52 protein-coding genes (2 of these 52 cut by a window edge) are annotated in these 57,671 nt (G+C 53.8%); 41 read left to right on the top strand and 11 right to left on the bottom strand.

Annotation, left to right across the window (positions count from 1 at the left end; genetic code table 11):
• Positions 1-1,743, bottom strand: partial view of a protein-disulfide reductase DsbD gene (gene dsbD, locus C3Z11_RS06565; RefSeq protein WP_106477156.1) — the 5' portion only. It extends 165 nt beyond the left edge of the window; only the first 1,743 of its 1,908 coding nucleotides appear in the window; its start codon is at positions 1,741-1,743; its stop codon lies beyond the left edge, outside the window.
• 128 nt (positions 1,744-1,871) lie between these two features.
• Positions 1,872-2,408 carry an inorganic diphosphatase gene (gene ppa, locus C3Z11_RS06560; RefSeq protein WP_106477155.1) on the bottom strand — a complete coding sequence of 179 codons (537 nt, stop codon included), beginning with the start codon at positions 2,406-2,408 and terminating at the stop codon, positions 1,872-1,874.
• A 194-nt stretch (positions 2,409-2,602) separates the two neighbouring features.
• Here ppa and C3Z11_RS06555 point away from each other — a divergent pair, with 194 nt between their 5' ends.
• A complete protein-coding gene (locus tag C3Z11_RS06555) occupies positions 2,603-4,345 on the top strand; it encodes a bifunctional protein-serine/threonine kinase/phosphatase (RefSeq protein ID WP_106477154.1) in 1,743 nt (580 codons plus the stop codon).
• A gap of 86 nt (positions 4,346-4,431) precedes the next feature.
• Here C3Z11_RS06555 and C3Z11_RS06550 read toward each other — a convergent pair whose 3' ends face one another.
• Positions 4,432-5,691 (bottom strand): 6-phosphofructokinase, encoded by a 1,260-nt coding sequence (locus tag C3Z11_RS06550; protein ID WP_106477153.1) that lies wholly within the window; start codon positions 5,689-5,691, stop codon positions 4,432-4,434.
• Positions 5,692-6,037: 346 nt separating this feature from the next.
• Here C3Z11_RS06550 and mpl point away from each other — a divergent pair, with 346 nt between their 5' ends.
• Positions 6,038-7,414 carry a UDP-N-acetylmuramate:L-alanyl-gamma-D-glutamyl-meso-diaminopimelate ligase gene (gene mpl / locus C3Z11_RS06545; protein ID WP_106477152.1) on the top strand — a complete coding sequence of 459 codons (1,377 nt, stop codon included), beginning with the start codon at positions 6,038-6,040 and terminating at the stop codon, positions 7,412-7,414.
• 184 nt (positions 7,415-7,598) lie between these two features.
• Here mpl and C3Z11_RS06540 read toward each other — a convergent pair whose 3' ends face one another.
• Positions 7,599-9,011, bottom strand: a complete 1,413-nt coding sequence (locus C3Z11_RS06540; RefSeq protein ID WP_106477151.1) for a bifunctional DedA family/phosphatase PAP2 family protein — start codon at positions 9,009-9,011, stop codon at positions 7,599-7,601.
• A 249-nt stretch (positions 9,012-9,260) separates the two neighbouring features.
• On the opposite strand from C3Z11_RS06540, the gene C3Z11_RS06535 reads away from it, so the two are divergent.
• The 14 genes from C3Z11_RS06535 to msrQ all read left to right on the top strand — a co-directional run bounded on the left by C3Z11_RS06535 (position 9,261) and on the right by msrQ (position 22,431).
• A complete protein-coding gene (locus C3Z11_RS06535; protein WP_106477150.1) occupies positions 9,261-10,571 on the top strand; it encodes a glutamate-5-semialdehyde dehydrogenase in 1,311 nt (436 codons plus the stop codon).
• Positions 10,571-11,242: a nicotinate-nucleotide adenylyltransferase gene (gene nadD / locus C3Z11_RS06530; RefSeq protein WP_106477149.1), complete on the top strand. Its 672-nt coding sequence runs from the start codon at positions 10,571-10,573 to the stop codon at positions 11,240-11,242. The genes C3Z11_RS06535 and nadD overlap by 1 nt, the downstream gene beginning before the upstream one ends.
• Before the next feature lie 66 nt (positions 11,243-11,308).
• Positions 11,309-11,671, top strand: coding sequence for a ribosome silencing factor (rsfS, locus tag C3Z11_RS06525; RefSeq protein ID WP_106477148.1), 363 nt, complete (start codon positions 11,309-11,311; stop codon positions 11,669-11,671).
• Complete coding sequence (gene rlmH / locus C3Z11_RS06520) at positions 11,668-12,135, top strand: 23S rRNA (pseudouridine(1915)-N(3))-methyltransferase RlmH (RefSeq protein ID WP_106477147.1); 468 nt, start codon at positions 11,668-11,670, stop codon at positions 12,133-12,135. Before rsfS ends, rlmH begins: the two co-directional genes overlap by 4 nt.
• A gap of 27 nt (positions 12,136-12,162) precedes the next feature.
• Positions 12,163-14,079 (top strand): penicillin-binding protein 2, encoded by a 1,917-nt coding sequence (gene mrdA / locus C3Z11_RS06515; protein ID WP_106477146.1) that lies wholly within the window; start codon positions 12,163-12,165, stop codon positions 14,077-14,079.
• 10 nt (positions 14,080-14,089) lie between these two features.
• The gene (gene rodA, locus C3Z11_RS06510; RefSeq protein WP_106477145.1) at positions 14,090-15,226 is read left to right on the top strand and encodes a rod shape-determining protein RodA; all 1,137 of its coding nucleotides are present in this window, start codon (positions 14,090-14,092) and stop codon (positions 15,224-15,226) included.
• 11 nt (positions 15,227-15,237) lie between these two features.
• Entirely contained in the window at positions 15,238-16,266 is a 1,029-nt protein-coding gene (gene mltB / locus C3Z11_RS06505; protein WP_106477144.1) for a lytic murein transglycosylase B, read from the top strand.
• A gap of 1 nt (position 16,267) precedes the next feature.
• Complete coding sequence (locus C3Z11_RS06500; RefSeq protein ID WP_317450655.1) at positions 16,268-17,272, top strand: septal ring lytic transglycosylase RlpA family protein; 1,005 nt, start codon at positions 16,268-16,270, stop codon at positions 17,270-17,272.
• A 42-nt stretch (positions 17,273-17,314) separates the two neighbouring features.
• The gene (locus tag C3Z11_RS06495; protein ID WP_106477143.1) at positions 17,315-18,502 is read left to right on the top strand and encodes a D-alanyl-D-alanine carboxypeptidase family protein; all 1,188 of its coding nucleotides are present in this window, start codon (positions 17,315-17,317) and stop codon (positions 18,500-18,502) included.
• Between the two features lie 117 nt (positions 18,503-18,619).
• Positions 18,620-18,913, top strand: a complete 294-nt coding sequence (locus tag C3Z11_RS06490; protein WP_106477735.1) for an HP0495 family protein — start codon at positions 18,620-18,622, stop codon at positions 18,911-18,913.
• A complete protein-coding gene (gene lipB, locus C3Z11_RS06485; protein WP_106477142.1) occupies positions 18,913-19,599 on the top strand; it encodes a lipoyl(octanoyl) transferase LipB in 687 nt (228 codons plus the stop codon). The genes C3Z11_RS06490 and lipB overlap by 1 nt, the downstream gene beginning before the upstream one ends.
• Before the next feature lie 5 nt (positions 19,600-19,604).
• Positions 19,605-20,579: a lipoyl synthase gene (lipA, locus tag C3Z11_RS06480; protein WP_106477141.1), complete on the top strand. Its 975-nt coding sequence runs from the start codon at positions 19,605-19,607 to the stop codon at positions 20,577-20,579.
• Positions 20,580-20,815: 236 nt separating this feature from the next.
• Positions 20,816-21,820 carry a protein-methionine-sulfoxide reductase catalytic subunit MsrP gene (gene msrP, locus C3Z11_RS06475; protein ID WP_106477140.1) on the top strand — a complete coding sequence of 335 codons (1,005 nt, stop codon included), beginning with the start codon at positions 20,816-20,818 and terminating at the stop codon, positions 21,818-21,820.
• Positions 21,820-22,431: a protein-methionine-sulfoxide reductase heme-binding subunit MsrQ gene (gene msrQ / locus C3Z11_RS06470; protein WP_106477139.1), complete on the top strand. Its 612-nt coding sequence runs from the start codon at positions 21,820-21,822 to the stop codon at positions 22,429-22,431. Before msrP ends, msrQ begins: the two co-directional genes overlap by 1 nt.
• Positions 22,432-22,516: 85 nt before the next feature.
• Here msrQ and C3Z11_RS06465 read toward each other — a convergent pair whose 3' ends face one another.
• Both C3Z11_RS06465 and C3Z11_RS06460 read right to left on the bottom strand, forming a co-directional pair.
• Complete coding sequence (locus C3Z11_RS06465; protein ID WP_106477138.1) at positions 22,517-23,533, bottom strand: zinc-binding alcohol dehydrogenase family protein; 1,017 nt, start codon at positions 23,531-23,533, stop codon at positions 22,517-22,519.
• Positions 23,534-23,664: 131 nt separating this feature from the next.
• Positions 23,665-24,639, bottom strand: coding sequence for a LysR family transcriptional regulator (locus tag C3Z11_RS06460; protein WP_106477137.1), 975 nt, complete (start codon positions 24,637-24,639; stop codon positions 23,665-23,667).
• A 182-nt stretch (positions 24,640-24,821) separates the two neighbouring features.
• Between C3Z11_RS06460 and C3Z11_RS06455 the strand changes: the two genes are divergently transcribed.
• The 5 genes from C3Z11_RS06455 (at position 24,822) to C3Z11_RS06435 (ending at position 30,157) form a co-directional block, all read left to right on the top strand.
• The gene (locus tag C3Z11_RS06455; protein ID WP_106477136.1) at positions 24,822-26,237 is read left to right on the top strand and encodes an acetyl-CoA carboxylase biotin carboxylase subunit; all 1,416 of its coding nucleotides are present in this window, start codon (positions 24,822-24,824) and stop codon (positions 26,235-26,237) included.
• A 50-nt stretch (positions 26,238-26,287) separates the two neighbouring features.
• Positions 26,288-28,090, top strand: coding sequence for a sodium-extruding oxaloacetate decarboxylase subunit alpha (gene oadA / locus C3Z11_RS06450; protein ID WP_106477135.1), 1,803 nt, complete (start codon positions 26,288-26,290; stop codon positions 28,088-28,090).
• Positions 28,091-28,208: 118 nt separating this feature from the next.
• Complete coding sequence (locus C3Z11_RS06445) at positions 28,209-28,871, top strand: tellurite resistance TerB family protein (RefSeq protein ID WP_106477134.1); 663 nt, start codon at positions 28,209-28,211, stop codon at positions 28,869-28,871.
• A gap of 112 nt (positions 28,872-28,983) precedes the next feature.
• Positions 28,984-29,601 (top strand): NUDIX hydrolase, encoded by a 618-nt coding sequence (locus tag C3Z11_RS06440; protein ID WP_106477133.1) that lies wholly within the window; start codon positions 28,984-28,986, stop codon positions 29,599-29,601.
• Positions 29,570-30,157: a nucleotidyltransferase family protein gene (locus tag C3Z11_RS06435; protein ID WP_262927275.1), complete on the top strand. Its 588-nt coding sequence runs from the start codon at positions 29,570-29,572 to the stop codon at positions 30,155-30,157. Before C3Z11_RS06440 ends, C3Z11_RS06435 begins: the two co-directional genes overlap by 32 nt.
• A gap of 30 nt (positions 30,158-30,187) precedes the next feature.
• Here the strand turns inward: C3Z11_RS06435 and C3Z11_RS06430 are convergent, their stop codons facing one another.
• The gene (locus tag C3Z11_RS06430) at positions 30,188-31,381 is read right to left on the bottom strand and encodes an ammonium transporter (protein ID WP_106477132.1); all 1,194 of its coding nucleotides are present in this window, start codon (positions 31,379-31,381) and stop codon (positions 30,188-30,190) included.
• Between the two features lie 440 nt (positions 31,382-31,821).
• The gene (gene pyk, locus C3Z11_RS06425) at positions 31,822-33,291 is read right to left on the bottom strand and encodes a pyruvate kinase (RefSeq protein WP_106477131.1); all 1,470 of its coding nucleotides are present in this window, start codon (positions 33,289-33,291) and stop codon (positions 31,822-31,824) included.
• 463 nt (positions 33,292-33,754) lie between these two features.
• Between pyk and topA the strand changes: the two genes are divergently transcribed.
• From topA to C3Z11_RS06410, 3 genes are all read left to right on the top strand, one after another.
• The gene (topA, locus tag C3Z11_RS06420; RefSeq protein ID WP_106477130.1) at positions 33,755-36,397 is read left to right on the top strand and encodes a type I DNA topoisomerase; all 2,643 of its coding nucleotides are present in this window, start codon (positions 33,755-33,757) and stop codon (positions 36,395-36,397) included.
• Positions 36,398-36,431: 34 nt separating this feature from the next.
• Complete coding sequence (locus C3Z11_RS06415; RefSeq protein ID WP_106477129.1) at positions 36,432-36,902, top strand: DUF6586 family protein; 471 nt, start codon at positions 36,432-36,434, stop codon at positions 36,900-36,902.
• Between the two features lie 125 nt (positions 36,903-37,027).
• Positions 37,028-37,273, top strand: coding sequence for a hypothetical protein (locus C3Z11_RS06410; RefSeq protein WP_106477128.1), 246 nt, complete (start codon positions 37,028-37,030; stop codon positions 37,271-37,273).
• Between the two features lie 76 nt (positions 37,274-37,349).
• On the opposite strand, the gene lexA is transcribed toward C3Z11_RS06410, so the two are convergent.
• Positions 37,350-37,979, bottom strand: coding sequence for a transcriptional repressor LexA (gene lexA, locus C3Z11_RS06405; protein ID WP_106477127.1), 630 nt, complete (start codon positions 37,977-37,979; stop codon positions 37,350-37,352).
• Positions 37,980-38,217: 238 nt separating this feature from the next.
• Here lexA and nagZ point away from each other — a divergent pair, with 238 nt between their 5' ends.
• From nagZ to C3Z11_RS06385, 4 genes are all read left to right on the top strand, one after another.
• A complete protein-coding gene (gene nagZ, locus C3Z11_RS06400) occupies positions 38,218-39,237 on the top strand; it encodes a beta-N-acetylhexosaminidase (protein ID WP_106477126.1) in 1,020 nt (339 codons plus the stop codon).
• 76 nt (positions 39,238-39,313) lie between these two features.
• Positions 39,314-40,579, top strand: a complete 1,266-nt coding sequence (locus C3Z11_RS06395) for a mechanosensitive ion channel family protein (RefSeq protein ID WP_106477125.1) — start codon at positions 39,314-39,316, stop codon at positions 40,577-40,579.
• Positions 40,572-41,156: a hypoxanthine-guanine phosphoribosyltransferase gene (locus C3Z11_RS06390; RefSeq protein WP_106477124.1), complete on the top strand. Its 585-nt coding sequence runs from the start codon at positions 40,572-40,574 to the stop codon at positions 41,154-41,156. Before C3Z11_RS06395 ends, C3Z11_RS06390 begins: the two co-directional genes overlap by 8 nt.
• 32 nt (positions 41,157-41,188) lie before the next feature.
• The gene (locus C3Z11_RS06385) at positions 41,189-41,938 is read left to right on the top strand and encodes an S-methyl-5'-thioinosine phosphorylase (protein ID WP_106477123.1); all 750 of its coding nucleotides are present in this window, start codon (positions 41,189-41,191) and stop codon (positions 41,936-41,938) included.
• A gap of 101 nt (positions 41,939-42,039) precedes the next feature.
• Here C3Z11_RS06385 and mfd read toward each other — a convergent pair whose 3' ends face one another.
• Entirely contained in the window at positions 42,040-45,510 is a 3,471-nt protein-coding gene (gene mfd, locus C3Z11_RS06380; RefSeq protein ID WP_106477122.1) for a transcription-repair coupling factor, read from the bottom strand.
• Positions 45,511-45,700: 190 nt separating this feature from the next.
• Between mfd and C3Z11_RS06375 the strand changes: the two genes are divergently transcribed.
• The 13 genes from C3Z11_RS06375 (at position 45,701) to C3Z11_RS06320 (ending at position 56,919) form a co-directional block, all read left to right on the top strand.
• Positions 45,701-45,844: a cold shock domain-containing protein gene (locus tag C3Z11_RS06375; RefSeq protein WP_106477121.1), complete on the top strand. Its 144-nt coding sequence runs from the start codon at positions 45,701-45,703 to the stop codon at positions 45,842-45,844.
• Between the two features lie 385 nt (positions 45,845-46,229).
• Positions 46,230-47,681 carry a glyceraldehyde-3-phosphate dehydrogenase gene (locus tag C3Z11_RS06370; protein WP_106477120.1) on the top strand — a complete coding sequence of 484 codons (1,452 nt, stop codon included), beginning with the start codon at positions 46,230-46,232 and terminating at the stop codon, positions 47,679-47,681.
• Positions 47,682-47,958: 277 nt separating this feature from the next.
• Entirely contained in the window at positions 47,959-49,308 is a 1,350-nt protein-coding gene (locus C3Z11_RS06365; protein WP_106477119.1) for a Na(+)-translocating NADH-quinone reductase subunit A, read from the top strand.
• Between the two features lie 2 nt (positions 49,309-49,310).
• A complete protein-coding gene (locus C3Z11_RS06360; protein WP_106477118.1) occupies positions 49,311-50,540 on the top strand; it encodes an NADH:ubiquinone reductase (Na(+)-transporting) subunit B in 1,230 nt (409 codons plus the stop codon).
• The gene (locus C3Z11_RS06355) at positions 50,540-51,319 is read left to right on the top strand and encodes a Na(+)-translocating NADH-quinone reductase subunit C (RefSeq protein ID WP_106477117.1); all 780 of its coding nucleotides are present in this window, start codon (positions 50,540-50,542) and stop codon (positions 51,317-51,319) included. The genes C3Z11_RS06360 and C3Z11_RS06355 overlap by 1 nt, the downstream gene beginning before the upstream one ends.
• A 2-nt stretch (positions 51,320-51,321) precedes the next feature.
• On the top strand, positions 51,322-51,990 hold the full coding sequence (locus tag C3Z11_RS06350) for an NADH:ubiquinone reductase (Na(+)-transporting) subunit D (RefSeq protein ID WP_106477116.1): 669 nt from the start codon (positions 51,322-51,324) through the stop codon (positions 51,988-51,990).
• A complete protein-coding gene (gene nqrE / locus C3Z11_RS06345; protein WP_106477115.1) occupies positions 51,991-52,611 on the top strand; it encodes an NADH:ubiquinone reductase (Na(+)-transporting) subunit E in 621 nt (206 codons plus the stop codon). It begins immediately after the preceding gene.
• Between the two features lie 51 nt (positions 52,612-52,662).
• Positions 52,663-53,895: an NADH:ubiquinone reductase (Na(+)-transporting) subunit F gene (nqrF, locus tag C3Z11_RS06340; protein ID WP_106477114.1), complete on the top strand. Its 1,233-nt coding sequence runs from the start codon at positions 52,663-52,665 to the stop codon at positions 53,893-53,895.
• Complete coding sequence (locus tag C3Z11_RS16760; RefSeq protein WP_158700934.1) at positions 53,892-54,200, top strand: hypothetical protein; 309 nt, start codon at positions 53,892-53,894, stop codon at positions 54,198-54,200. Before nqrF ends, C3Z11_RS16760 begins: the two co-directional genes overlap by 4 nt.
• Positions 54,163-54,894: an FAD:protein FMN transferase gene (locus tag C3Z11_RS06335; RefSeq protein WP_106477113.1), complete on the top strand. Its 732-nt coding sequence runs from the start codon at positions 54,163-54,165 to the stop codon at positions 54,892-54,894. The genes C3Z11_RS16760 and C3Z11_RS06335 overlap by 38 nt, the downstream gene beginning before the upstream one ends.
• Before the next feature lie 16 nt (positions 54,895-54,910).
• Positions 54,911-55,159, top strand: coding sequence for a (Na+)-NQR maturation NqrM (gene nqrM, locus C3Z11_RS06330; RefSeq protein ID WP_106477112.1), 249 nt, complete (start codon positions 54,911-54,913; stop codon positions 55,157-55,159).
• A gap of 23 nt (positions 55,160-55,182) precedes the next feature.
• Positions 55,183-56,577 (top strand): Si-specific NAD(P)(+) transhydrogenase, encoded by a 1,395-nt coding sequence (gene sthA, locus C3Z11_RS06325; RefSeq protein WP_106477111.1) that lies wholly within the window; start codon positions 55,183-55,185, stop codon positions 56,575-56,577.
• 57 nt (positions 56,578-56,634) lie between these two features.
• The gene (locus tag C3Z11_RS06320) at positions 56,635-56,919 is read left to right on the top strand and encodes a YrhK family protein (protein ID WP_106477110.1); all 285 of its coding nucleotides are present in this window, start codon (positions 56,635-56,637) and stop codon (positions 56,917-56,919) included.
• Here C3Z11_RS06320 and C3Z11_RS06315 read toward each other — a convergent pair.
• Positions 56,907-57,671 carry the 3' portion of a DNA replication terminus site-binding protein gene (locus tag C3Z11_RS06315; protein WP_106477109.1) on the bottom strand. Its footprint extends 114 nt past the window's final position, so 765 of the gene's 879 nt are visible here — the last part of the coding sequence; its start codon lies off the right edge, out of view; its stop codon occupies positions 56,907-56,909. The genes C3Z11_RS06320 and C3Z11_RS06315 overlap by 13 nt on opposite strands.

The following is a 57,671-nucleotide window of genomic DNA, read 5'->3' as shown; positions in this document are numbered from 1 at the left end:
ACTGTCGCGTGTTACATCGGCACGGATCAGGTGAAAGTTGGCAAGACGTGCTGCTATTTCTGGACGCGGCAGAACATTACGCTCCATGTCGCGGCAACTGATACACCAGTCGGCATAGAAGTCGACAAATACTGGCCGATCGCGTTTTTCTGCAGCGGCCAGCGCACGGTCGAGGGCCTCGGATGAGGTGATCGTCTCGAAGCTCACATGTTGCTGCGCAACTGGGGCTGAGGTGAAAGATGTATCGCTGACGGCCAGAGGGGCCAGCGGATCGTGACCGCCCCGTGCCGCGCCGATAACGCATGCTATTCCCCACACTAGCGCAATCATTCCGACCGTTTGGCGCGTACGTGGCCAGCCGTTTGGAGTGGCGAAGTTCAGAGCGCCGAGCGCCAAGCCTATACCGATAGACAATGCGCCCCACAACAATACTTCCAGCGATGCGGGTAACAGGCGTGCCAACAGCCAGAGCGCCACGGCAAGCATCATTACGCCAAACACGGCCTTGATCGTATTCATCCAGGCTCCCGAACGGGGCAAAAGGCTCATCCCGAAAGTGCTTACGATGACGAGTGGTACGCCCATGCCGAGCCCCATGGCGAGCAGGGCGCCGCCGCCCAACAAGGCATTGCCGGTCGCTGAAACAAACGTCATCGCACCCGCCAGCGGAGCCGAAATACAAGGCGATACCACTAACGTGGATAGCGCGCCGGCGCAGGCAATACCCAGTGGCCCACTGGCTTGCAGGCGCGCCAGAATACGGTCGATGCGTGCCGATAATTTATTAGGTAGGCGTAACGCGAAAGCGTCGAAAAGCCATAGTGCGAATATCACAAACAGTAATGCAAAAGGCACCAGGACCCAAGGTGACTGCAGCCGCGCCTGGATATTCAAGCTGGCGCCAAACATGCCGATCACTGTGCCTAGAAAGGCGTAGGTGATCGCCATGCCAAGCGCATAACAGCTTGATAAACCAAAGGCACGCTTTCGTCCGGCCTGCTGCCCTACGACTATTGAAGAGATAATCGGCAGCATCGGCAATACGCATGGTGTAAACGTCAATCCCAGGCCAGCCATGAAAAAGAGCCCCAGGATCAACGGCAATGACGCCTCATTGAGTAGGGCATCGAAGCGACTATCTTCACTTAACACGCGAGTGAAGGGGGAAGGCACCGAGGGGTTGGTGGCCTGATCCAGCGTATCGGAGGAGGCATTTTCAGGCGAAAGGGAGGCAGGCTGGGCAAAACGTGCGGGAGTTGCCTGCTCATCAGCCTGTAATACGACATGTTCGGGCGGATAGCAGAGCCCGGCGTCGGCGCATCCTTGAAAGGACACCGTTACAGATATGGGGCCCGGGGGGGCACGCTCAACTGGCGCGAACATGACGACCTGATCATGAAAGACCTGGACTCGTCCCAGGTAATCATCATCTTTTTCCTGCCCTTCTGGCAGCTGCAATGGACCTAGACGAACGGCATCGTTAGTGCTTTTGAGGTCAAAGCGTGAGCGGTAAAGATAGTAGTTGTCAGCGCTTTCGAAACCGACAAATAACGTTTGACCTTCACGCCACGCAGTAGGGCGGAAGGCCTGATCTACTGGCAGAAAATCAGCTTTTTTTCCAAACCATTGGCTGACTGCGTTATCGCCAGCGGAGGATGAGTTCGTTTGCGAGGGGAATGGTCCGGCGTGTACTGCTGACGTAAATGTCAAAAAGAAAAACAGGAGAACAAGGCGACGCAGCATGACATTAATGACCTTCATTCGTAGCTGACGCGGATAAGAGAAAGAGGAAGGAAAGCGCTGGGATGTTAACAATGCTGGCGTCTGGACAAAAGGAAAGAGGCGGACCACGTTAGTGGCCCGCTGCGGTGTTACTGCTGCTCGTTCTGGTAGGCTGAGACTGCCTTTTCGATGGCCTGACGGGCAGCGTCGGCATTGTCCCAGGACTCTATCTTGACCCATTTACCTTTTTCGAGATCTTTGTAGTTCTCAAAGAAATGGGCAATCTGCTGACGTAGAAGCTCAGGCAGATCAGTCACCTCATGGATATCATCATACAAGGTGCTCAACTTCGGGTGCGGTACGCAAACGAGCTTGGCATCTTCGCCCGCTTCGTCTGTCATGTTCAAAATACCGACCGGACGAGCACGGATGACACTGCCGGGCTGAACCGGGTAGGGCGTGACGACCAAGGCATCAAGAGGGTCGCCGTCATCGGCTAGCGTATTAGGAATGAATCCATAGTTGGCCGGATAGAACATTGGCGTCGCCATGAAACGATCGACCAGCAGCGCATCCATATCCTTATCGATCTCATATTTAATCGGCGCATGATTGGCCGGGATCTCGATGGCAACGTAGATATCGTTGGGGAGGTCCTTTCCAGCGGGGATCTTTTCAAAACTCATCTTCCGAGTCCTTGCATTTGCGGTTGCTAGCTTGGCGAGTGAAAATCGCGAAAATTATACGAATTGGTTCAGGCGATTACCAACCTGACTGAATAAACTCCGTCGAACGGGCATAATTAAGCCATGATAGGCTTAATTCAACAGGGCCATGTAGCGGATAATCATGACCTTATCAGTGCTTTAGGAAGGAGTCATTGGTGGATAGCGCTCTATCATTAAGTTTCGGGCACGCCTTTGTGGCGTCCGATCACCGCAAGCACCGCTCGTCGATGTCTGTACAAATCCCAGAAGGCGAGCAGCTGGCGATGAAAGGAGCGTGTGCGGTTATCGCCGATTCCACCTCGCGTAATGCTATCGCTAAACAGGCCGGCGATCTGTCTGTACGTGGCTTTCTGGCGGATTATTTTTCAACGCCGGCGCATTGGGACGTCAAGACGGCGGCGACGCGGGTGCTACGTGCCCTGAATGGCTGGTGCTTCAGTCAGAGCCGTTATGTCGCTGGTGGAAGCTATGTCAGTTCGCTCTCTGCCATGGTGTTTCGTGATCGCATGGCGCACCTTTTTCACATGGGCGACACGCTGGTGTTTCGGCTGCGCGGTGCTGAGTTTGAGCAACTTTCCCGTGATCACGTAACTGATCTGGGTGGTTATCGCTATCCCTCCCGGGCACTGGGTATGGATGGCAGCATCGATATCGATTATCTCTCGTTACCGCTCAAGCAAGGGGATATCTTCCTTTTTACCACCCAGGCTGTGCGCGGCACTCTGCTGCCTTCCGATTACGTTCAGCTCATTCGCCAGGATGTCAGCGATCTTGATGGTGCTTGTGAACGCCTGGCCAAGGCTGCCATGCAGCGGGCTGGTGATCGCGGCTATGGTGCCGAGGCATTCTGCTTTCAGCTGGTTCGCATTGATCGTTTGCCTAAAGAGACGAGCGAATCTCCAGAGCAACTCTATGGCAAGTTGCCTATTCCACCTGAACTCGACGTCGGAGATCGTCTTGATGGCTTTGAGGTGGAAAGGATCATCTCACGTACTGCCAAGGCGCGGGTCTATCTTGTCAAAGATAGTGAGCGCGGTAGCGCGATGGTGATGAAAACGCCCAGTCCCGAACTTTCCCTGCGCAACGCCTATCTGGAACATTTTATGTTTCAGCAGTGGATTGCCGAGCGCATCAAGTCACCTTTTGTGATTCGCGTCATTTCGCCGCCCAGGCCGCAGCGTTACCTTTACTATCTGATGAGTTTTGTCGAAGGGGAAACGCTGGCGGAATGGGTGGAGCGGCATCCTCAGGCGAGCCTCGAGCAACGTCTCGATATCGCACGTCAGTTGGGTAAGGCTGTGCATGCGGTACATCGTCGTGATGTGCTGCATCAAGGGATCAGGCCCGAGAACATTATTATTGACCGCCATGAGCAGGTGGTTCTTGCAGACTTTGGCGCCTGTGCTCGGCGTGATCTCGATAGCAGTGAAGAGGCGATATCGCTAGCACGTGAAGTGGGCCTGTGTGATCACAGTGCTCCCGAATATGCCCTTGGGATCAGCGTAAGCCGACGTAGCGATCAATTTGCGCTGGCCTCGACAATCTATTGGCTAGTGACCAATGGTGCCATGCCTTACGGGCAGTCATTACGTCAGTTGCGCCAGCAGAGCGAGCTTGATCAGTTGCATTATCGTAGTGCCCGGGACATTGAGCCGGCCATCTCTTCTCAGCTTGATAACGCGCTTAAGCGGGCACTATCCCCGAAACGTGCGCTGCGTTATCGACGCCTCTCCGAGCTGCTCTATGCGCTTAAGCCAGCGGCTCACGATGATTCCTCTGTTCAGTCCGAAGATATATCTCAAAAGCGTAGTCCATGGCGTGAGCCGGCCAACATCTGGCAAGCAATAGCCGGGGTGCTATTGATGTTGCTGGTATTGTCCTGGTGGTTGAACTAGGTGGTCATACGACGCCGACGAAAAAACGGCGCCAGCACTGTTGCTGGCGCCGTTTTGTATTGGCTTCGCGTATCTTGCCTCAGCGTTTAAAGGCTGAACGTGGCAAGTTTCTTTTCAACAGCGGCGAGCTCGAGCGTGGCGAATTTGGGTAACCCATTTTCGAAGGGAGGGAAGTCTTCACCTTGAATTAATGGCTCAAGATATGCGCGGCAGGCAGCAGAGATGCCGAATCCATCCTCGCTGATATAGTCTCGCGGCATGAATTTTTCCTGGTTGGCCACTTCAGCCAGCGGTGCATCTTCCAGGCGCCATTCATAAGGTGTGTCACTGACGCGTTTGATCGCTGGCATGACGGCATTCTTGCCTTCAAGCGCACACTCAACGGCGCGCACCCCGACGGCATAGGCTTGCTCGACATCCGTCTTTGAGGCGATATGACGTGCTGCACGTTGCAGGTAATCAGCCACCGCCCAGTGGTATTTGTAACCCAAATCCTGCTTGACCATACCGGCCAGAGTAGGGGCGACGCCACCCAGTTGACGATGTCCGAAGGCATCGGTATTGCCAGCATCAGCCAGGAAAGTGCCGTCACTGTAGCGAGCGCCTTCAGAAACAACGATCACGCAATAACCGCTGCGCTTGACCGATTCATCGATATGCCGCATGACGCGAGTACGGTCGAAGGGAATCTCGGGGAAAATGATCAGGTGCGGCGGCTCGTGAATGCCTTTCCCCGCCAATGCGCCTGATGCCGCAATCCAACCTGCGTGTCGGCCCATGGCTTCAAGAATGAACACCTTGGTAGAGGTGGCACACATCGAGGCGATATCAAGCGCCGCTTCGCGTACGGAGGTGGCGATATACTTGGCTACCGAGCCAAACCCGGGAGAGTTGTCGGTAATCGGTAAGTCGTTATCGACGGTCTTGGGAACGTGAATGGCCTGCAGTGGATAACCCATCCGCTCGGAGAGCTGAGATACCTTAAGACATGTATCTGCGCTATCGCCGCCGCCGTTATAAAAGAAGTAGCGGATGTTATGGGCTTTGAACACTTCGATCAGACGCTCATACTGCGTGCGATGTGTATCGATATCCTTGAGCTTGTAGCGACATGATCCGAAAGCGCCACCCGGGGTGTAGCGCAATGCGGAGATCGCTGCTTCGCTCTCTTGACCTACATCGATCAGATCTTCTGTCAGTGCGCCGATAATGCCGTTTCTTCCGGCATAGATTTTGCCGATGCTATCGCTGTGCTTGCGGCAGGTTTCGATTACACCGCAGGCACTGGCATTGATGACAGCCGACACACCGCCGGATTGCGCATAAAAGGCATTGAATTTGGCCATTGAGGGCTTCCTGCTTGTAGTGGCTCTTATGTCGTTCTCTCTCGACTCGAGGCGAGTACGTCTACTTCATGTACTCACCTTTTCAGGCATGCAGCTTTCCGTACAGGCCCGGTGACGGTTGCCTTTAATCGGCTTCCGTTCTGGTGGGCATCATAGCTAAACTGCCCGTCGCCTGCGACCTTAAGTCGCGGCAAGCTCGGAGCCTGACGCTATCGTAACTCTCATGCTAGGCTGATTCGGCTTTAGGCTAAGCCTTGTGGCGTGATGCTTTATCTGTTGCCCACGCTTGGCAGCAGGCAGCTTCGTTTGATATTGAAATCCTCTTACTTTTTGTTGAGTCGGTAGCATGCATCTTCATATTCTCGGTATCTGCGGTACGTTCATGGGTAGCCTGGCGCTACTGGCGCGTGAGTTGGGGCATCATGTTACCGGGTCGGACGCCAACGTTTATCCACCGATGAGTACGCAGCTCGAGGCGGCAGGCATTGCCCTATTGAGCGGTTACAAGGCCGACAATCTCGATCCTGAACCGGATCTTGTGGTAATCGGCAACGCCCTCTCGCGTGGTAATCCCGAGGTTGAAGCGCTGCTGTCGCGCAAGCTTCCGTATGTGTCTGGCCCACAGTGGCTGCGTGAACATGTATTGGGAAAGCGTACCGTGCTTGCTGTCGCGGGGACGCATGGCAAGACCACTACGGCCAGCATGTTAGCCTGGATTCTTGAGTGCGCTGGCATGTCGCCAGGGTTTCTGATCGGTGGCGTACCGCGTAACTTCGGCATTTCCGCGCGCTTGGGAGAGGCAGACGCTCCGTTTGTGGTCGAGGCCGATGAGTACGATACGGCCTTCTTCGATAAACGCTCCAAGTTCGTCCACTATCGTCCTGATATCGCAATTCTCAATAATCTCGAATTCGACCACGCTGATATCTTTGACGACTTGGCCGCCATCGAGCGTCAGTTTCATCATCTGGTACGTACTGTTCCGGGCAATGGCCGACTAATCGTTGCTGACGATGAGCCTGCATTGCGCCGTGTGTTGGATAGAGGCTGCTGGGCACCTGTTGAGACGTTTGGCGAGCAGGGCGATTGGCAACTGATGCTGGAGCGTGATGATGCCAGTCGCTTTCAGGTCAAGCAGGGCCAGCACAAAGAGGTCGTGGAATGGTCGATGACGGGACGACACAATGCCAGCAACGGCCTTGCGGCGATTGCTGCAGCTGTTGCCTGCGGTGTGCCGATTAAGACCGCTGCGGCTGCGCTGTCACGTTTTGCTTCGCCCAAGCGGCGTCAGGAAGTGCGGGGTGAAATCGCGAATATTCAGGTCATCGATGATTTTGCTCATCACCCGACAGCAATTGCCTTAACACTTGCCGGACTACGCGCAGCGATGGATAAGGGGCGCCTGATTGCTGTGATCGAACCACGCTCGAATACGATGCGTTTGGGAACCATGAAGGCGCGCTTACCGGAAAGCGTAAGTGCTGCCGATGACGTCTACTGGTATCAACCGCCTCAGTTGGGCTGGGAAATCGATGATGTAGCAGAACAGTGTGTTATGCCAGCGCATGTGTTCAAGGACCTGGAGGCGTTAGTAACAGCGCTGGTTGATAAGGCACAACCAGGCGACCGTGTCGTGATCATGAGTAATGGCGGATTTGGTGGGCTACATGAAAAACTGCTGGCCGGGCTAAGTGAACGCCATGCGAGCGGGCTCAGCGTTTGATCGTGGCAGTTTTGATAATGGCAATAAGCGGTCGAAAGAGAGAATGCGCGATCGTCATTGGCTGCTGCTAAAAAGGAAGGTTGTTCGATACTTCAAAGGCAAGCAAGGTCGGGAATAAGAGCAACTGATGATTTCAAGGCCATCCCCGTCACGTATTTAACGCGGTGGGGATGGCCTTGGAGAATTAGACGCGTGGCAGTAACGTCATGCGCGCGAGGAAGAGAAGCACGGAGCCCAGCAATAACCACGGCCAGGGTTTGAATGCGAGCGGCGTTTGGCTGAAACGATGGTAGCTGATCCGTATCAAGGCACACACCACCAACCCCAATAGCACGCCCCCGATCAGATCGCTTGCCCAGTGAACGCCATAGGCCAGCCGTGAAATGCTTATCGTGATGATGATCAGGATGGCGCCCCAGTAAGGCCAGCGCCTCGCGCCAGAGGATTGATTCTGAGCAATGAAGGCCGCCGCGAGCCCGTACATGACCATTGCACCGGAAGCGTGGGCGCTGGGGTAGGAGAATGACCCAATCAAATGATCGGGCGTCATCGGGCGGGGACGGCCGATAGAATACTTGAGTACGGTGTTCAGTAGGCCAATGATCCCCAGGGCCATGGCCCAGTGAATGAAAGCGGCGTAATAGCGCTGCCATAACATCCATAAAAGCCAAGGTAGAACCAGCGCGACAATCCCTAGCTTGTCGCCGAGAAAGTCCATGAACAGGCCATACTCAGCGATAAGATGATGAGTAGCCAGCGATGCAAAAATCGCTTTGCTTTGTAGGTCAAGTACCAAAGGTTGATCGGCATGGCTGATCACGTAGGCTGTCCAGCCGACAAACAGCCATAGTGAGCCGATACCCAGCATGAGTGATGCCAGCGGGAACTCACCGCCAGTGAAGCGTTGGCTGAAGGCCAGCCACAGCCGGCGGCGCCATTCTCTCTTCCGTGCCCAGTGCAGTGCGCTGCGATAGAAACGCCCATTACGATCAAGGCGGCGACGCAGCCATGAAAACGTGAGCGCCGCTATGACCAGCAGCGTAAACAGTTCCAGAAACCACTTTTCACTGCCTGGTGGCAGGTCGATCTGTTTTTGCCAAGCCTGGCCAAGGTAGTAGCCGGGCAAAAGATAAACCGGGGCCCATATAAGGGCAGAAATTATATTGATAGTTAAAAAGCGCGCTTTAGGCATATGCAACATGCCTGCTACTAGCGGAATGATAGGGCGCACCGGACCAACGAAGCGCCCGAATGCAATCGAAAGGATGCCGTAACGCTCAAAGAATGCCTGGCCACGGGAAAGCCACTCAGGATGACGGTTGAACGGCCATAACGATGGGATGCGTTCATGCTGGCTATGTCCCAGCCAAAAGCTGAGTGAATCACCGATTACTGCGCCAATCATGCTGCTGATGAGCAAGGCGACGATGGATATATCAGCATGACCGGCAACTGACGCGGCGACCGTCAACAGCAGCACGCCGGGGACAAGCAGCCCGATAACGGCAAGCGATTCCGCCAGTGCAATAAAGCCAATCGTGACTATCAATAGCGCGGGTGAGTAGGCGAGGCCCTCAATCCAGCTGACCGGATGCATCAATAAGTCTCCATTGTGGTCGCTTGACAGTCGGCGGCCAACGTTTGAATCGAAAGAACCTTGAATAGGTCATGCGTGCGAAAATGCCAAGAGAGGCATGATTAAAACGAAATACAGGAACGGCAAACGGTTTTTACTTGCTTACCCTGCTGGCTTATAGTGGCACGTCATATCACGCTGCCGGGCATTATAGCGAGCGGGACGCCGTCTGACAGTGAACGGGTCATCCATCAGGGAGATTGTGGCGCCATGGCGCAAGTTTCAGCAGATGTTCATGATAATAGTGCTGTACCACATGATGGCCAGGACATTGTGCCGTATGTCCGTACTCTCGGGCGCAAGGCACGCGCTGTCAGTAAGCAGCTTGGCAGCATGGATGCAGAGACAAAAAACGCTGCGTTACTTGCTATTGCCCATCAACTTGATGCTTCACGTGAGGCATTGAAGGCAGCCAATACGCAGGATATGGATAATGGCCGAAATAATGCGCTTGATGCCGCGTTGCTTGATCGCCTTCATCTGACCGATGCCCGTATCGATGCGATGATTGAGGGACTTAAAACAGTCGTCGCCCTGCCTGATCCTGTAGGTGAAATTGATGGGCTGAAAAAGCGGCCGAACGGCCTGCAGATTGGCAAGATGCGTGTGCCGCTCGGCGTGATCGGCATCATTTATGAGTCACGTCCCAATGTAACTATCGATGCCGCGGCGTTATGCCTGAAAGCTGGCAACGCTGCAATTCTGCGTGGGGGATCGGAGGCCCGATATTCCAATGCAGCTATCGCTGCCTGCATAAGTGCCGGACTTGAGTCAGCAAACGTGCCTGTCGCCGCGGTGCAGGTGGTGAGCACAACTGATCGAGCGGCAGTCGGCGCTCTTATCCGCATGCCTGAATTCGTCGACGTGATTATTCCACGCGGCGGCAAGTCCTTGATCGAGCGTATCAGTGCCGAAGCCACGGTGCCTGTTATCAAGCACCTTGATGGTAATTGCCACGTTTATATTGATGGTGCGGCAGATCTCGTTATGGCGGAACGTATAGCGTTCAATGCCAAATGCTATCGCTACGGCATCTGCGGCGCGATGGAAACGCTGCTCGTCGATACGGCTATCGCCAGCCATTTCCTACCGGTCATGGCGCAACGCTTCAGTGCACATGGCGTGACGCTTAAAGGCTGTGAACGCACTCGGGGAATTGTCGACGGCATCGAGACGGCAAGCGAGGCTGATTGGGAAACCGAGTACCTCGGTCCGACGCTGGCAGTGCGTGTGGTTGATGGGCTTGATGAGGCTATAAGCCATATCAACCGTTACGGCTCTGGGCATACTGATGCGATCGTATCTGAGCATTTAGGAAGGACGCGACGCTTTCTTGCCGAAGTCGACTCCAGTTCCGTGATGGTCAATACGCCGACGTGCTTCGCTGATGGCGCCGAATACGGGCTGGGCGCAGAAATAGGCATTTCAACCGGTAAACTGCATGCCCGCGGCCCGGTTGGGCTAGAAGGGCTGACCACTCAAAAGTACATCGTATTGGGCGATGGTCAGGTGCGGGGCTGATGGGCAAATGGTTTACTGAGCATCCTTGTGTCGCGATGTTGGGCGGAACCTTCAATCCGGTCCACTCTGCCCACTTGCGCAGTGCAGTTGAATTGCAGGAGGCCTTGGAACTCGATTGCGTGCATATGGTCTTAAGCCATATGCCGCCGCATCGCGAAGCGCCAGGGGTATCGTCACAGGATCGCTTCGCCATGCTCAAAGCCGGCATTGGTGAGACGCCACATGTGATAGCCGATGATCGTGAAATCGCACGTGAAGGCTTTTCCTATTCTTTAGATACCTTGGCGTCGTTGCGTCAGCAGTATGGTCAACAAGCCCGCCTTGTCATGGCGATTGGAATTGACTCATTTTTGAGCCTGCCGCAGTGGCATCGTCCAGAAGCTTTGTTCGATTATGCCCATCTTGTGGTTATTGATCGTCCTGGGTATCAGTTCGAGATGGCCGAAGATCTGGTACGCCTAGTGGCAGGACGTGAAGTGGATAGCCGCGAGGCATTGATGGCGACGCCTCATGGCAAGATGCTGCATATTAGCTTGTCTACTCAAATGGCCATTTCTGCAACCTCGATAAGAGAACGCCTCTCTGATGGAAAAAGCGTCCGGTACCTGATTCCCGATGCCGTGGAACACTATATTCAGCGTCATTTGCTCTATCAGCAAAATGATGTTTAAAACGTCTGGCTAAAAAAACGCTGACGAGTAAAATGCCCGTTCGCGTTAACACACATCCGAGGAGCTATGCAGACAGAAGCACTCTCATCTCTGGTAATCGATGCCCTTGAAGAACTTAAGGGACGTGACATTACCGAACTCAACGTGGCGGAACTGACTAGCGTGACCGATGTCATGGTAGTCGCAAGTGGCACGTCGAGTCGTCATATCAGTGCGCTGGCTGACAATGTCGTCGAGCGCGTCAAAGCCGAAGGCATTCGTCCTTTGGGTATCGAAGGCAAGCAGGGCAGTGAATGGGTGCTCGTCGATCTGGGTGATGTCGTCGTCCATGTCATGATGCCTGAAACACGCCAACTGTATGATCTTGAACGTCTATGGTCAGATTTGCCCGGTGATCGTCAGGAGGGGGCGCGTGGAGGCGAGCGGTGAAGCTTAAGATACTGGCTGTCGGCACCCGTATGCCCGACTGGGTTGAGCAAGGTGTAGAAGAGTATCGCAAGCGGATGCCACGCGATTTCGCGCTTGAAGTGATCGAGATTCCTCCAGGGCCTCGCCAGAAAAGCGCTGATCCTGCACGTGCAATCGCAGCGGAGGGCGACCGAATACTGTCGCGCCTTCGCGATGATGAACATGTCATCGCACTTGAGGTCACTGGCAAAGCCTGGTCGACGCCGCATTTGGCGAAGGAATTGGATGAGTGGCGTCACGCGGGGCGTGATGTGACGCTACTGGTGGGGGGCCCGGACGGGCTCGATCAGCGTTGCTTGAATCGCGCTGAGCACCATTGGTCCCTTTCCAAATTAACGTTGCCCCATCCGTTGGTGAGGATACTACTGGCAGAGCAGCTCTATCGTGCGTGGACGTTGCTTGTCGGACACCCCTATCACCGTTGATTATTCCAGCAACACTAGAATCCAAACATGCGCCAACGTCGCGCGACGCTTAAAAATCCCGAGCAGGAAGTCGGCCTGTTCCGACGTCGAAGCCTAGTGGCGGCGCTGGTCGTAATGTTATTGACCTGTGCGCTGGTGGGGCGACTTGTCTACCTGCAGGTCATCGAACATCAGGCCTTTATCACGCGTTCTGATAAGAACCGTATGCGGGTCGAGCCTTTACCGCCCACCCGTGGATTGATTTATGACCGTAACGGGACGCTGCTGGCCGAAAACAGGCCCACATACAATTTGACGCTGGTGCGCGAGCGCGCCGGCGATGTCGACGATACGATAAAGCTGCTGGTATCCATTCTCGACCTGCCACAGGATCAGACTGAGATTTTTCAGACACGTTCGCGTCAACGTCAAAGACCCTATCAGCCTGCGCTTCTCATGAGCGATTTGACCGAGCATCAAATCGCCGAACTGGCCGTTAATCGTTACCGCCTTCCTGGTGTCGAAGTCGAGGCACAGATGCTGCGCTACTATCCGCAAGGTCCTTTGATGTCCCATGTGCTGGGTTATGTCGGACGTATTAGCGAGAAGGATCTTCAGCGGCTTGATTCGAGTAACTACGCGAGTACGCATTTTGTCGGCAAGACAGGCATCGAGCGGTTCTATGAAGACAAATTGCACGGCACGGTGGGGTATCGGCAGGTTGAAACCAATGCTCGTGGTCGTGCTCTGCGGGAGTTAAGTCGTACACCGCCGATTCCCGGCGAGGATATCAGGCTGACAATCGACGCCAAGTTGCAAGAGCTGGGCGCTGAATTACTCGACGGGCGCCGTGGTTCTATCGTTGCGGTTGAACCAAAGACCGGGGCTATCTTGGCCATGGTGTCGTCACCGGGGTTTGACGCCAATCAGTTTGTTACGGGCATTGATTACAAATCCTACAAGGCGTTGCAGGACGACCCTGACCTGCCACTTTATAACCGCGCCATACACGGCCAATACCCGCCCGCATCTACCGTCAAACCCTACATGGCACTGGCAGGATTGCAAAATGGTGTCATCACGCCTTCGGATACGGTCTACGACCCCGGCTATTACCAATTACCCAACGATTCGCGCAAGTACCGTAACTGGCTGCGTTGGGGGCATGGCCGGGTTGATATGAAGCGTGCCATCACGGTCTCCAACGATACTTATTTCTTTACCGTCGCCCATGAGTTGGGCATTGACCGGCTCTCCTCGTTCATGCATCGCTTTGGCTTCGGCGAAGACCATAGTCTCGACGTCTGGGCGCCGCGAAGTGGCTTGATGCCCTCGCAGGATTGGAAACGTGGACGCTATAACAAGCCTTGGTATCCCGGCGAAACGCTATCAGTAGGCATTGGTCAGGGCTATTGGCTGGCAACGCCTTTACAGATGGCGACGGCGTTGGCGGTGTTAGCCAACAAAGGACATTGGGTGCGCCCCCACCTTGCTCAGAAAATCGGTGATCAGGCTATAACGCCCCCGTTTCCCAATACGCCGGAAGATATCGAACTTACCAACGATAGATGGTGGGATCTGGTATTCGGTGCCATGGAGAACGTCATGTCGGGAAGTGAAGGGTCGGGACGCGCTTCAGGTCGGAATCTTCAATATCGCATGGCTGGTAAATCCGGTACCGCTCAGGTATTTACGCTGGGCCAGGAGCAAAAATATAACGCCGCGGAATTGGCCGAGCGTCTTCATGATCATGCCCTGTTTACGGCCTTCGGCCCTATTGAAGATCCCCAGATTGCCGTTGCGGTCATTGTCGAGAATGGAGGGGGTGGAAGCCGCGTGGCCGCGCCTATTGCCCGTGAAATGCTGGATGCCTGGATACTGCCTCACATGAAGTCTGAAGAAGAAGCCAAGGCGGCTGTCGAGGCGAGCCAGAGCGAGGCGACAGTTCAGAACGTGGGGGACTGATGGAAACGCTATGATTAATACTTGGACAAGGATTTATCGGCGCAATAAACGTCGGCGTGGCCGCCTCAGCTGGGAAAGCCTGCGTCTAGACCCATGGATGATTCTATTGTTGCTTATCATCATGGGGGGCGGTCTGGTGGTGCTCTATAGTGCCAGCGGTGAAGCTAAGCGGCTGGTCGAGGCGCAGGCGATTCGCTTTATTGCTGCATTTTTTATCATGTTTGCCATTGCTCAGATTCCTCCCCAGATGATGCTGCGCTGGGCGCCGGTGTTCTATGGTGCGGTAACGTTGATGCTTATTGCTGTCGATGTAATGGGCTATCACGCTATGGGCGCTCAGCGCTGGTTGGAAATCCCCGGTCTGTTCCGTTTTCAGCCATCGGAACTGATGAAACTGGCAATGCCCATGATGCTATCGGCGTATCTCGCGCGACGCAGTCTGCCGATGAATTGGAAAGATCTAGGGGTATGCATCTTATTGATGATAATACCGGTCGGTTTGATAGCCGATCAGCCCGATCTAGGGACATCATTTCTCGTCGCTGCGACGGCCTCGTTCGTTATTCTTTTGGCCGGGCTTTCATGGAGAATCATCGCGTTTTGCGCCGTAGTCGTCGCGGCAGCGCTACCTTTGCTGTGGCTTAATATGCACGGTTATCAGAAGCAGCGTGTTCTGACCTTTATAAACCCCGAAAGCGACCCGCTTGGTGCCGGCTGGAATATTATCCAATCCAAGACAGCGATTGGTTCTGGGGGCATCTATGGCAAGGGCTGGATGGAAGGGACCCAATCACAGCTTGAATTTCTACCTGAGCGGCATACTGACTTCATTGTTGCCGTTCTGGGAGAGGAGTTTGGGCTGATAGGTATGCTTGTGCTGCTGTTTTTTTATCTGTTGATTGTCGGTCGGGGGCTTTACGTCGCCAACAAGGCACAGGATACTTTCGGGCGGCTGCTTGGGGGCAGCCTCATTCTGACATTTTTCGTTTATGTATTCGTCAATATAGGCATGGTGAGCGGATTACTACCTGTGGTGGGCGTTCCATTACCGCTGGTCAGTTACGGTGGCACCTCCAGCGTGACCCTGCTGGCCGGCTTCGGTATCCTGATGTCCATTCACACCCACCGCAAGTTACTGCCGCGCTAGGGAGAAATACCATGACGTCTGGTTTCGCTCATGGAAGGTCACGTTTTGGTTGGTTGTTGTCATTGGTAGTGAGCGTGACGGCGTCATCGACGGCATTTGGCGCGGGAGAATATGATCCTGCGACCAAGCCCGAGGTCAAATCGCTCGTTGACATGCTGGCGAGCAAGGGCATCGACCGGCAGAAGCTGACTGAAGCAATGCGCAATGCAACGCATCAGCAGAGCATCATCGATGCGATGAATCGTCCGGCAGAACGCCGTCTGCGCTGGGACGAGTATCGCGATCTGTTCATGCAGCCAGAGCGTGTCCAGGCGGGTGTGAAATTCGTCAAGACGTACGAAGATGCGATGCAGCGCGCCGAAAGCGAGTATGGCGTGCCGCGTGAGATCATTGCCGCAATCATTGGCGTTGAAACCTATTACGGTCGTAATACGGGCAAATATCGCGTTGTCGATGCGCTATCTACGCTCGCTTTTGATTACCCCAAGCGTTCTGATTTCTTCCGAGGTGAGCTGGAGGCGTATCTGGCGTTGACACTTCGTCAAGGCCTCGATCCGCTTGAGCTCAAGGGGTCCTATGCCGGGGCGATGGGGTATCCTCAGTTCATGCCGACCAGTTATCAGGCTTATGCGGTTGATTTTAACGGGGACGGTGTCAAGGACCTGTGGAAAGAGCCTGAGGATGCAATAGGCAGCGTAGCGAATTATTTCCGCCGTCATCACTGGCAGACTGGGGGCCCCATTTTAGTAGAAGCAACAGGGCCGGACGTACCGCCGGAATCGATTACCTTCAACAAGGCCAGTCCTCCCAGCGTTAGTGTCGCTTCTCTTGAACAGGCGGGTATTCGTCCGCAGGGCGCTCTACCCAGTAATGCCAATGTTATTCCTCTGGCGTTGAACTTCGCTGATGGTCATTACCGTTATGTCCTCGGCCTGGATAATTTTTATGTGATTACACGGTATAACCACAGCCATCTCTATGCGATGGCTGTGACGACGCTCGCTGAGCGTATCAAGGAAGCGTTGGCACAGGAGAGCTGACGTGAAATTGAAAAGCTTGTTTGTCGTGGCATGTGTCGTCTTGCTTGCAGGGTGTGCGGGTTCCGGTGGGGGGACTCAAGGGAGTGCCTCCAGTGGAAGCAAGGGGCGTTATGCTGTCGATAAGGATGGCTATCCTGACGCGTCGATAGATGTCTCGAATGTGCCCGATGCAGTCCCCAAGGTCGAGCCGCTGGCGAAAAGCGGCAATCGGCCCACCTATCAAGTATGGGGCAAGACCTATCACGTGCTCTCCAGCAGCGAGGGCTATGCCAATATCGGGCTGGCCTCTTTCTATGGCACCAAGTTTCAAGGCTATGCAACGGCAAGCGGGGAGCCGTATGACATGTACAAGATGTCAGCGGCACATAAATCGCTTCCTTTGCCTACCTATGCACGCGTGACCAACCTTGATAACAACCGCTCGGTGATCGTCAAGGTCAACGATCGGGGGCCTTTTCACGATGATCGCCTGATTGATCTTTCGTATGCGGCGGCGTCCCGTCTCGATATGCTTGCTAAGGGCACGGCGCGGGTGCGTGTCGAGGCGATTGATCCAGTCGCCTGGCAGGCGGGGCGGTCCGCGACTCAGGTAGTCAGGAAGGCACAGCCGCTACCTTCGACCGAGGCGGTCTCAGCGGCGTCGACAAAAACGCTTGCGCAAACCACTGTAGTTAACAACAAGCCATCGACTCAGCCTGCAACAGGCATTAGTGTGTCAGCCAGTGCTGGATCAGCTGGGAAGAACGCTTCGGGTGTTCCTGGCGTTAACAAGGGCGAACCCACTGTTTACCTGCAGGTGGCTGCGCTTGGCTCGGCGGCGGGTGCCAATGCACTCAAGGCGAAGCTGGAATCCCAGCTTTCCAGGCCGGTCAGAGTCAGCCAGCACGCAGCGATGCACCGCGTCCAGATCGGTCCGCTTAGCGACCCGATCATGGTCGAATCCGTTAAGTCCGAGCTGCGCGATGCAGGCTATGAGCGTGCATTTATCGTTTCAGCATCGGACTAGTTTCAGTAGCAGACTAAAGTACGTCACACGAGAACGGGTAACATGACATTTCTTGCATCATCCTTGCGCCGCTTGCGCAAACTGACAGCGCTGGCTGTCCTCGGGGTTTCTTTCGCAACGACTCCGGCACTTGCTGCTGATCTTGGTAGCATGATTCCTTCTCCCCCGAGTCTGGCGGCCAAGGCCTGGGTGTTGATGGACGCCAAGAGTGGACGCATTCTGGTTGAAAATAATGCCGATGAGCGTGTCCCTCCGGCCAGTCTGACCAAGATGATGACGGCCTATATTGCTGAATATGAAATGGACAAGGGCAATCTTGCGCCCGATGATCAGGTAAGAATTAGCGAAAATGCCTGGCGGACGGGTGGCTCGCGCATGTTCTTGCGGGTAGGCACCTATGCCAGTGTCAATGACCTGATGCAGGGCATCGTCATCCAGTCAGGAAACGATGCCAGTGTGGCCATGTCGGAGCATATTGCCGGTAGCGAGGATGCTTTTGCCCAGTTGATGAACCAGCATGCCAAGATGATGGGGCTTAAGAACACGCATTTCATGAATCCCACTGGGCTGCCAAATCCGGATCATTATTCCTCTGCTCACGATCTGGCCATTATTGCGCGTCATATCATTGAAGATTATCCCGGCCACTATAAGCTTTATTCCGAAAAATATTTCACCTATAACGACATCCGTCAGCCTAACCGCAATTTGCTGCTGTGGCGTGACAAGACCGTCGATGGTTTGAAAACCGGTCATACCGAAGAAGCCGGTTATTGCTTGGTAGCCTCAGCCAAGCAGGAAGACACTCGCCTAATCGCTGTGGTGCTCGGCACAAATTCTGAAGAAGCCCGTGCTCAGGAAACACAGAAACTGCTGTCTTACGGTTTCCGCTATTACAAGTCGCAGAAACTTTATGACAAGGGTGCAGTACTCAATGAAGCACGTGTATGGGGCGGCGCGCAAAATCAGGTCAAGCTTGGGGTCGATCATGAGGTCTATCTGACTGTACCCAGTCAGAATGATGATCAACTGGCTGCACGTATGAATGTGCAGCAGAACCTGGAAGCGCCTATCGAGGCTGGCAAGCAGTACGGTACGCTACAGGTTGTGCAAGGCGATGAAGTCATTCACGAAGAGCCACTGGTCGCACTGGAGGCAGTCGAGCAGGGCGGTTTCTTCAAGCGCATTTGGGACAGCGTGCAGAAATTTGTGTACGGCCTATTCGAGTGAGATCGTTTAGACTGCTTTTCTGATTGGCTTGCAAGGCGATTCGATTGACGAATCGCCTTGTTTTTATTTGCAGTGGAGTTAAGTAAACTGATCGAAAATGATACGCATCAGGACATCATGAGCCCACAGCCTCCTTCCAAAGCGACATCCGAGAATCCGCCCAAGATTGAGTTTCCGTGCGATTACTCGCTCAAGATCGTCGGCAACAATTCCAATGACTTTCATGTCATGGCCTTGGACATTCTCGAAGAACATGCTCCCTCGTTTGACCGGTCAAGTGTCACACACCAAGACAGCCGCAACGGTAAGTATCGCTCATTGCGAGTCACGATCGTGGCGACCGGACAGCCACAGCTTGAAGCACTTTTTGCTGCCCTGAAAGCAACCGGGCAAGTACATATGGTGCTTTGATGGCTGACACTGACACCGTCGATGTTTACTATCTTGGCCAACAGCCCTACGAGCAGGTATGGCAGGCCATGCGGACCTACACCGATACACGCGATCAGGCGTCGCGAGATCAATTATGGGTCGTCGAGCATGCGCCTGTTTTTACACAGGGGCAGGCGGGCAAGAGTGAGCATGTTCTGGGCGCGGGTGATATTCCCGTGATCCAGACCGACCGCGGCGGTCAGGTGACTTATCATGGCCCCGGACAGATTGTGCTTTATCCGCTTTTGGATGTACGGCGTCGCGAACTGGGCGTGCGAGCGCTGGTCAACGCATTGGAAAATGCGGTCATCGAGGCGCTGTCCGAACATGATATAATAGCGCGAGCACGGTCCGATGCGCCGGGCGTTTATGTAGGCGAGGCCAAGATTGCCTCGTTGGGGTTACGTATTCGCCGCGGCAGCAGTTTCCATGGTATCGCCTTTAATATCGATATGGATCTTTCGCCTTTCAGGCGGATCAATCCTTGTGGCTATGCTGGTATGGCGATGACACAACTGCGGGATTTGATTGATGCCGCGCCGGACATGGCTGCTGAGCGTAAGCGGTTAGTACGGTGTCTCGCGCAGCAGCTGGGCGATACTTCATTTATTGCCGCATCCGGTGAGCCGGATGTTCTGGCAGAAACTTCTCGACGAGTAGGATAAAACTGATGGCCGAGACCACCGCTACACCTCAAAAGCGTCGCGTCGAGCGCGGCGTCAAGCTACGTGGCGCCGAAAAGGTTGCGCGTATTCCGGTTAAAGTGATTCCCACCGAGACGTTGCCGAAGAAGCCCGATTGGCTGCGCGTACGCATGCCGATCTCTCAGGAAGTCACGAGAATCAAGCAGACCCTGCGCAAGCACAAGTTGCATACCGTCTGCGAAGAGGCGTCCTGTCCTAACCTGGGCGAGTGTTTCAACGGCGGCACTGCGACGTTCATGATCATGGGCGATATCTGTACGCGGCGCTGCCCGTTCTGCGATGTCGCGCATGGGCGTCCCAATGCATTGAATGAAGATGAACCACGTGAGCTGGGCGAAGCCATTGCCGAGATGCGTTTGAAGTATGTGGTGATTACCTCCGTCGACCGTGACGATCTGCGCGACGGTGGTGCCCAGCATTTCAACAACTGCATCAGTGAAATCCGCGCCCGCAGCCCGGAAATCGAGATTGAAGTGCTGGTGCCTGACTTCCGCGGACGCATGGATGTGGCTATCGATATCATGCGTCAGGAGCCACCGAATGTCTTCAACCATAATCTTGAAACGGTGCCGGCACTCTATCGCCGTGTCCGTCCTGGTGCGGACTATCAGTGGTCACTTGATCTGCTCAAGCGCTACAAGGAAACCCGTCCCGAAGTGCTTACCAAGTCAGGCCTGATGCTGGGGGTGGGTGAAACCGATGAGCAGGTCATCGAGGTGATGAAAGACCTGCGTGCTCATAATGTCGATATGTTGACGCTTGGCCAATACATGCAGCCATCGCGTAACCATTTGCCCGTAGATCGTTGGGTACATCCTGAGACGTTCGACTGGTTTGCACAGCAGGGGCGTGAGATGGGCTTCGTTCATGTCGCGTCCGGTCCGTTGGTGCGTTCAAGTTATCATGCAGACAAACAGGCGCATGGTGTCGAAGTGAAATGATGCGCTGACAGTTTATAGCTTCTTTCAACGCCCGGTCTTTAGGCCGGGCGTTGTGCTTTTTGATCGGGATGTGTTGATCGCTTGGGGTACGGAAATTGAATCACGCTGATTGAACCGCTTAGAAAGAAGTTCGCTGGCAGGATAATAAAACTCCATCATTCCCATCAGATGGCGCAACTATGCTGTAGCGTAACGGTCAGTAAATATTGAGCCACCTACCTGTAAAGGAGTTAACCATGTTGATCACGCCACGTAACCGGCTGACACTCAGCGAAAATGACGTCACTCCTGAAGCGGTATACCTCTCACGCCGACATTTCATGGCCGGTGCTGCAGGACTTGGACTTGCGGCAAGCTTTCCCGGTGTGACACTGGCTGGGCCGGATTATAGCGAAGTGGCTAAAGCGCAAGGGCCCCAATGGTTTGAAGATAAACTGGCCAATACCCGCTGGGATGCTGTCGTTGCAGAAGACAAAATCACGCCGTTTAACGACGCAACGCATTACAACAACTTCTATGAGTTTGGTAGTGACAAGGATGATCCGGCACAAAACGCTGGCAAATTGAATACTGTGCCCTGGTCGGTCACGATCGATGGGGAAGTGGCCAATCCTGGACGCTATGCGCTTGAAGATATTGTTCAGCCGAGTCGCTTCGAGGAGCGTATCTACCGGTTGCGTTGTGTTGAAGCCTGGTCGATGGTGATCCCGTGGCTGGGGATTCCTCTAGCCGATGTGATCAAGCGTGCGGGGCCGACCGGTAATGCCAAGTATGTGCGTTTCGAGACGCTCGTAGATCCTAAACAGATGCCTGGGCAGGATTCGCGTTTTGCGCTGATCGACTGGCCATACGAAGAGGGCTTGCGTATCGATGAAGCGATGCATCCGCTGGCCTTCCTCGCGGTGGGCATGTATGGCCGTGTATTGCCCAATCAGAACGGCGCGCCGCTGCGTCTGGTCGTGCCTTGGAAATATGGGTTCAAGAGTATCAAGTCGATCGTGCGTATTTTACTCGTAGAAGAGCAGCCTGAGACGTCATGGCATAAGCTGGCGCCTAATGAGTATGGTTTCTATGCCAACGTGAATCCCGAAGTTGACCATCCGCGTTGGAGTCAGGCGACCGAGCGGCGTTTGCCCAATAGTTTGTTCAGACCCAACGTGATCGAGACGCAAATGTTTAACGGTTATGCTGAGCAGGTCGCGGGGCTTTATCAAGGCATGGACCTTCGGAAATATTACTGATGTGGCTATGGCGAACGCTGGTCTTCATTGCAGCGCTGGTACCGGTAGGCTGGTGGGCTTGGCATGTAGCTATGAATGCTGCGGGACCAGAGCCGGGGCGCTATCTGCTGCTCAACTTTGGTCAGGGCGCACTGGTCCTGCTATTGATCACGTTGAGCCTGACGCCGTTAACCAAGCTTACCCGCTGGAAAGGCTTTAGCGTTGTTCGGCGTCAATTGGGGTTGTGGACATTTAGCTATGGCTTAGCACATCTGCTGTGCTATCTGCTTTTTATCCTGGCGTTGGATTGGAGTGCATTAGGCACCGAGTTGCAGCGTCGGCCTTATATTATCGTGGGGGCATTGGCATTACTGATCCTGCTGATCCTTTCACTAACCTCCAATCGTGCCTCGATGCGCCGGCTTGGCAAGCGTTGGAAAGCGCTTCACAAGTTGGTCTATCTCGTACTGGCTTTGGTGCTGCTGCATTTCTTCTGGATTGTGCGTGCTGATTTGACTCAGTGGAGTGGCTACGCTGCAGTCGCGGTAGGATTAATGCTGTTACGGATTCCCCCTGTCGCCAGAACGTTGCCGGCATTAAGAAAAAGGGCGCAGCGTCATGGCCATGACTAAAACAATAAAATCTCAGTAACAAGCCGCCCGGCCAAAAGGCCAGACGGCTCGTAAGCAGAACATATCTAGTTAGTTGCTACGAGACTCATGGCATCGCGGTCAAGACCAGCTTGCCAATGGTGTGCCCTTCTTCAATCCGCTTGTGCGCACGGCCAAGGTTTTCTGGCGTCAACGGGCCAATGATTTCATGCATGGTTGAACGCAGGCGACCCTCATCAAAATGCTTGGCAAGCGTTGCCAATGCCTGACCCTGATGTTCGATGTGATAGCCGTGCAGAGGGCGCGCGAACATGAATTCCCAACTGAAGGTGACAGCCTTGCCTTGCAGTGCGTTAAGATCGATTTCCTTTTTTGTCTCGGCAATGGCGACGATGTGCCCCAGCGGGCGAATCAACGTATTCATGTTGTCCCAATGAACGCCGATGTCATGACAATTGAAAATATAATCGACTTCCGAGTAGCCAGCACGCTGCATATTGGCGACCAGATCATGGTGGTCGACCACCTCATGGGCGCCCATCGAGCGGCACCACTCACTTGACTGCTCACGTGATGCGGTAGCAATGACGTTAATACCGGTCAGCTGACGCGCGAGCTGAATGGCAATGGAGCCGACGCCACCGGAGCCATTGATGATCAGTAGCGTTTCCTCGTTGTGCGTGTCGTTACCTTGCTCCAACTTCAATTTATCAAACAGCGCTTCCCATGCGGTCAGGGCCGTTAGCGGCATGGCGGCCGCCTCTTCCGGTTCGAGGCTCTTTGGAGCCTGGGCAGCCAGGCGAGCATCGACGAGTTGATACTCGGCATAGCAACCGGGGCGTTCGACTTCGCCGGAATAATAGACCTGATCACCTACTGCGAAAGCCGAGACGCTGCTGCCTACGGCTTCAACCTTGCCGGACACATCCCAGCCCAGTACATGCTGCTGATCTCCAGGCAAAAACGCCCCCTGGCGGATCTTGGTATCGACCGGATTCACCGAGATTGCTTCGATACGCACCAGCAGATCCTGCTCGCCCGGTTGCGGAGTCTCACGTTCGGTAACCTGAAAGGCTTCTTCAGCCGGCAGTTCAGGCTTGCCCTTTGTCGCGATAACTTTCATGGCCACTCCTTGGGTTCATAACATGATGGTCAATAAGTGTGGTCAGGAGAACAGGCAATGTCACGCCGCGACCACTGTATAATTATGACATATTGATAGCCTGTTAATTATAAGAAGGGGAAACACGTTCGTCAGGAAGTGCATACGAATGATGGGCCGGGTAGCGCGACAAGGGGTGCTTTGAAATGTGCATTGAGCTCAGGCAGCAGCTCACGAAGAAAGCGCAAAAAAAGCTCAGTCACCGGCGTTGGGTAGCGATCCTTGGGATGCACCGCACACCATGAACGCCTGATGGGAAAGTCCGGCATTGCAGGGGAGCCGAGTAGACCTGAAGCCAGCTCGAGCTGAACGGCAAGGCGGGGCAAGACCGCGACGCCGAGATGGGCCATGACGCCCTGTTTAATCGCTTCGTTAGTGCCTAGCTCCAGCGTATGTGGCAGAGAGATGCGCGCACGTGCGGCAAACGCTTCGAAGGCATTGCGTGTGCCTGAGCCCGGCTCGCGCATCAGCACGAAGTAGCGTGCAAAATCCTCTAGCGTAGGATGTTCTGCAACCATTAGTGGATGGCCGGGCCACACGATGGGGATCAATTCGTTATCGAGAATAGGAATGAAGGTGAGATTCCGGTCATCCGGCACCATGCCCATGATGACCAGGTCATCACGGCGCTCGGCGAGGCGCTCAAGCGCCTGTCCCCGATTGACAACACGCAGGCGAAGCTGAACTTCAGGATAGCGAGCACGAAAGCGCGCCAGGATATGTGGCACGACATATTGTGCTGTACTCACCGCAGCAATATTCAACTCGCCACGAATGGTACCGGCCAGCTCCGATAACGCCATCTGTAGGCTGGATACTTCACCGAAGATGGCGCTGACGGATTCAGCCAGTGCATCTGCGGCAGGCAAAACATGCAACGTCTTCCCGGCATATTTGAACAGTGATTGCTCAAGCGCCTGCTCGAGCTGGCGTACCTGAGCACTGACTGCTGGCTGCGTTAAACCCAACTGCTCAGCTGCACGCGAATAGGATTGCTGCAGATAAACGGCCTGGAAGACCTGAAGCTGCCGGAAGGTCAAACGATTCAGTAAATTGATTCGGGACATGGGCGTTCCCGCGCAGTTATAAGCAATACGTTATAGGTTGGCAAAAAAATATCATCTTTTCTATTGGTCTAAGGCCCAGTACCTTTTGGTTCTGCGCCTTCATAGCGTCGAGGTGCGTGATAACACTGATAAAAAAACAATGGCCAGCAGGAAATGGGGCCGCCCAATCGGAGGTCGCTAGCATGTTCAAAAAACTCCTTATCGCCAACCGCGGCGAGATAGCGGTACGCATTGTACGGGCCTGTGCAGAGATGGGGATACGATCGGTGGCGATTTATACCGAACCAGATCGCTTCTCCTTGCATGTCAAACGCGCCGATGAGGCCCATTTTGTTGGCGAAGAACCTTTAGCGGGATATCTCGATGCTCGCGGCATCGTTGATTTGGCTCGCGAGACAGGGTGCGATGCCATCCATCCTGGCTACGGTTTTCTCTCCGAAAACGCGGAGTTTGCACGTGTGTGCAAGCAGGCTGGTATCGCTTTTATTGGCCCCTCAGATAGTGTCATCGCCAAGATGGGGGATAAAACGGCTGCTCGGGCGGCCATGCGTGAAGCCAGCGTTCCTGTGACTCCAGGCTCCGAAGGCAATCTGGCCAATGTGGAGGAGGCGCTGGCGCTGGCTGAGCATATTGGCTTCCCGGTCATGTTGAAAGCCACTTCTGGTGGGGGCGGACGTGGCATTCGCCGCTGTGATTCGGCTGAGCAGCTCAAACAAGCCTGGGGACGTGTCATCTCTGAGGCGACCAAGGCGTTCGGTAGTGCTGATGTGTTCATGGAAAAGTGCATTGTCGATCCACACCACATCGAAGTGCAGATACTTGCGGATACTTATGGCAATGCCATTCATCTTTTCGAACGTGACTGTTCGATCCAGCGCCGCAACCAGAAGCTGATCGAGATCGCGCCCAGCCCACAGCTTACGCCCGAACAGCGGGCCTATGTGGGTGAGCTGGCAGTGCGTGCAGCCAAGGCGGTCGGCTATGAAAATGCCGGCACTGTGGAGTTTCTCGTCAAGGAAAACGAGATCTACTTCATGGAAATGAACACTCGGGTGCAGGTTGAACACACGATTACCGAGCAGATCACTGGCGTTGATATCGTCCGAGAGCAGATCCGTATCGCTGCCGGTGAAAAGCTGGCGTTCCGTCAAGAAGACATCCGCCATTATGGCTATGCCATCCAGTTTCGTATCAACGCTGAAGATCCCAAAAACGAATTCCTTCCCACCTTCGGTCGTATTACTCGTTACTACGCACCGGGCGGCCCTGGTGTGCGCACCGACACGGCCATTTATACCGGCTATACCATCCCACCCTATTTCGACTCCATGTGCCTAAAGCTGGTGGTGTGGGGTATGACATGGGAAGAAACCCTCAATCGTGGCGTTCGAGCCTTGAATGACATGCGTGTCCAGGGTGTGAAAACCACGGCGCCTTACTATCAGGAAATACTTCAACATCCCGATTTCCGCAGCGGCCGTTTCGATACCGGTTTTGTTCCTGCGCACCCTGAACTCTTGAACTATTCGGTTAAGCGTCACCCTGAAGGGGTGGCATTGGCCATCGCGGCGGCCATCGCGGCACATGCGGGTCTGTAACGAATAACAAACGAATATTCATCACTAAATGCATGAGAGGAAGGCGCAAGATGAGTCAGAAAATCAACGTTACCGATGTTGTGCTCCGTGATGGCCACCAGTCGCTGATTGCGACGCGTATGCGTACCGAAGACATGTTGCCGATTTGCGGCAAGCTCGACAGCATTGGTTTCTATTCGCTTGAGGCGTGGGGTGGTGCAACGTTCGATGCCTGCGTGCGTTTTTTGAAAGAGGACCCTTGGGAGCGTCTGTCAACGCTCAAGGAAGCGCTACCTAACACGCCCTTGCAGATGCTGCTGCGAGGTCAGAATCTACTGGGCTATCGACACTACGCTGATGATGTGGTCGAAGCCTTCGTTTATAAGGCGGCAGCAAACGGCATCGATATTTTCCGTGTATTCGATGCGCTCAATGATCTGCGCAATCTAGAAACGGCGATGCGGGCCGTCAAGGATGCAGGCAAGCACGCGCAGGGGACCATCTGTTATACGGTGAGCCCTGTGCATACTCTCGAACTCTATGTCGATCAGGCCAAATCGTTGATCGATATGGGCGCCGATTCGATCGCGATCAAGGATATGGCGGGGCTGCTGACGCCTTATGCCACGTTTGATCTGGTCAAGGCGCTCATCGAGGCGGTAGACGTACCGATTCATTTGCACGCTCATTCAACCGCTGGGCTTGCCGCACAATGTCATCTCAAGGCGGTGGAGGCGGGTTGTCGTCATATTGATACCTGTATTTCCGCCTTTGCCGGCGGTACCAGCCATCCCGCCACTGAGTCGTTCGTCGCGGCGATGAAAGATAGCGAGTTCGATACCGGCCTTGATCTCGAAGCACTCAAGGAGATCGGCGATTACTTTCATGAGGTGCGTAAGAAGTACGCCGGCTACGAGAGTGAATTTACCCGTGAGGATGTCTCGGTACAGATCAATCAGGTGCCGGGCGGGATGATGTCCAACCTTGCCAGCCAGCTCAAGGAACAGAACGCGCTGGGCAAGATCCGTGAGGTCTTCGACGAGATCCCCAAGGTGCGTGCCGATCTCGGCTATCCCCCCCTGGTCACGCCAACTTCGCAGATTGTCGGCACCCAGGCGGTCATGAATGTGCTGGGCGGTGAGCGTTACAAGACAATCACCAACGAGGTCAAGCGCTACCTGCAAGGCGGCTATGGCCACGCGCCAGCCGCGGTTGATCAAGCTCTGCTGCGCCAGGCGATAGGCAACGCTCAGGTCGAGGAGGGGCGTCCAGCCGATCGGCTCAGCCCGGAAATGACGCGTCTAAAAGAAAAGATCGGTGCGCTCGCCAAGAGCGATGAGGATGTGCTGACCTATGCCATGTTCCCTGATCTGGGTGAAAAATTTCTCCAGGAGCGTGAGGCGGGGACGCTCAAACCTGAGCCGATTCCCAGTGCAGCGACAACTAGCGCTAACCGGCCGGTGACCGAAGGTGTACCGACTGAATTTGTGATTGATGTGCACGGTGAGTCCTATGAAGTTCAAATCACTGGCGTCGGTAGCAACGATGGCGGTAAGCGTCGGGTCTATCTCACGCTTGATGGCATGCCGGAGGAGGTGGTATTTGACGCCAAGGATCAGTTTGTCGGTGGCGAAAAAGCCGGACGCGCGCGTGCGACGGAGCCGGGCCATGTCACCACGTCAATGCCTGGTAATATCGTCGATGTACTGGTGGGTGAAGGTGATGAGATCAAGGAGGGCCAGGCTGTGCTGATTACCGAAGCCATGAAGATGGAGACTGAAATTCAGGCGCGCATATCCGGCATCGTCAAGGCTATTCATGTCGTAAAGGGCGATCGCGTCACTCCGGGTGAGGTGCTGCTGGAAATAGGTTGATGCTTTGGGCAGCGTTGCTACGCAACATGCTCATACAGGCTGAAATGGCTGTCCTCTACTAGAATGTCAGTAAGCACGATGACGAGGATAGCCACTTATTCATTTCCAAGGAGAGGATATGAACGCCAGATACTTACTGATGCAACTGCTAAAGCAGGCCAATAATTCCCGCTCCGGCAGCGGCAAATCATCAGGCGGCTTTGGGGCCAAAGGAATACTCAAGAGTGGCGCCATGGGGATGTTACTGGGTAGCAAACGCGGAAGGTTATTAAGCGGTGCGCTGTTTAAGTATGGTTTGCTGTTTGAGGCAGGCAAGTTCGGTTGGCAGGCATGGCAGCGCTATCGTCAGCGCCAGCAGGAGAAAGGACGTGACGTTGCTGAAGCACCGCAGGGGGTTCCGTTCGAGCTGCTGGGCCCTGACGATCAGGAGCGGCGTGGTTTAGCGATTCTTAGAACGATGATTGCAGCAGCAAATGCCGATGGACATATTGATGATGCCGAGATGCATCAGATAACCGATAGCTTCACTGAGATGGGAGCGGATGGCGAACTCAATAGCTTGATCGAGCGTGAAATTCAGTCTCCATCCAGTATTGAAGCGTTGGCGCGTGAGGCGGATAGCCAGCAGGCAGCGATAGAAATGTACCTTGCCGCTATCTCAATGATTAACGAACAAAATGCCGATGAGCGCGAATGGCTTAACCACTTCGCGACTGCGCTGGGGCTTGAAGAGGACATGGCCTTGGAGCTGGAGCGTCAGACAAAGCCTGATATTGATTGAGGCTGCGTGACTCTACAGTGTGCAAGCCAAATATTACCTTTAGCCTGGAAAGGAGCGTTCAGCTCCTTTCCTTTTATGCATTCATCGTCTGATGTGAAGGAAACGTTTTGTCATGCATGATTGGGTCGAATTCGCCAAGCAGCTCAGGTCAATTGCTCAGACCGGGCAGACCTATACCCAGAACAAGTACGAACTCGAGCGCTTTCGCCAGCTTGAAGCGCTGACCAATCAGATGTTCGCAGTGTTGGCCGATGTGCCGGTCGAGAAAGTCGAAGAGTTCATTATCCCTGACCGTGGTTATGCCACGCCCAAGGTTGATGTACGTGGCGCGGTATTTCACGAAGGTAAAATCCTATTGGTCAAGGAGATGAGCGACGGTCGCTGGACGCTGCCGGGCGGTTGGGCCGACGTGTGCGAGAGCCCTTCTCTCGGTGTACTGCGCGAAATCCAGGAGGAGTCGGGTCATCTGGCGGAAAATCCGCGTCTCGCAATGCTTAAGGACCGCAGCCTGCACCCCTATCGTCCGGTGACGCCGGATCATATCTACAAGTTATTTTATCTGTGCGACTACGTTGGCGGCAGCTTCGTCGAGAATATCGAGACCGAGGCCGCTGAGTTCTTCGCACTTGATGCACTGCCTGAACTCTCACTGGGCCGAACGCTGCCTGAAGATATCCATCATCTCTGGGCCTTCGCCAATGGCGACATTACCACAGTCCATTCTGACTGATGCCGCTGCACTTGAAGCCACGACGGCGCTGATGCGCAATGACCCCTGGCGGATGGCATGCTTGCGTGCCGTAAGGAGCTTAGAGCTACATGATGGATGGATAGCGGCGGGCTTCCTGCGCAATGCCATTTGGGATTACCAGCATGGCACGCGTACTCCGCTTAACGATATCGATGTGATCTATCATGACCGAAACGATGTAACACAGACTACTGAGCAGCACTTTGAAAGACAGCTCAATGCCTGTATATCCGAGACATGTTGGGAAGTACGCAACCAGGCGCGCATGCATGTGAAGCATGGGCATAGCCCTTACCGGGACAGTCGAGATGCGATTGCGCATTGGGTTGAGCGTCCGACCTGTGTGGGTGTGCGTCTTGACGCTTATGAGCAGTTACACTTCATTGAGCCGTTTGGACTTGCTGAGAATTGGTCGCTGCGAGTCGCACCTAATGATATAGCCTTGAATGAAAAGGCCTATCGTCAGCGCATTGCTGATAAGCACTGGGCCTCGCTCTGGCCAAGGCTGAATATTATCAAGCGTGTCGTGCGTTAAGAACGCCCGGAGCCTCCCGGGCGTTTACTATCATTCGCCGCGTGGAGTGACAGTAATCTTATGAATGCTGAGATCAGCGCCTTCGAATTCCTGCTCCTCACTCAGTCGAATGCCAACCATGGCTTTGAGCCCGCCGTAGATAATCAGACCGGCAATAGTGGCAAACAAGATACTTCCCGCAGTACCGATCAGCTGGGACATAAAGCTGACATTGCCTAAGCCTCCAAGTGCACTTTGACCGAAAATGCCAGCGGCGATGCCGCCCCAGGCGCCGCAGATTCCGTGTAATGGCCAGACGCCGAGCACATCATCAATTTTCCAGCGATTTTGTGTCAGCGTGAAGAGAGTGACAAATAGCGCACCGGCCATGCCGCCGGTAATCAGTGCGCCAAAGGGGTGCATCAGATCAGAGCCCGCGCATACTGCAACCAGGCCAGCCAGTGGTCCATTATGAATAAAACCTGGATCATTGCGTCCGAAGACCATGGCAGCAAGGATGCCGCCCACCATCGCCATCAATGAATTGACCGCCACCAGGCCACTAATGCCGTCAAGGGTCTGTGCTGACATCACGTTGAAGCCGAACCATCCTACGGTCAGCACCCAGGCGCCCAATGCAAGAAAGGGAATGCTGGATGGGGGATGTGCGGCTACCGCGCCCTGACGCAAATAACGTCCGCGACGCGGGCCAAGATTTAACACCGCAATCAATGCCACCCATCCGCCAAACCCATGAACTACCATGGAGCCGGCGAAATCATGGAAGGCATAGCTGAAGTGCGCGGCTAACCAGTCCTGCAAGCCAAAATTGCCATTCCAGACCACGCCTTCAAGGAGAGGATAGGCAATGCCTACCAACAGCAAGGTAGCGGTAAACTGAGGGTAGAAGCGAGCACGCTCGGCAATGCCGCCGGAGATAATGGCGGGGATAGCGGCCGCAAAGGTCATCAGAAAGAAGAACTTTATCAGCCCGTAGCCGTGATCAAGCGAAAGCGTCGCAGCATCATGGAAAAAGCCTGTGCCATACGCTAATGCGTAGCCTACCGAGAAGTAAGCAAGCGTCGAGGCAGCAAAATCGGTGATGATTTTGACCAAGGCGTTGACTTGGTTCTTGGCGCGAACTGTACCTACTTCAAGAAATGCGAAGCCGGCATGCATGGCAAGTACCATACAGGCACCCACTAACAAAAAGAGAACATCTGCACTGGAAGGAGATTGAGTCATGGCGTAGTCAGTCGGTTTAGTATTTTGGTAATAGGGTCAAAAAGCGTAAAAAAAGTTTGCTGATGGCGATTGATAATTGTGCAGCCTGTATATTTATGCACAAAATGTACCAACTTAAATAATATTTAAAATCAATAGCTTATCGAGGCATTGTTCAAAGGCATTTATTTGTTGCACCACATTAATGCACAAGTCTTCTTCTGGTGTTTGATCTTGGTGCGTGAGCGAATGTTGAGCGTGCATTAATGGTGCAGAGGCCTGCTATGCAAAAAGCAACGCGAGGGGACAATGAGGACAACCGGGTAGTAACAGGAAAGGAGGAAAAAATATCGGTGCTGATGTCAGCTAGTCATCTTGGCTTGCTGTGTCTTGGTTAGTAAAAGGCCAGGCATATCGTTGATACGCCTGGCCACATATTCAGCTGATCGCTGCTTACCGTTTTAGCCGATATGGCCGCCAACTTGTATTATCTTCATGGCATTTGTGCCGCTCTGAGCGTCGACATGATCACCACGCGTCAGAATGACATAGTCGCCTTCCGAAGCAATGTTGCGCTTCTCCAGTTCTGCAACAGCACGGCGATTGACCTCAGTAGTGGGCATTTCGTCGGTATTGAACGGAATGGCAACCACTCCCCGATACAGGGCCATGCGTCGTAGCGTACGTGGATGACTGGAGAGGGCAATGATGGGTAATCCAGAGCGGATACGTGACGCGATTAACGGCGTATATCCCGTTTCGGTCAGGCAGGCAATCGCCGCTACACCGGTGAGGTGGTTAGCCGCGTACATGGCTGACAACGCAACAGTCTCATCAATGCGTGTGAATTCATCGGTCATGCGGTGCTTGGAAAGCTGGGCGGCACGCTCACGTTCGGCGCCAAGACAGCAGCGATCCATCGCTTCGATCGTTTCAACAGGAAACTTGCCGGCTGCGGTTTCAGCCGAACACATGACCGCATCGGTGCCGTCAAGAACGGCGTTGGCAACGTCGAACACCTCGGCGCGCGTCGGCAGCGGCGACTCAATCATCGATTCCATCATCTGGGTCGCAGTGATTACCGCGCGGTTCAGGGTACGGGCGCGGGCAATCATACGTTTTTGCACACCGATCAACTGAGCATCGCCAATTTCAACGCCCAAGTCGCCACGAGCTACCATGACGGCTTCAGAGGCAAGAATGATGCTGTCCAGTGTTGCCTCGTCAGCTACCGCTTCGGCACGTTCAACTTTGGCCACCAGCGCGATATTTTTACCTTCTTCGCCGAGCAATTCACGCGCGAGTTCCATATCACGGCCCGAACGCGGAAAAGATACGGCGAGATAGTCAACATCAAGGGCGACCGCGGTTTTCATGTCTTCGCGATCTTTTTCGGTCAGCGCTTCAGCAGACAGACCGCCACCTTGTTTGTTGATGCCCTTGTTATTGGAGAGTTTACCCCCAACCTTCACTCGACATTCGATACGCGGCTTCGCGACGTTAGTGACCTCAAAAACAACGCGGCCATCATCAAGCAGCAGCACATCACCGGCGGTGACGTCGTCGGCCAATTCTTTGTAATCGCAGCCGACCTGCGTTTCGTCACCGGCATCACGCTCGAGCGACATGTCGATAACAAAAGGCTGTCCCTCCTGGAGTTCAATCGGGCCATCCTTGAAGCGTGCGATACGAATCTTGGGCCCTTGCAGGTCACCCAGGATGGCAACGTTGCGGTTATGACGCTGAGCTGCCGCGCGTACTGCTTCGACCCGCTGGCGATGATCGTCGGCATTACCATGCGAGAAGTTTAGGCGAACGACATCGACGCCGGCACGTATCATGGCATCAAGCACTCCCTCGCGATCACTGGCTGGACCGAGGGTGGCGACAATCTTGGTACGACGGATCGGTTCGTGTAACGCATGCGGCATGAGAGCTGTCTCCTTGCGCAAAAGAATGTGGATGTTAAACCATTAGGCGGTGGCGTATGGCTATTACAATGTTTGCCTGCATTCGTGTTTCTGTCATGGCATTAGGCATGGCAGTAATGAGCAAAACATACGCAATATTTGTCAGGCCAGCGGCGCCGGGCTAGTGTGAGCGAAGTTGGTGACGAATTTTAGGTCTAGTTGATGAATGATTCATACAACTGCGCCTTTCAACAATGATGAGCTGTTTGAAGGAAATAATCATCATTGAACATGGCCCATATTTCAGCATGACAGAACGACGGACGCCAGCATGAGTGATTTGGACATCGTTCTCGCGCTGTCAAAGCAACTGGCGTGATCCTGGTGGCTGGGGTAGGGTAGGCGCATTTTTGCGGCACACAGGCAGGTTAACACCTGCATTGTTCGAAAAGCCGATGTATTCGGTAGAAAGAGACGGAGAGCTATGGGTAAGTCACTGGTGATCGTTGAGTCGCCGGCTAAAGCCAAGACTATTAACAAGTATCTCGGCAACGATTTTATCGTGAAGTCGAGTGTTGGTCATATTCGTGACCTGCCGACCAGCGGCTCCGGTAAAACCACAACCGATCCGAGCGAGCGCGCACGTCAAGCCGCCGCGACGCGCAAGATGTCACCTGATGAAAAGGAGGCATATAAAAAGCAGAAGGGCTGGAGTCAGCTCATTCGCCGTATGGGGGTTGACCCCGAACATGGCTGGGAAGCCCATTATGAGGTGCTTCCAGGCAAGGAAAAGGTTGTCGATGAGTTAAAGAAGCTGGCAGAAAAGGCCGATGCCGTTTATCTCGCAACCGACCTTGACCGTGAAGGCGAGGCGATCGCCTGGCATCTGCGTGAAATCATCGGGGGCGATCCCGAGCGTTATCGGCGTGTGGTATTCAATGAGATTACCAAAAATGCCATTCGCCAAGCCTTTGATGATCCGGGCGATCTCAAGATGGAGCGTGTTCATGCGCAACAGGCGCGTCGCTATCTTGATCGCGTGGTGGGCTTCATGCTGTCTCCGCTGCTATGGAACAAGGTGGCACGAGGCTTGTCTGCCGGTCGTGTTCAATCGGTTGCGGTGCGGTTGATTGTCGAGCGTGAGAGAGAGATTCGTGCGTTTGTACCCGAAGAGTTCTGGGATGTACATGCCGATCTCGCTGACGGCAACGGCGAGCTGATTCGCTTCGAACTTGTGCGGCAGGATGGCAAGACGTTCCGCCCGACATCCGAAGCCGAAACGCTTGAACGTGTCGCAGCGCTTAGAAAAGCAGCGCTAAAGATTACCGCGCGAGAGGATAAGCCAACCTCAAGCAAGCCCAATGCGCCGTTCATTACCTCGACGCTTCAGCAGGCTGCAAGCGGTCGCCTAGGATTTTCAGTCAAGAAGACGATGATGATGGCACAGCGCCTATATGAGGCCGGCTACATCACGTACATGCGTACTGATTCCACCAATCTTTCCCGTGATGCAGTGGACATGGCACGTGGCTATATCGAGAAGCAATTCGGTAAGCGCTATCTGCCGCAAGCGCCCAATGTTTATTCCAGTAAAGAGGGCGCACAGGAGGCTCACGAAGCCATTCGTCCTTCTGATGTGACGCGACAGGCTAGCGATCTCAATGGCATGGAGCGCGATGCCGAACGTCTTTATGAGTTGATTTGGCGACAGTTTGTGGCGTGTCAGATGACGCCTGCAGAGTATCTTTCCTCGACGCTGACTATCGATACCCAGGGCTATGAGTTGCGTGCCAAGGGCCGTGTGCTCAAGTTCGATGGCTATACGCGTGTCATGAAGCCGGGCGGAAAAAAAGATGAAGATCAAGCGCTGCCGGACATCCCTGAGGGAACAGCCCTATCACTTGAAGCGTTGCATCCCCAGCAGCATTTCACCAAACCGTCAGCGCGTTATACCGAGGCGAGCCTGGTCAAGGAGATGGAGAAGCGCGGTATCGGACGGCCTTCGACATACGCCTCGATTATCTCGACGATTCAGGACCGCGGTTACGTGCGGCTTGAGAATCGCCGTTTCTATGCTGAAAAGCTGGGTGACATTGTTACCGACCGTCTTGTTGAATCATTCCAGGACTTGATGGACTACGGCTTTACCGCGCGGATGGAAGATGGACTGGATGATGTCGCGGGTGGAGGGCGTAATTGGCGCGCCTTGCTTGACGAGTTTTATGGTGACTTCAAGCACAAGCTGGAACATGCCGAGCAAACGAATGGCATGCGCCCCAATCAGCCTGTCGAGACAGACATCGACTGCCCGACATGTGGGCGCAAGATGCAGATACGCACTGCCTCGACCGGCGTATTTCTGGGGTGTTCAGGTTATAACCTACCGCCTAAAGAGCGCTGCAAGACCACTATCGACCTCATTCCTGGTGAGGAAGCGGTTCCGATAGATGCCGATGAAAACGCTGAAACGGATGCGCTGCGTGCCAAGCGCCGCTGCCCGAAATGTGGCACAGCGATGGACAGTTATCTGATTGATGAGACGCGTAAGCTCCACGTCTGCGGTAATAGCCCTGATTGCAGCGGCTACGAGATTGAAGAAGGTAAATTCAAGCTCAAGGGATATGAAGGCCCGACAATCGAGTGCGACAAATGTGGTTCTGAGATGCAGTTGCGGGCAGGCCGGTTCGGTAAGTACTTTGCCTGTACCAATGATGACTGCAAGAACACACGTAAGTTGTTAAAAAGCGGAGAGGCCGCGCCGCCCAAGATAGACCCGATTCCGATGCCGGAGCTGGCCTGCCAGAAGGTAGATGATCATTACGTGCTGCGTGATGGTGCAAGTGGCCTGTTTCTGGCGGCGAGTCAGTTCCCGAAAAATCGCGAAACCCGGCCGCCGCTAGTTAAAGAGCTTAAGGCACATGCTGGGGAGTTGCCGGAGAAATACCACTTCCTTCTCGACGCCCCGGTTGAAGACCCCGATGGACTGCCTGCGCAGATTCGTTTTTCGCGCAAGACGAAAAGCCAGTACGTCATGACGGAAGAGGATGGCAAGGCTACGGGCTGGCGGGCGGTCTATGAAGGAGAACGCTGGCATGTCGAAGATAAACGTAAGAGTAAGGCGTCGTGAGCATGAATACAGTCATGAATGAAGAGGGCAGGGCATGAGCGCCCGTTCACGGACTAATCAGCTTCTTTACCAGGCAGAGCTGTTACTGGCGGCGCCTCTGTTATCGGCATCAGCAGCCGATGAACATCATGAGGCGCGCCGTATGGCGTGTGAGGAGGGAGCGGTTGCCATGCTGGAGCTGGCCTTGGCCTCGTTGATAGCGGAAGTCTGTGAAACCTGCCGCTGGACGGGGGTTCCTTGGCGTGAAGTGCTGGAACAGCCGCCTCGTGCTGTGGCAGAGATTGAGCGGCTACGCATGTTGCTGAGCGAGAATGACAGCTGGCTGGCAAGGTTGCTTGCCAATATCGATAAGTTGCATGGCAGTGACGGCGTCGCGCGTCGTGAGCAGCAAGCGGCTGTTATTGTGACGACTCAGCAGGCCGGGCTTAGCGATGAGGTGCGTTGGTACATTGATGAATTCAGACGGTTGTTGCCAGAACTGCGCGAAACCGGCGTTGAGTGGTGACGCTGGCGGTAGGGAATGTTAAAATGTTGTCAACAAGCGACCATGGCATTTGCCGTGGTCGCTTTTCGTTAACGACCACCCAGCCAAGGCGCTAGAGTGGCCGTCATCAGACCGAGAGGTGTCGAGTGTCCGAAACCGCTATTCTGGAAATCGTCGAGCTCGCTGATGGTGAAGTCGTATTGAGGCCTTCAGAAGGCGAAGGTAAACCATTGGTCAGTATCCGCTTCTCTGAAGAGGCTCTGGAACTGTTGCGCCATAGCCGTTTCGACGTGGCGCGTGAAATGATCGATCATGCCATTACGCGCACGAAGCTGTGGGACGGCGAGGAAATGTTTGAAGACGACGACGAGCCGCCGGCGACAGTGCATTGAGCTGCGTTTTCATATGTTGTGTAACGAAAAAAGCTTGCGATGATCGCAAGCTTTTTTGTTATGCCAAGCGTAACGGTCAATGCAATCCCTGACCATCCCCACCGCGAATGACACCTACACCAATACCTTCAATTTCTAAAGACTGCTGAGTAAGGTCGACGTCAATGGGAGCGAAGTCTGGATTTTCTGCAACCAATTGCACATGCTGTCCGTGACGCTGAAATCGCTTAACCGTAACTTCATCATCAAGGCGTGCGATCACGATCTGGCCATTACGAACATCGCTGGTACGATGTACTGCGAGCAGATCGCCTTCAAGAATTCCGGCGTCCCGCATCGATAGCCCCCGTACCCGCAGCAAGTAATCAGCGTTCGGCGTGAAAAAATCGGCGGGTAATGGGCAGTAGCGGGCGATATGTTCGGTCGCGAGAATGGGATTGCCTGCAGCAACTTCGCCAATGACAGGCAGCCCTTGCGGGTCGTTGACGGCGAGGTTGGGCAACCGAATGCCGCGTGAGGTACCGGGGATCATCTCGATGACGCCTTTTTTCTTTAGCGCACGCAGATGTTCTTCGGCCGCGTTGGGAGAGCGGAAACCTAGCGCCTTTGCAATCTCGGCCCGGGTAGGTGGATAGCCAAGTTCTTGTAGCGTGCGCTGAATGTAGTCAAATACATCCTGCTGGCGCGGAGTTAACGGTCGTATCATGCGCTCTCACCAGTGTTAGTGTATACAGCCTGTAATTGTATCCAGGTTGTGTGGGTATGCAAGCAATAGCGCTACATTGGATGGTCTGCCAGCCTGAAGCGGCATATTGCTTAGCTTCGTAATGGCAGACAGTCAACGATATGGTTACGTACGCGGTGCGGCCATTTGAGCGTGCAGAGCGCTTGGACTGAACATGTCGACGGGACGACATCATGACTTCTAGAGGAGAAGCCACATCATGACCCAATCATTGGGCCCAGTGATGCTTGATATCGCAGGTACCTCACTTGATGCTGAAGATCGTAAGGTGCTTGCAGATCCTGCACTGGGCGGCGTCATTCTTTTTGCACGTAATGTCGAAGAGCCTGCTCAAGTCTTGGCGCTATGTGAGCAGATCAGGCGCGAACGTGCCGATATTCTGCTGGCGATTGATCAGGAAGGTGGGAGGGTGCAACGCTTGCAGACGGGTGTTACCCGTTTGCCGCCGATGGCTGTATTCGGAGCAATGCATGCCACCGCGCCGCAAGAGGCGATTATCCTTGCTCAGGATACCGGTTGGTTGCTAGGCATGGAAATGGCCGCATGCGGACTCGATTTCTCCTTCGCACCGGTGCTCGATGTTGATGATGAGCGTTGTCCCGCCATAGGTAATCGCGCGTTTTCAAGCGAGCCCGACGTGGTAGCCAGCCTTGCTGGGGCATTCGTAGAAGGCTTACAGGAAGCTGGCATGTCAGCGGTAGGCAAGCATTATCCCGGACATGGCAGTGTGACGCTCGATTCCCATATCGCGTTGCCTGAAGATGACCGCCCTTTCGAGGAAATTCGTAATCGGGATCTGATCCCGTTTGAGCGCCTAGCATCACGTTTGGGCGCTATCATGCCTGCTCACGTGCGTTATTCCCGTTTCGATAAGCGTCCCGCGGGGTTCTCGTCAAGCTGGCTTGGATTGCTGCGAGAGACCTTCAAGTTCAAGGGAGCCATCATCTCGGATGATCTTTCCATGCACGGTGCGCATATCGCCGGAGGCCCAGGCGAGCGTGCTCGTGCTGCCATTGACGCTGGCTGCGACATGGTGCTGATGTGCAATGATCGTGAAGCAGCATGTGAGGCGCTTGAGGCGCTTGAGTTCGATCACGAACGAGCACGGCGTCTATCTCGTCTACGCTATACACGAGCTCGTCCTTCCCTGGAGGCGCTGGAAGCGCTGACCCGCTGGCGGCGTACCCATGCGCGCCTTCAGGCGTTGGGTGACAGTTAGGTCATTTAACCAATAGGCTGACAAGGAATGGGCTAACCGTCAGCGTGTCTCCATCTTGAGCACAGCGCGAGGGATTATGCCAAACAGCTCCGATGCCACGAATATTCTGCAGGACATACAACACTGGGCCGAAACCAATACGTGGTTCCCCGGCTGGCTAGTGGTGCCTGTCGCGTTGATGGTGGTGGCGCTTGCCCTGGACCTGACAACAAACTTCACGTTTAACCGATTGGGCAAGAAGCTTCGTCATACGCGAAGTCGCTGGGACGATATATTGGTCATGGCGCTGTGTATGCCACTGCGTTTGTGGTTCTGGGTATTGGCATTAACGGCTTCCGCGCTGATTTTATCGCGCCATTTTGATATCCACTGGGCATATGAATATATTTTGCGTGCTGGTGGGCTGATGACCATGGCATTAGTCACTTGGTTCGGTATTCGCTTTATCAAGCAGATGGAACAGCGGCTGGTCTACCCGCCTGCCGCCAATCACGCAAAGCCCATGGATCAGACCACAGCTGCGGCGCTGACCAAGCTTATCGGCGCTGTTATTTTCACTGTGGTCGGACTGATAACGCTTCAGCTGCTCGGGATGTCAATTTCCGGCGTACTGGCATTTGGTGGCCTTGGTGGCTTGGTCGCTGGTTTTGCGGCGCGTGATCTATTGTCGAATTTTTATGGTGGGATGGTGATCCATATCGATCGCCCCTTCAAATTGGGTGACTGGGTGCGCTCACCCGATCGTAATATCGAGGGGATCGTAGAGGATATCGGTTGGCGTCTGACACGTATCCGTACCTTTTCAGGCCCACCGTTGTATGTCCCCAATGCTGTCTTTAACCGTATCGTTGTTGAAAATCCTTCACGGATGAATCACCGCCGCCTGTGGGAAACGATCGGAATTCGTTATGACGATGCCGCGGCTATTAACGCCATTGTTGCGGATATCAAAGATATGCTGGAGCAGCATGATGAAATCGATCAGGACGAGTTGATTACCGTCAACTTCAATCACTTTAGCTCGTATTCGCTGGATATCTTCATCTATGCCTTTACCAAGGTGACAGATTGGCAGCGATTTCATGAAATCAAGCAGGATGTACTCCTGAAAGCGCGCGATATCATCTATGATCACGGCGCTGAGCTGGCCCTGCCAAGTTCGAAGGTCTATGTGCCGAAAGCGGTTTCCATTGCTGAGCGTTCCTTACAGGACGATCAGGACGATGAAAGATCGCCATCACAGGATGAACAGGCGCATGGGCATGAACCGGATGATGCTCCTCGCCCGCGTGGCGGGCCAGCCGACGACCCAAATTCTCAAGAGCAAGACACTAATGCCTGACAAACCTCTTTCCCACGATCATGAACGTCACTATCTCGATATGCGCACCTTGATGGAGCAGGCAGACTGCCTGGTGCCTCAGGCGGCTGTCGAAACCGCTCTGGATCGCATGGCCGAAGAGATTACCGCCAAGCTCGGCGATAAACTGCCGGTATTTTACTGTGTTATGAACGGAGGACTGATTACCACGGGGCATCTTTTAACCCGTCTCGGGTTCCCCCTTGAAGTCGATTATCTTCATGCCACACGCTATCGCGGCGGTCTGCGCGGAGGGGAGCTGTTCTGGCGTGTCTCCCCTGAAGTGCCGATGGCAGGACGCCACGTTGTCATTGTCGATGACATCTTGGATGAAGGCGCGACCCTGGCCGCGATCCTTGAGTATTGCAAGGAAGCGGGGGCGAAAAGCGTCTCTACGGCAGTACTGGTTGATAAGCGCCACAACCGTAAGGCCGTGCCTGGCTTAAAAGCTGATTTCTGCAGCCTTGATGTCGAGGACCGCTATGTGTTCGGTTTCGGTATGGATTACAAGGGATACTGGCGCAACGCGCCGGGGATTTTTGCTCCCAAGGGCCTTTAAGTGCCTGTGATAGCAGAGTGAAGGAGTAGGGCATGTTGGCAGTCATTGGAGGAACGGGGCTGACCGAGATGGCGGGGCTTGAAGTGCTCAAGCGCCATTCATCGGAGACGCCATTGGGGGCGGCATCTGCTGGCGTGATCCACGGAAGCCTGAATGACCGTGAATTGCTTTTTCTGGCGCGCCATGGGCATCCGCATAAGTTGCCGCCGCATCGCGTCAATTATCGGGCCAATTTGTGGGCGCTCAAGCAGGCCGGTGCTACGCACGTGGTGGGTATAAACGCGGTAGGCAGTATCGATCCAGCACTGGGCTCGGGTGCGCTTGTCGTGCCCGATCAGTTGATCGATTATACCCATGATCGTGAGGCGACATATTTCGATGGTCGCTTCAAGCCTTTAAAGCATATTGATTTTTCTTGGCCTTACAGTGAGTGCCTACGGGCTGAAATCGCTCGGGCCGCTGTGATCTGTGGCGAGCAGCTAATCGAAGGTGGCGTGTATGGCTGCACGCAGGGCCCTAGACTTGAAACAGCTGCTGAAATTGCCCGCATGGCGCGCGATGGCTGCAGTCTGGTCGGGATGACTGGAATGCCTGAGGCGGTCTTGGCGCGTGAGCTGTCGCTCGATTACGCTTGCCTGGCGCTGGTCGTCAATCCTGCTGCAGGCGTGGTCGAAGGTGAGATCACCATGGCGGAAATTGAGCAGGCGCTAGTAGGAGGGATCGAACGAGTGAAACGCTTGATTGCTGCGCTTTTAAAAAATGAGGCGGCTCCTCAAGAATAGTCACTGCATCTGCATAACGTGAATCCGCTATTGCTTACGCAAAAGAGCCCGCCAATAGGCGGGCTCTTTGATGATGCATGTGCTTCTAGCGCGGCATTTGCTCACGCTGCCTTAGCTTTTTCATTGAGACGATCGAGCAGCCGTTCAATGGCCTTGAAGCGTGCTTCCGGCGTTGCCATGTCAGCTTCGAAACGTAGTGTATCGGCACCATCGAGTTTGAAGTGGGTCGGGTCCTTCTGAATCAGTTGAACAAGGGTGAAGGGATCAACATCAGTCTGTGTACCGAACTGGATGCGTCCGCGAGTGTCGCCGGCTTCAAGACGAATAATGCCAAGACGCGTGGCGCGCTGACGTAGTTTCGTCTGCCTAAACAGGTGTTTGACCTGCTCGGGCAGTAGACCAAAGCGGTCGATCAATTCAACCTGCAGCTCTCTAAGCTCACCTTCGTTACTGGCGTTGGCGATACGCTTGTACATGACAAGTCGCTGCTGGACGTCATGCATGTAATCTGCGGGAATCAACGCCGGCAGGTTAAGACTGACTTCGATGCCTTCATCCAGCGGAGCATCGATGTTAGGCGTTTTCCCGGCGCGAATGGCCTTGACGGCACGGTCGAGCATTTCCATGTACAAGCCGTAGCCAATTGTCTCAATCTGGCCGCTCTGCTCTTCACCAAGCAGCTCACCTGCGCCACGAATTTCAAGATCATGACTTGCCAAGGTGAAACCTGCTCCCAGGTCATCGGATTGTGTAATCGCTTCAAGGCGTTTTATCGCATCCGTGGTCATCTGCTTGGGTGGTGGCGTGAGCAGGTAGGCGTAGGCCTGATGGTGCGAGCGACCTACACGCCCGCGAAGCTGATGCAGCTGCGCGAGGCCGAACTTGTCTGCACGTTCGATAATGATGGTGTTGGCGCTTGGCACGTCAATACCGGTCTCGATAATGGTAGAGCATACCAGGACATTGAAACGTTTATGGTAGAAGTCCGACATCGCTCGTTCGAGTGAACGTTCGGGCATCTGACCATGAGCGACGCCGACGCGGGCATCCGGCACCAGCTCACGTACTTTTTGTGCGCTTGCTTCGATGCTCTTGACCTCATTATGAAGGTAATAGACCTGGCCGCCACGGAGTAACTCGCGCAGGATCGCTTCCTTGAGGGTGGCCTCATTACGCTGCTGAACAAACGTCTTGACCGACAGGCGCCGCGCCGGTGGTGTAGCAATGATGGACAGGTCGCGCATGCCGCTCATCGCCATCGACAGCGTACGGGGAATCGGTGTCGCAGTCAGCGTAAGGATGTCCACTTCAGCGCGTAGCTGTTTGAATTTTTCCTTCTGCGCAACCCCAAAACGATGCTCCTCATCAATGATGACCAGCCCTAGATTGGCAAAATCAAGCTCACGACCAAGCATCTTGTGCGTGCCTATGACGATATCGGCACGTCCATCGCTGATGCGCTCCATTGCCTGTGACTGAATCTTGCCGGTCTTGAAGCGTGACAGGATCTCGATATCGATAGCGGTATCAGCGAAGCGGTCCCGGAAGTTATCGTAATGTTGCTGTGCAAGTAGCGTGGTAGGCACCAGTACGGCGACCTGGCGGCCCGAGTGTACCGCCAGAAATGCCGCACGCATGGCTACTTCCGTCTTGCCGAAGCCAACATCACCACAGACGACTCGGTCCATGGGCTGGGGTGATGTCATGTCATGAATTACCGCTTCGATAGCAATACGCTGGTCAGGTGTTTCCTCAAACGGGAAGCGAGCGATAAAGCGGGCATATTCCTCGCCAGGCAGTTCGCAAGCGTAGCCTTCTCGCGCTTCACGGCGTGCATAGACATCGAGTAGTTCGGCTGCGGTATCGCGTACTTTTTCTGCCGCACGACGCTTGGCCTTGTCCCAGTGATCCGAGCCAAGCTTATGCAGGGGGGCCAGTTCATCATTGGCGCCGCTATAGCGAGAAATCAGATGCAAGCTATCAACAGGCACGTAGAGACGAGCGCCGTCGGCATATTCAAGTGACAGAAACTCTGCTGCCTGCCCACCGGCCGATATTGTTTCAAGGCCCAGGTAACGTCCTACACCATGCGTGTAGTGAACCACGGGAGCGCCTGGCTTGAGCTCAGAAAGGTGGCGCACAGCCATTTCATTATCATCGGTTGCCTTGGCGCGGCGACGGGTTTGACGGACGACTTCGCCATACAGTTCAGACTCGGTAATCATCACCATATGGGGATCATCAAGCCACAGGCCTGCATCGACATCACCGGCCGTGATGGCAGTCCGCATCTCACCTTGGAGAAAATCATGCCAGCTTGCGATTTCGGGCAGTTCCAATCGCAAAGGTGCAAGCGTTTCGATCAGCGCTTCACGGCGGCCGCGGGATTCGGCGACAAACAGAATGCGTAGCTCTCTATGACTATTTAAAAAGCTTTCAAGACGTTTGAGCGGTGCTGTACTGCGTGCATCGATAGCAACATCGGGAGGCGCTTGAGTGGCAAAGGCGTAAGTGTGCGCAGTAGGTTCTTGTTGCCATTGCACTCTCAGATGACGATTGATGATACCGAACAGCTCTGCTGCCGGTATGAAGACCTTTACCGGTGGCAGTAGTGGACGTGTCGGATCGACACCGAGATTCTCGAAACGGCTTTCAATCGACCGCCAGTGTGCCTCGGCGGCCTCAAAGACTCCCGGTAGTAGGGCAACCCTGGTATCCGCCCCCATATGATCGAACAAGGTGGCCGTCTGTTCAAAAAATAGCGGCAAGTACTGTTCAAGTCCTGGCGAAGGGATACCTTTTAGGGCATCCAGATAAAGAGGGCTTTGGCGTGGGTCGACGTCAAACAGGGTTTCGAACCCTTCGCGGAATTGCGCAATCGCTTCGGGGGTCAGCGGATATTCATGCGCTGGTAATAATTCAATACGCTCGACCTTGTCATGAGAGCGCTGAGTATCAGGGTCGAAGGTGCGTAGGGTATCGATCTCGTCATCGAATAGATCGATACGCAGGGGTACTTCACTTCCGACAGGATAAAGATCAATCAATGCACCGCGGAAAGTGTATTCCCCGGGATCATAGACCGTTTCAACAGCGCGGTAGCCCGCCCGTTGGAGTTGGGCACGGAATTTCTCTCGGTCGATGCGCATGCCGGTTTCGAGCGAAAGCGCCTGTACTGCCACATAGTCCGTTGGCGGCAAGCGCTGCATCAAGGTGTTGATGGAGACCAGAACTATGCCGGAAACGCCATTTTGTAATTGCCGCAGCGTCCGCAACCGTGTCGAAACAATATCCTGATGAGGAGAGAAACTGTCATATGGCAGTGTTTCCCAATCGGGAAAGGGGAGAACCTGCGCGGATGGCGTACCGAAAAATGCCAGTGTGGTTTCGAGCCGTTGCGCCGTTGCCGTATCCGGCGTAATTACCAGAAGGGGCGATTCTGCCTTGGCAGCAAGAGAAGCCAAGGCGAGTGCGCCAGCGCTACCAGACGGTTGCTGCCAATAACAGGTTTCTCGTATCGCGTTGGGTTCCGGCGGGAATAACGGACTATAGAGTGAGCTTTGCACGGGCATGGTCGGTTTGAAGGGTTCCGTGTCGCAAGGTGGCAAGAATAAGTAAAAGATGGGGGGTGTTACGCTCGGTTTCAATGGAAAATTTTATTGTCGCTATCTTGTTGAGTTTCTTGTAGTCAAGAAGTGATGCCACGGTTTAAACGATATAATGGATATTATCAGGCAGAACAAACCTTGACGTCGAAACAGCATGCCAGCGAGAGCGACATGCATGGTGAAGTCGTTTAAGAGTACCAAGGGTTATGGGACCATTCGCCGTGAGCTGGATGACGATGTATTGATCCATTGCCGGGCCATTCGGGGCGAAGGTCACCACACGTGCCCGGAGGGATAAAAAGTAGCGTTTAGCGTGACACGAGGCCACAACGTCTTGCAGGCTGAATGCATCACTTCAGCCTTGAAGTTTCTTCTAACGAGGCGATCAGCTACGGTCGCCTTCATGACTATTTTCAACCTCATCTTAAACTTTAGATTATTCGCCTTTTGTAGTAGAGCTACATGCGCTGCGACCATAGTGCCGTTGTCGTTGTCGATTCATTGTTCTCATAATGCCCCCGCCTTGCCGTACCAGACGCGCAACTTGCGTGCTGTGTCCTGGCACATTTCTGGCGTCATATCGTCATGACGTGCCATCGATAAAGATAGCGTTAACATAATGGGCCAGCATCGCGGAGGTTGCGTCTGTTTAACCTACCGAGAGTCCGTATAGGAATAAGCCCGTGAGTCAAGAAAAGCGCGATGTATGTTTCCAGCAATGGCAGGCGCAAGAGGCGCTAGCAGAAGAGATGGTCCCACTGCTTGGTCAGCTCTACCGAAAATACAATATTGTGCCACTGCTTTATGGGCGTGCTCTTTTTAAACAGTCTGTCATCCGCATTCTTAAAGACCATCGCTACGTTCGCAAGATAGAGAACATAGAGCTCACCGTTCACGATACGTTGCCTTTAGTCAAAGCGCTGACCGAGCTGTCTCCCGGGCCGGCCCATATCGATCTCGGCAAGTTGGCTGTAGCGTTCAAACGCTCAGGAAACAATGATCCCGCGGCCTTTTTGAAAGAAGCACTTGCATCGATTATCGGTCGGCACAAGGCGCATCCTGACGACAGCAATCACCAAGACGTTGTGCTCTACGGTTTTGGCCGTATCGGTCGTTTGCTGGCACGCATTCTGATTGAAAAAAGTGGCGGCGGTAATCTGCTGCGGTTACGTGCGATCGTAGTTCGTGGGCAAAGTGCTGACTTGGTAAAACGCGCCAGCCTATTACGGCGCGACTCGGTACATGGTCCATTTCAAGGCACCATTACGCTTGATGAAGACAATAATGCTCTGATCGCCAACGGTAATTACATTCAGATCATTAATGCTGATGCGCCTGATCAGATCGATTACACCGCTTATGGCATCAGTGATGCCATCGTCGTCGATAACACAGGGAAATGGCGTGACGAAGAGGGACTTTCGCAACACTTGAAGTCCAAAGGGGTAAAAAAGGTACTACTGACGGCGCCGGGTAAAGGCAACATTAAAAATATCGTCAGCGGTATCAATCAGGGCAAGATTACTGATAACGATAAGATTCTATCGGCGGCCTCATGTACCACCAATGCCATCACGCCGGTTCTCAAGGCGATAAGCGACCGCTTTGGTATCGAGCATGGTCATGTCGAAACGGTACACTCTTACACCAATGACCAGAATCTGATCGATAACTATCACAAGGGTGATCGTCGCGGGCGTAGCGCGGCACTGAATATGGTGTTGACGGAAACGGGGGCTGCCAAAGCTGTTGCCAAGGCGTTGCCTGAAATGGCGGGCAAGCTGACCGGCAATGCCATTCGTGTACCGACACCCAACGTGTCGATGGCTATCCTGAACCTAACGCTCACTACCCCGACCGATCGTGATGCGCTTAATGCCTATCTTCGCGAAATGGCAGTAGGCTCTTCGCTTCGCCGCCAGATAGACTACGTGTGCTCCCCGGAGGTAGTGTCTTCGGACTTCGTGGGCAATCGTCATGCAGGGATTGTTGATGGTGAGGCCACCATTGCTGACGGCAAGCAGGTCGTTGTCTATGTCTGGTACGACAATGAGTTCGGTTACAGTTGTCAGGTTGTTCGTCTTGTTCAACATATGTCGGGGGTGACTTTTCTGTCGTTGCCCGAAGACAGCTAATCAGTAGTAAAATGGTCATGCGTGTTCGACTTTAGTCGAATGCGCATGGCTTTATAAACGTTCTCATAGTACTCGTGTGGTTTTTCACCAGCTCCATCCTTATAATACCCCCGACTTTTTACGGGTTCGCCGTGTGTGGACCATCGATACAAACATCTGATCCTAAAAAGAAATAGAGGGGCGCAGCGAACACACCCAGCTGTACGGGCATCATGATAATGGAGCCTGTCAATCCCGGATTACTTGGCAGAATCAGATCTGATATTTGGGCGAGACTATGATCGAAGTCAAACGAGGCCTGGATCTCCCCATCGCTGGGGCGCCTGCGCAGCGCATCGAAGATGCTGGCGCCGTGCGTCACGTGGCTGTCCTGGGCTCGGATTACACCGGGATGAAGCCGACGATGGAAGTGCGCGAGGGAGACAAGGTGACGCTTGGCCAAACGCTCTTCACGGATAAGAAAACCGAAGGTGTGCGTTACACAGCACCGGCGGCAGGTGAAGTGGTAGCCATCAATCGGGGCGAAAAGCGTCGTTTGCTCTCTGTGGTTATTCGCGTTGACGATTCCGCTGCAGTGGAATCGTTTCCTGTCTATCAGCGCGATGCTCTGGAAGGGTTAGAGCGTCAGACGGTCGTCGATCAGCTTAATGGCAGTGGACTGTGGACTGCTTTTCGGACACGTCCCTTTTCACGCGTTCCTGCGCTGGATGCACATCCTGCCAACATCTTTGTTACCGCTATCGATACGCATCCTCTCGCTGCTGATCCAGCGGTTATCATCAAGGAATCGCCTGAAGCTTTTGCTCATGGTTTGAGGGTTTTGACACGTCTGACGGCAGGGCGAGTATTCGTTTGTCAGGCACCTGAGATCGGCATTCCAGGAGATGATATCAAGGGTGTTCAGTTCGAACATTTTAAAGGGCCACACCCTGCGGGTCTTGCCGGTACGCACATTCATTTTCTTTCACCTGTCGGTCTGAGTCGTCAGGTTTGGACGATTGGCTATCAGGATGTGATTGCGATCGGGACGCTTTTTGCCGAAGGTCGGCTGGATGTTTCACGGATCATTGCCATCGGTGGGCCTCGGGCCAAGAATCCTCGTCTGGTGCGTACGAGACTGGGCGCCGCTCTTGATGAGTTGCTGGCCAATGAGGTCGAGTTGCCCGAAGATACCCGCGTCATTTCAGGCTCCGTATTCGGTGGCCAGACCGCTACGGGATCAGTGGCTTATTTGGGGCGCTATCATAATCAGATAAGCCTCATTGAAGAGGGCGACAAGCGTGCCGCTCTAGGGTGGCTATCACCCGGACGTAAACGGCATTCCATTCTGGGCATTTATATGTCTCATATGTTCGGGTTGAATCAATACAAGCCGAATACCAATACCAACGGTTCTGAGCGCGCCATGGTGCCTGTAGGCTCCTATGAACGAGTAATGCCGCTGGATATCCTGCCCACGCACCTGTTGCGCGCCCTGATTGTTGGCGATATTGAAGTCGCCATGCAGCTTGGCTGTCTGGAGCTGGATGAAGAGGATCTCGCCTTGTGTACCTACGTGTGCCCAGGCAAGTATGAATACGGTCCTATCCTGCGCGACAACCTCAATACGATTGAGAAAGAGGCTTAACGATGGGGATTCGCCAGTTTCTCGACAAGATCGAGCCGAGTTTTCACAAGGGCGGTAAGTATGAGCGTTACTACGCGCTCTACGAGGCTGTTGATACAATTTTTTATTCTCCGGCCAGTGTGACCAGAACCACGGCGCATGTGCGTGACGGTATTGATCTGAAGCGCATCATGATTACGGTATGGCTGTGTACCTTTCCGGCGATGTTTTTTGGTATGTATAACGCCGGCCTGCAGGCCAATGTTGCGATTGCCCAAGGCTACGGTGCCATTGAAGGCTGGCGCGAAACGCTCGTCATGGCACTGGCCGGCAGTCATGATCCCAATAGCATCTGGGCCAACTTTGCCCTGGGTGCGGCCTGTTTCCTGCCTATCTATCTGGTGACCTTTGTGATCGGTGGGTTTTGGGAGGTGCTGTTTGCAATCAAGCGCGGTCATGAGGTCAATGAAGGCTTCTTTGTTACCTCCGTACTGTTTGCGTTGATTTTGCCTCCGACTATTCCGCTCTGGCAGGTAGCGCTCGGGATCACCTTCGGCGTTGTGATCGGTAAAGAGGTTTTCGGCGGAACCGGCAAGAACTTCCTTAACCCAGCGCTGACAGGAAGGGCGTTTCTGTATTTTGCATATCCTGCTCAGATTTCCGGTGACGCTGTATGGGTCGCTGCAGATGGTTATACCGGTGCGACCGCATTATCAACCGCGCAGCAAGGCGGAATGGACCAGCTTCATCAACAGATGTCGTGGAGTGACGCCTTCTTCGGCTTCATCCCGGGGTCGGTGGGTGAAACGTCGACACTGATGATTCTGATAGGTCTTGCAGTATTGCTGTTTACACGTGTGGCATCCTGGCGCATCGTGTTGGGTGTGTTTGTTGGCATGGTTGCTACGTCCTACTTGTTCAACTGGGCAGGCTCAGCAACGAACCCGATGTTTGCCATGCCTTGGTATTGGCATTTTGTAGTGGGTGGTTTTGCCTTCGGTATGGTCTTTATGGCTACCGATCCCGTATCGGCATCCATGACCAATACAGGTAAATTCATTTTCGGGGCGCTGATCGGTTTGATGACGATCCTGATTCGCGTCGCCAACCCGGCATTTCCGGAAGGCATCATGCTGGCAATCCTGTTTTCCAACCTGTTCGCCCCATTGATCGACCATTTCGTGATTCAGGCCAATATCAAGCGTCGCCAGAAACGCTTGGCGCAGCCCCCTGTTACTGAGGAGACCGCGTAATGGCCAACAATAACTCGGTCAAGAAAACGCTTATTGTCGCTCTTTCGCTATGTGTGGTTTGTTCGGTAGTGGTGTCGAGTGCAGCGGTCATGCTGCGCCCGATCCAGCATCAGAATCAGGAACTCGACCGCAAAACCAATATTTTGCAAGTCGCTGGTCTGCTCGAGTCAGGGGGCGATGTTCAACAGCAGTTTTCCCAGATCACACCGAAGGTGGTGAATCTGGATACTGGCGAGTATGAAGAGAACATCGATCCTGCTACTTACAGTCAGACGGCTGCCGCTGCCGACCCCGCGCAGTCTCGTTCGCTGGGAGGTAATGATATTGCCGGTATCGGCCGACGTGAAAATTATGCGGTCGTTTATCTTGTAGGCGATGAGCAAAATCCTGATGAGATCATTTTGCCTGTACGTGGCCAAGGGCTGTGGTCGTTAATGCTTGGCTATCTGGCGCTTGAAGGCGACGGTAATACCGTGCTCGGGTTATCCTTTTATGATCAAGGGGAAACGCCTGGTCTTGGTGGGGAAGTTGATAATCCCTCCTGGAAGGCACTGTGGAAAGGTAAGAAAATCTATCCGCAAGACAGTACCGAGCCTACTATTCGCCTGGTCAAGGGTGGTGTAGATAGCGGTACCCCCGATGCCGAACATAAAGTCGATGCGCTTTCTGGCGCGACATTAACTAGCCGCGGCGTGACCAACCTGCTGCAGTTCTGGATGGGTGAGCAAGGCTTTGCTCAGTACCTGTCACGCTTTCGCGATACGACTGGAGGAGCATAATCATGGCAGCCGATACGCCTACTGGGCTTCTGACGACGCCCGTTTTCAGAAACAACCCGATTACGCTGCAGATCCTGGGGATCTGTTCAGCGTTGGCTGTGACCAATTCCATGCAAACCTCGCTGGTAATGGGGCTTGCAGTTATTGCGGTAACAGCGTTTTCGAGCTTTTTCGTCTCGCTGATTCGTCAGCATATCCCGTCATCGATCCGCATTATCGTGCAGATGACGATCATTGCCTCGCTGGTTATCGTGGTCGATCAGTTATTACGCGCCTATGCGTATGACCTGTCGAAGCAGCTGTCAGTTTTCGTCGGCTTGATCATTACCAATTGCATCGTCATGGGGCGTGCCGAAGCTTATGCCATGCAAAATGGGCCGGGCTTGAGCTTTCTTGATGGCGTTGGTAACGGGCTAGGCTATAGCCTCATTCTGTTAGTTGTTGGTTTTGTTCGTGAACTGTTCGGTTCAGGCTCCATTTTTGGCTATACGGTATTTGCTTCGATCAAAGATGGCGGTTGGTACATGACTAACGGGTTGATGCTACTGCCGCCTTCGGCATTTTTTGTCATCGGTTTGCTGATCTGGGCCATGCGCAGCATTAGCCCCGAACAGGTAGAGAAAGCCGAATACAAGATTACTGCCAATACCAAAGCGCAGGAGGCCGTGTAAATGTTCGAACTCTATCTGAGTCTGTTCATCAAGGCCGTGTTCGTGGAGAACATGGCACTGGCCTTCTTCCTGGGCATGTGCACGTTTCTGGCGGTATCCAAGAAAGTGCAGTCTGCGATTGGCCTTGGGGTTGCCGTAGTGGTTGTGTTGACCATAACGGTACCGGTCAACAATCTTATCCTGAACTATCTGCTCAAGGGCGGTGCCTTGACATGGACGGGCATCGAAGGCGCTGAAAATATCGATCTCACGTTTTTGGGCTTGTTGAGTTACATCGGCGTTATCGCGGCGATTGTCCAGATTCTGGAAATGGTCCTCGATAAGTTCGTGCCGGCGCTTTACAACGCACTAGGTGTTTATCTGCCGCTGATTACAGTGAACTGCGCCATCATGGGTGCGTCCTTGTTCATGGTGCAGCGCGACTATGCCTTTGGTGAGTCGGTTATTTACGGTGCAGGTGCGGGTATAGGCTGGGCATTGGCCATTACCGCGTTGGCGGGTATCCGTGAGCGGCTCAAATACAGTGATGTTCCGGCGGGACTGCAGGGCTTGGGCATTACTTTCTTAACCGTAGGTCTGATGTCGTTGGGCTTTATGTCTTTTTCCGGCGTTCAGCTCTAAAAACAAGCCAGATTCTTAGTAGTCGATAAGTAAAGAATATAGGGAAATGACATGGTCGATACATCCGTCATACTGATCGGCGTCGTCATGTTCACTGCGATCGTAGTGGGATTGGTCATCGTGATTCTGGCCGCGCGCAGCCGGTTGGTCAGCAGCGGCGACGTAACCATCGAGATCAATGATGATCCGGCGAGCAAAGTGACGACGCAGGCTGGTGGCAAATTACTGCAGACCTTGGCCGCCAATGGAATATTTCTTTCCTCTGCGTGCGGCGGCGGCGGTTCCTGTGCGCAGTGTAAGTGCCGTGTGAGTGAGGGGGGTGGGTCAATATTGCCTACCGAAGAAAGCCATTTCACCATGCGTGAGAAGAAGGAGGGCTGGCGGCTATCCTGTCAGGTGCCTGTTAAGCAGGATATGAAAATCCAGGTGCCGGAAGAGGTCTTTGGCGTCAAGAAATGGGAATGTACCGTGGTGTCCAATCCCAATGTTGCCACCTTTATCAAGGAACTGACGTTACGTTTGCCGGAGGGCGAGAATGTGGCCTTCCGTGCCGGTGGCTATATGCAGCTCGAAGCGCCGCCCTACGATGTCAAGTTCAAGGATTTCGATATTCCCGAAGAATATCGCGGTGACTGGGAAAAGTTCAGCCTGTTCAATCTTGAAGGAAAGACCAGTGAGCCGGTTATTCGTGCCTACTCGATGGCCAACTATCCTGAAGAGAAAGGCATCCTTAAGTTCAACATCCGTGTGGCAACGCCGCCGCCCAATAGCAGCCATCCGCCAGGGCTAATGTCGTCTTGGGTATTTAGTTTGAAGGAAGGCGATAAGGTTACGGTATACGGACCGTTTGGTGAGTTTTTTGCTAAAAATACCGATGCCGAAATGATCTTCATTGGTGGCGGTGCAGGGATGGCACCCATGCGCAGCCATATCTTCGATCAGCTTAAGCGCTTGAAAAGTGATCGTAAGATTTCGTTCTGGTATGGGGCCCGCTCGGTGCGTGAGTCTTTCTACAATGATGAATACGATAAACTCGCCGAAGAAAACGAGAATTTTGAATGGCATCTGGCATTGTCCGATCCGCAGCCTGAGGATAATTGGGAAGGGCCGACAGGGTTCATCCACAACGTTCTTTATGAGCGTTATCTGAAGGACCACCCGGCTCCTGAGGACTGTGAATATTATATGTGTGGGCCTCCCATGATGAATGCTTCCGTGATCAAGATGCTGACTGATCTTGGTGTCGAGCCGGAAAATATTCTATTAGACGATTTTGGCGGATGACGCGAAGCTGTATCAGAGTAACAACAGGGCTGGTCCTTTTGGGACTGGCCCTGTTTGTTACTGGATGTACGGGTTCGCATACCTATGTATTGTCTGGTACGTTTTTAACGACAGGCTATAGCATCAAAATAGTGGGCAGCTATGATGAGGCACGGTTACAGTCGCTTCAGGAAGGGATCAATACTACCCTTGCCGATATTGAGGCATTGATAGCGCCTAATTATCCCGGCGGCTCGGAGCTTGCCCTGATCAACGACACGGCGAGCGGTGAGTTTTGCTGCTTTCAGCGCCTATGGCCCAGGTGATGCATATGCATTGACCATGACGCTATTGACCAATGGCGCTTTCACTGTAAGCAGTTCTTCCAAAAACGCTCTGGTTGAAGAAGTTGCCATGACGCGTAGTGGTAAGAGTGATAGCGTTATAGCTGCAGCTTCCGGCAAGGACGTTTATCATGGTGTGCAACTTATCGGGACCGCATTGATCAAGTATCGTCCGGTACACGTTGACCTTACCGCCATTATCAATGGATATGCGGTAGACCGGATTGCTGACTATCTAGTCACCGAAAACGTCACAGATTATCTTGTTGAGTTAGGAGGCATCATCCGTACGCATGGCCGTAAGAGCGATGATCAGCCTTGGCGTATCATGATAGCTATTCTTGGACAGTTTGGTGATCAGCCCTTACCTGTTGTTGAACTGACTGATCGGGATGCATCGGCAATATTTATTGACCATCAGAACACAGCGAATGATGACCAATCGCTGGGGTGGGAGGCCCGATCAACGGCTGGTAGTCGTATTCATGCCGCTGCTGTTATTGCAGATAATGGCTTGCAGGCTGAGGCCTTTGCAGCGGCTTTTGGCGCACTGACGCCTGAAAAAGGACTTGAATTGGCCGAACAGGAAAACATAGCGGCTTCTCTTGTTGTCCAAGCTCATAACGAATTAAGTACATATTACAGTTCTGCATTTGCATCTTATCTACGTAAGTAGATATAGGAGAATTACTATGATGTTATGGTTAATAGTTTTTGTCGCTATGCTGTTGTTGGTGACGGCCATGTCTGTGGGCGTACTAATGGGGCGTAAACCGATTGCGGGCTCCTGTGGTGGCCTCAATCGTCTTGGCTTGAAGCAGGGCTGTGATATCTGTGGCGGGAAAGATGATGTGTGTGAGCGTGAGCAGAAAAAGCGAGCGCAAAAGCGGGAGCAACATCATTCAGATCTCGCCTATGATGCCTCGCAGCGAAAAGGCTGAAGGAAAAGGAGCTAACACGTTTCATGGCTGTCTATAACTATGATGTGGTCGTTATCGGGGCTGGCCCTGCAGGGGAATCGGCAGCGATCAATGCTGCCAAACATGGTAAGCGGGTCGCTATTGTAGAGGGGCAGCCAGCAGTAGGCGGCAACTCTACGCACAAAGGCACCATACCATCCAAGGCATTACGTCACTCGGTCAAGCAGATCATCCAGTTCAATACCAGTCGGTTATTTCGTGACATCGGCGAGCCGCGCTGGTTTTCCTTTCCTCGTGTGCTTGAAAGATCCAAACGAGTGATCGAAGAGCAGGTTGAAATGCGTACGACCTTTTATGCGCGTAATCGCATTGATGTCTTTTTCGGTCTGGCGCATTTCAAGGATGAGCATACGGTTGTAGTACGTAACACCAATGAGGGCGCTAGGGAGCTGTGCGCCTTGAAGTTTGTGGTTGCCACTGGCTCACGTCCCTACCGGCCGGCGGATATCAATTTCAGACACCCACGTATCTATTGCTCCGACACCATTCTGGGACTGTCCCATACGCCACGCACAATGATTATTTATGGCGCGGGCGTGATTGGTTCCGAATATGCCTCGATCTTTTCAGGATTGGGGGTCAAGGTGGACTTGATCGATACGCGTGAGCGTCTGCTGTCGTTTCTGGATGATGAGATCAGCGATGCGCTCTCGTATCACTTACGCAACAACGGTGTCTTTGTCCGTCACAATGAAGAGTATGAAAAGGTAGAAGGTGATGAACATGGCGTTGTGCTCTATCTGAAGTCCGGCAAGAAACTGCGTGCCGATGCCTTCATGTGGGCCAACGGTCGTACCGGTAATACTGATCAGTTGGGGCTGGAAAATATCGGCTTGAAGGCCAACTCGCGTGGGCAGTTGCCTGTTGATGATCGTTATCGCACCGAAATTCCGCATATTTACGCCGCCGGTGATGTGATCGGTTGGCCAAGCCTGGCCAGTGCCGCTTACGATCAGGGGCGTTTTGCTTCATCTGATCTCTTGGAAAACGATGATTTTCGTCTGGTCAGCGATATTCCCACTGGGATCTATACCATTCCTGAGATCAGTTCGGTGGGCAAAAACGAGCGAGAGCTGACGCAGGAAAAAGTACCTTATGAAGTAGGACAGGCATTCTTCAAGGATACCGCGCGCGCCCAGATCACCGGCGACACGGTCGGTATGCTGAAGATTCTGTTCCATCCGGAAACGCTTGAGATCTTCGGTATCCACTGCTTTGGTGATCAGGCGTCCGAGATTATTCATATCGGCCAAGCCATCATGAATCAACCTGATGGGGCGAATACGCTGAGCTACTTCGTAAATACGACCTTCAATTATCCCACCATGGCAGAAGCGTATCGCATCGCCGCCTATAACGGTTTGAATCGTCTATTCTGAGTATTGCACCGGCTAGCGTGCTTGTGCGCTAGCCGTTATTCAACCTCAGGAGGAACGATGCGCAAGGAAAGGAAAAATGAAACCGGCGAACTGGCTTTCACTTTTGGGCATAAGGAAGTCGAAATTCATAATCGTTATGAAGCGTTAAGTATCGCCAACGATATTCTTATTGGTCTGTGGTTCACGATTGGGAGTGTCCTGTTTTTCTTCAAATCGACCGAAACTGCGGCTATCTGGTTATTCGTGATCGGCAGTGTACAACTACTGATTCGTCCCGTGATCCGTCTGGCCCGACTGATTCAGCTTAAGCGCCTACCTGATAACGGTACTCAAGATTTCTGAGTCGGCATCCTGTAGCGGTAGACCCGCAGGCTGGGGATAAAGGGCTCCTCTTCTAGTTTTGCATCACCTCGTTTTGCCCGGGTGCGCTCCAACGGTGGTGCGCTGGCGGGTTCATTGTGCTGTGGCAAACGATTATCAGGTGATGGTATGAACAAAGGCAGCGGTACATTCATGGCGCGCCGTGTTCGCCCATCGTCAAGCGGTTCCCGGTAGAACACGTTAGCGCGCATGACCGGTGCTTGGTCCTGTACTTGGGCAAGGATTTCTCCACTGGGAATTCCTGCAAGTTTCTGCCATTGGATCTGCACATGTGGCGCTTCATTGTTGAGGCGCGCCAGACGCTGCTCTATTTCGGCCACACTGATGCGTTTAATCGAGCGCCCACTCGAATACCAGGCCATACGTACACGCGCGACCGGTGCCTCAGCCACGGGTAGGCGGCGCCAGCACTGTTTGAGATGCAGCCGCGCCAGGCCTTCACCTTTCATATAGTTATGCAGGACAGGATGGCGAAAGGGGAGCGTGGCCTTGAGCTCGGGAATCAGCGTCGGTGTGGTATTACGAATTTCACGAAGCAGTAATGCAAAAGCGTCCTTGTGACGGTTGACGCTTGCAACGTGATCCATCAGCGCCTCATCGGCCATGATCAGGCCGATATAGTTGCGCGTGGCACGGCCATCCTGGCCATCCTGATACCAGAAGTCAGTCAGGGCGCGACGTAGCCAGGCAGCATCGGCAGTCTCGTTGCTAAG

The organism is Phytohalomonas tamaricis (assembly GCF_003012345.1).
Lineage (GTDB): Bacteria > Pseudomonadota > Gammaproteobacteria > Pseudomonadales > Halomonadaceae > Phytohalomonas > Phytohalomonas tamaricis.
The sequence above is the reverse complement of the archived record's forward strand: the minus strand, read 5'-3'. Positions and strand labels throughout refer to the sequence as shown.

What these genes read in the sequence shown, in the direction of transcription:
- sthA (WP_106477111.1), top strand. Translation starts at nt 55,183, where the DNA reads ATGGCTGTCTATAACTATGATGTGGTCGTTATCGGGGCTGGCCCTGCA.
- C3Z11_RS06430 (WP_106477132.1), bottom strand. Translation starts at nt 31,381, where the DNA reads ATGACTCAATCTCCTTCCAGTGCAGATGTTCTCTTTTTGTTAGTGGGT.
- C3Z11_RS06415 (WP_106477129.1), top strand. Translation starts at nt 36,432, where the DNA reads ATGAGCGCCCGTTCACGGACTAATCAGCTTCTTTACCAGGCAGAGCTG.
- C3Z11_RS06390 (WP_106477124.1), top strand. Translation starts at nt 40,572, where the DNA reads ATGCCTGACAAACCTCTTTCCCACGATCATGAACGTCACTATCTCGAT.
- C3Z11_RS06535 (WP_106477150.1), top strand. Translation starts at nt 9,261, where the DNA reads ATGGCGCAAGTTTCAGCAGATGTTCATGATAATAGTGCTGTACCACAT.
- topA (WP_106477130.1), top strand. Translation starts at nt 33,755, where the DNA reads ATGGGTAAGTCACTGGTGATCGTTGAGTCGCCGGCTAAAGCCAAGACT.
- pyk (WP_106477131.1), bottom strand. Translation starts at nt 33,291, where the DNA reads ATGCCGCATGCGTTACACGAACCGATCCGTCGTACCAAGATTGTCGCC.
- C3Z11_RS06385 (WP_106477123.1), top strand. Translation starts at nt 41,189, where the DNA reads ATGTTGGCAGTCATTGGAGGAACGGGGCTGACCGAGATGGCGGGGCTT.
- rsfS (WP_106477148.1), top strand. Translation starts at nt 11,309, where the DNA reads ATGCAGACAGAAGCACTCTCATCTCTGGTAATCGATGCCCTTGAAGAA.
- C3Z11_RS06490 (WP_106477735.1), top strand. Translation starts at nt 18,620, where the DNA reads ATGAGCCCACAGCCTCCTTCCAAAGCGACATCCGAGAATCCGCCCAAG.
- C3Z11_RS06320 (WP_106477110.1), top strand. Translation starts at nt 56,635, where the DNA reads ATGCGCAAGGAAAGGAAAAATGAAACCGGCGAACTGGCTTTCACTTTT.
- nadD (WP_106477149.1), top strand. Translation starts at nt 10,571, where the DNA reads ATGGGCAAATGGTTTACTGAGCATCCTTGTGTCGCGATGTTGGGCGGA.
- mltB (WP_106477144.1), top strand. Translation starts at nt 15,238, where the DNA reads ATGACGTCTGGTTTCGCTCATGGAAGGTCACGTTTTGGTTGGTTGTTG.
- C3Z11_RS06550 (WP_106477153.1), bottom strand. Translation starts at nt 5,691, where the DNA reads ATGGCCAAATTCAATGCCTTTTATGCGCAATCCGGCGGTGTGTCGGCT.
- lipB (WP_106477142.1), top strand. Translation starts at nt 18,913, where the DNA reads ATGGCTGACACTGACACCGTCGATGTTTACTATCTTGGCCAACAGCCC.
- C3Z11_RS06460 (WP_106477137.1), bottom strand. Translation starts at nt 24,639, where the DNA reads ATGTCCCGAATCAATTTACTGAATCGTTTGACCTTCCGGCAGCTTCAG.
- rodA (WP_106477145.1), top strand. Translation starts at nt 14,090, where the DNA reads ATGATTAATACTTGGACAAGGATTTATCGGCGCAATAAACGTCGGCGT.
- nagZ (WP_106477126.1), top strand. Translation starts at nt 38,218, where the DNA reads ATGACCCAATCATTGGGCCCAGTGATGCTTGATATCGCAGGTACCTCA.
- C3Z11_RS06355 (WP_106477117.1), top strand. Translation starts at nt 50,540, where the DNA reads ATGGCCAACAATAACTCGGTCAAGAAAACGCTTATTGTCGCTCTTTCG.
- C3Z11_RS06540 (WP_106477151.1), bottom strand. Translation starts at nt 9,011, where the DNA reads ATGCATCCGGTCAGCTGGATTGAGGGCCTCGCCTACTCACCCGCGCTA.
- C3Z11_RS06375 (WP_106477121.1), top strand. Translation starts at nt 45,701, where the DNA reads ATGCCAGCGAGAGCGACATGCATGGTGAAGTCGTTTAAGAGTACCAAG.
- msrQ (WP_106477139.1), top strand. Translation starts at nt 21,820, where the DNA reads ATGTGGCTATGGCGAACGCTGGTCTTCATTGCAGCGCTGGTACCGGTA.
- C3Z11_RS06495 (WP_106477143.1), top strand. Translation starts at nt 17,315, where the DNA reads ATGACATTTCTTGCATCATCCTTGCGCCGCTTGCGCAAACTGACAGCG.
- C3Z11_RS06350 (WP_106477116.1), top strand. Translation starts at nt 51,322, where the DNA reads ATGGCAGCCGATACGCCTACTGGGCTTCTGACGACGCCCGTTTTCAGA.
- C3Z11_RS06435 (WP_262927275.1), top strand. Translation starts at nt 29,570, where the DNA reads ATGGCGACATTACCACAGTCCATTCTGACTGATGCCGCTGCACTTGAA.
- ppa (WP_106477155.1), bottom strand. Translation starts at nt 2,408, where the DNA reads ATGAGTTTTGAAAAGATCCCCGCTGGAAAGGACCTCCCCAACGATATC.
- C3Z11_RS16760 (WP_158700934.1), top strand. Translation starts at nt 53,892, where the DNA reads ATGACGCGAAGCTGTATCAGAGTAACAACAGGGCTGGTCCTTTTGGGA.
- nqrF (WP_106477114.1), top strand. Translation starts at nt 52,663, where the DNA reads ATGGTCGATACATCCGTCATACTGATCGGCGTCGTCATGTTCACTGCG.
- lexA (WP_106477127.1), bottom strand. Translation starts at nt 37,979, where the DNA reads ATGATACGACCGTTAACTCCGCGCCAGCAGGATGTATTTGACTACATT.
- C3Z11_RS06365 (WP_106477119.1), top strand. Translation starts at nt 47,959, where the DNA reads ATGATCGAAGTCAAACGAGGCCTGGATCTCCCCATCGCTGGGGCGCCT.
- mrdA (WP_106477146.1), top strand. Translation starts at nt 12,163, where the DNA reads ATGCGCCAACGTCGCGCGACGCTTAAAAATCCCGAGCAGGAAGTCGGC.
- msrP (WP_106477140.1), top strand. Translation starts at nt 20,816, where the DNA reads ATGTTGATCACGCCACGTAACCGGCTGACACTCAGCGAAAATGACGTC.
- mpl (WP_106477152.1), top strand. Translation starts at nt 6,038, where the DNA reads ATGCATCTTCATATTCTCGGTATCTGCGGTACGTTCATGGGTAGCCTG.
- lipA (WP_106477141.1), top strand. Translation starts at nt 19,605, where the DNA reads ATGGCCGAGACCACCGCTACACCTCAAAAGCGTCGCGTCGAGCGCGGC.
- C3Z11_RS06395 (WP_106477125.1), top strand. Translation starts at nt 39,314, where the DNA reads ATGCCAAACAGCTCCGATGCCACGAATATTCTGCAGGACATACAACAC.
- C3Z11_RS06445 (WP_106477134.1), top strand. Translation starts at nt 28,209, where the DNA reads ATGAACGCCAGATACTTACTGATGCAACTGCTAAAGCAGGCCAATAAT.
- mfd (WP_106477122.1), bottom strand. Translation starts at nt 45,510, where the DNA reads ATGCCCGTGCAAAGCTCACTCTATAGTCCGTTATTCCCGCCGGAACCC.
- C3Z11_RS06360 (WP_106477118.1), top strand. Translation starts at nt 49,311, where the DNA reads ATGGGGATTCGCCAGTTTCTCGACAAGATCGAGCCGAGTTTTCACAAG.
- C3Z11_RS06465 (WP_106477138.1), bottom strand. Translation starts at nt 23,533, where the DNA reads ATGAAAGTTATCGCGACAAAGGGCAAGCCTGAACTGCCGGCTGAAGAA.
- C3Z11_RS06440 (WP_106477133.1), top strand. Translation starts at nt 28,984, where the DNA reads ATGCATGATTGGGTCGAATTCGCCAAGCAGCTCAGGTCAATTGCTCAG.
- C3Z11_RS06455 (WP_106477136.1), top strand. Translation starts at nt 24,822, where the DNA reads ATGTTCAAAAAACTCCTTATCGCCAACCGCGGCGAGATAGCGGTACGC.
- nqrE (WP_106477115.1), top strand. Translation starts at nt 51,991, where the DNA reads ATGTTCGAACTCTATCTGAGTCTGTTCATCAAGGCCGTGTTCGTGGAG.
- oadA (WP_106477135.1), top strand. Translation starts at nt 26,288, where the DNA reads ATGAGTCAGAAAATCAACGTTACCGATGTTGTGCTCCGTGATGGCCAC.
- nqrM (WP_106477112.1), top strand. Translation starts at nt 54,911, where the DNA reads ATGATGTTATGGTTAATAGTTTTTGTCGCTATGCTGTTGTTGGTGACG.